Source organism: Aeromonas sp. R2-2 (genome assembly GCF_040908355.1).
Taxonomy (GTDB): Bacteria; Pseudomonadota; Gammaproteobacteria; order Enterobacterales; family Aeromonadaceae; genus Aeromonas; species Aeromonas veronii.
This window is the reverse complement of sequence record NZ_JBFODQ010000060.1, coordinates 1-51,085: the sequence shown is the minus strand read 5'-3', so window position 1 is coordinate 51,085 and position 51,085 is coordinate 1. Positions and strand designations below refer to the sequence as shown.

The 51,085-nt window shown below is 59.4% G+C and carries 38 protein-coding genes and 3 pseudogenes; 23 read left to right on the top strand and 18 right to left on the bottom strand.

What is annotated here, in order from left to right:
- The 3 pseudogenes from AB5Z09_RS12230 to AB5Z09_RS12220 form a co-directional block, all read right to left on the bottom strand.
- Positions 1-265 (bottom strand): annotated as a pseudogene (locus AB5Z09_RS12230) (IS3 family transposase); the annotation flags it as partial.
- Positions 256-443: pseudogene (locus AB5Z09_RS12225) on the bottom strand (IS4 family transposase); the annotation flags it as partial. The pseudogenes AB5Z09_RS12230 and AB5Z09_RS12225, both read right to left, overlap by 10 nt.
- A 172-nt stretch (positions 444-615) precedes the next feature.
- Positions 616-1,559, bottom strand: a pseudogene (locus AB5Z09_RS12220) (amonabactin ABC transporter substrate-binding protein).
- A 155-nt stretch (positions 1,560-1,714) separates the two neighbouring features.
- Here AB5Z09_RS12220 and amoD point away from each other — a divergent pair.
- Positions 1,715-2,455, top strand: a complete 741-nt coding sequence (gene amoD, locus AB5Z09_RS12215) for an amonabactin biosynthesis phosphopantetheinyl transferase AmoD (RefSeq protein WP_368195401.1) — start codon at positions 1,715-1,717, stop codon at positions 2,453-2,455.
- 223 nt (positions 2,456-2,678) lie between these two features.
- Here amoD and AB5Z09_RS12210 read toward each other — a convergent pair whose 3' ends face one another.
- Both AB5Z09_RS12210 and AB5Z09_RS12205 read right to left on the bottom strand, forming a co-directional pair.
- Positions 2,679-4,649, bottom strand: coding sequence for a TonB-dependent receptor (locus AB5Z09_RS12210; RefSeq protein ID WP_368195400.1), 1,971 nt, complete (start codon positions 4,647-4,649; stop codon positions 2,679-2,681).
- 57 nt (positions 4,650-4,706) lie between these two features.
- Positions 4,707-5,936 (bottom strand): MFS transporter, encoded by a 1,230-nt coding sequence (locus AB5Z09_RS12205; protein WP_368195399.1) that lies wholly within the window; start codon positions 5,934-5,936, stop codon positions 4,707-4,709.
- 211 nt (positions 5,937-6,147) lie between these two features.
- Here AB5Z09_RS12205 and AB5Z09_RS12200 point away from each other — a divergent pair, with 211 nt between their 5' ends.
- A complete protein-coding gene (locus AB5Z09_RS12200; RefSeq protein ID WP_368195398.1) occupies positions 6,148-6,900 on the top strand; it encodes a hypothetical protein in 753 nt (250 codons plus the stop codon).
- A gap of 12 nt (positions 6,901-6,912) precedes the next feature.
- Here AB5Z09_RS12200 and AB5Z09_RS12195 read toward each other — a convergent pair whose 3' ends face one another.
- The 3 genes from AB5Z09_RS12195 to AB5Z09_RS12185 all read right to left on the bottom strand — a co-directional run bounded on the left by AB5Z09_RS12195 (position 6,913) and on the right by AB5Z09_RS12185 (position 10,513).
- On the bottom strand, positions 6,913-7,374 hold the full coding sequence (locus tag AB5Z09_RS12195) for a DUF2919 domain-containing protein (protein WP_120414433.1): 462 nt from the start codon (positions 7,372-7,374) through the stop codon (positions 6,913-6,915).
- A gap of 148 nt (positions 7,375-7,522) precedes the next feature.
- Positions 7,523-8,470: a magnesium/cobalt transporter CorA gene (gene corA, locus AB5Z09_RS12190; RefSeq protein ID WP_005337059.1), complete on the bottom strand. Its 948-nt coding sequence runs from the start codon at positions 8,468-8,470 to the stop codon at positions 7,523-7,525.
- Between the two features lie 399 nt (positions 8,471-8,869).
- Complete coding sequence (locus AB5Z09_RS12185) at positions 8,870-10,513, bottom strand: electron transfer flavoprotein-ubiquinone oxidoreductase (RefSeq protein WP_120414432.1); 1,644 nt, start codon at positions 10,511-10,513, stop codon at positions 8,870-8,872.
- Positions 10,514-10,682: 169 nt separating this feature from the next.
- On the opposite strand from AB5Z09_RS12185, the gene AB5Z09_RS12180 reads away from it, so the two are divergent.
- From AB5Z09_RS12180 to aroG, 5 genes are all read left to right on the top strand, one after another.
- On the top strand, positions 10,683-11,435 hold the full coding sequence (locus AB5Z09_RS12180; RefSeq protein ID WP_368195397.1) for an electron transfer flavoprotein subunit beta/FixA family protein: 753 nt from the start codon (positions 10,683-10,685) through the stop codon (positions 11,433-11,435).
- A complete protein-coding gene (locus AB5Z09_RS12175; RefSeq protein WP_120414430.1) occupies positions 11,432-12,358 on the top strand; it encodes an electron transfer flavoprotein subunit alpha/FixB family protein in 927 nt (308 codons plus the stop codon). The genes AB5Z09_RS12180 and AB5Z09_RS12175 overlap by 4 nt, the downstream gene beginning before the upstream one ends.
- 225 nt (positions 12,359-12,583) lie before the next feature.
- Positions 12,584-13,672 carry a 3-phosphoserine/phosphohydroxythreonine transaminase gene (gene serC, locus AB5Z09_RS12170; protein ID WP_120414429.1) on the top strand — a complete coding sequence of 363 codons (1,089 nt, stop codon included), beginning with the start codon at positions 12,584-12,586 and terminating at the stop codon, positions 13,670-13,672.
- A gap of 217 nt (positions 13,673-13,889) precedes the next feature.
- On the top strand, positions 13,890-15,173 hold the full coding sequence (gene aroA / locus AB5Z09_RS12165; RefSeq protein ID WP_005351267.1) for a 3-phosphoshikimate 1-carboxyvinyltransferase: 1,284 nt from the start codon (positions 13,890-13,892) through the stop codon (positions 15,171-15,173).
- A 220-nt stretch (positions 15,174-15,393) separates the two neighbouring features.
- A complete protein-coding gene (gene aroG / locus AB5Z09_RS12160; protein ID WP_368195396.1) occupies positions 15,394-16,449 on the top strand; it encodes a 3-deoxy-7-phosphoheptulonate synthase AroG in 1,056 nt (351 codons plus the stop codon).
- A gap of 126 nt (positions 16,450-16,575) precedes the next feature.
- Here aroG and AB5Z09_RS12155 read toward each other — a convergent pair whose 3' ends face one another.
- Entirely contained in the window at positions 16,576-18,171 is a 1,596-nt protein-coding gene (locus AB5Z09_RS12155; protein ID WP_160880453.1) for a methyl-accepting chemotaxis protein, read from the bottom strand.
- A 256-nt stretch (positions 18,172-18,427) separates the two neighbouring features.
- Here AB5Z09_RS12155 and hutW point away from each other — a divergent pair, with 256 nt between their 5' ends.
- A complete protein-coding gene (gene hutW, locus AB5Z09_RS12150; RefSeq protein ID WP_368195395.1) occupies positions 18,428-19,789 on the top strand; it encodes a heme anaerobic degradation radical SAM methyltransferase ChuW/HutW in 1,362 nt (453 codons plus the stop codon).
- Positions 19,790-19,887: 98 nt separating this feature from the next.
- Here hutW and AB5Z09_RS12145 read toward each other — a convergent pair whose 3' ends face one another.
- Both AB5Z09_RS12145 and AB5Z09_RS12140 read right to left on the bottom strand, forming a co-directional pair.
- Complete coding sequence (locus tag AB5Z09_RS12145) at positions 19,888-21,291, bottom strand: DEAD/DEAH box helicase (protein ID WP_005337040.1); 1,404 nt, start codon at positions 21,289-21,291, stop codon at positions 19,888-19,890.
- 182 nt (positions 21,292-21,473) lie between these two features.
- Positions 21,474-21,950, bottom strand: coding sequence for a glutathione peroxidase (locus tag AB5Z09_RS12140; protein WP_368195394.1), 477 nt, complete (start codon positions 21,948-21,950; stop codon positions 21,474-21,476).
- A gap of 350 nt (positions 21,951-22,300) precedes the next feature.
- Between AB5Z09_RS12140 and AB5Z09_RS12135 the strand changes: the two genes are divergently transcribed.
- Complete coding sequence (locus tag AB5Z09_RS12135; protein WP_335828597.1) at positions 22,301-22,909, top strand: 2OG-Fe(II) oxygenase; 609 nt, start codon at positions 22,301-22,303, stop codon at positions 22,907-22,909.
- Positions 22,910-23,113: 204 nt separating this feature from the next.
- Positions 23,114-24,103, top strand: a complete 990-nt coding sequence (locus AB5Z09_RS12130) for a D-alanine--D-alanine ligase (protein WP_139441013.1) — start codon at positions 23,114-23,116, stop codon at positions 24,101-24,103.
- 169 nt (positions 24,104-24,272) lie between these two features.
- Here AB5Z09_RS12130 and mngB read toward each other — a convergent pair whose 3' ends face one another.
- Together mngB and mngA are read right to left on the bottom strand one after the other, a co-directional pair.
- Complete coding sequence (mngB, locus tag AB5Z09_RS12125) at positions 24,273-26,927, bottom strand: mannosylglycerate hydrolase (protein ID WP_368195393.1); 2,655 nt, start codon at positions 26,925-26,927, stop codon at positions 24,273-24,275.
- A gap of 86 nt (positions 26,928-27,013) precedes the next feature.
- Complete coding sequence (gene mngA, locus AB5Z09_RS12120; protein ID WP_368195392.1) at positions 27,014-28,960, bottom strand: PTS 2-O-a-mannosyl-D-glycerate transporter subunit IIABC; 1,947 nt, start codon at positions 28,958-28,960, stop codon at positions 27,014-27,016.
- 247 nt (positions 28,961-29,207) lie between these two features.
- Between mngA and AB5Z09_RS12115 the strand changes: the two genes are divergently transcribed.
- Positions 29,208-29,927, top strand: coding sequence for a GntR family transcriptional regulator (locus AB5Z09_RS12115; RefSeq protein ID WP_005360030.1), 720 nt, complete (start codon positions 29,208-29,210; stop codon positions 29,925-29,927).
- A gap of 116 nt (positions 29,928-30,043) precedes the next feature.
- Here the strand turns inward: AB5Z09_RS12115 and xseA are convergent, their stop codons facing one another.
- Entirely contained in the window at positions 30,044-31,423 is a 1,380-nt protein-coding gene (gene xseA, locus AB5Z09_RS12110) for an exodeoxyribonuclease VII large subunit (RefSeq protein WP_368195391.1), read from the bottom strand.
- A 290-nt stretch (positions 31,424-31,713) separates the two neighbouring features.
- On the opposite strand from xseA, the gene AB5Z09_RS12105 reads away from it, so the two are divergent.
- The 6 genes from AB5Z09_RS12105 (at position 31,714) to AB5Z09_RS12080 (ending at position 38,028) form a co-directional block, all read left to right on the top strand.
- On the top strand, positions 31,714-32,265 hold the full coding sequence (locus tag AB5Z09_RS12105; protein ID WP_368195390.1) for a cytochrome b: 552 nt from the start codon (positions 31,714-31,716) through the stop codon (positions 32,263-32,265).
- 445 nt (positions 32,266-32,710) lie between these two features.
- A complete protein-coding gene (guaB, locus tag AB5Z09_RS12100; RefSeq protein ID WP_005345006.1) occupies positions 32,711-34,174 on the top strand; it encodes an IMP dehydrogenase in 1,464 nt (487 codons plus the stop codon).
- Between the two features lie 84 nt (positions 34,175-34,258).
- Entirely contained in the window at positions 34,259-35,848 is a 1,590-nt protein-coding gene (gene guaA / locus AB5Z09_RS12095; RefSeq protein WP_019445882.1) for a glutamine-hydrolyzing GMP synthase, read from the top strand.
- 378 nt (positions 35,849-36,226) lie between these two features.
- Entirely contained in the window at positions 36,227-36,499 is a 273-nt protein-coding gene (locus AB5Z09_RS12090; RefSeq protein WP_005337011.1) for a hypothetical protein, read from the top strand.
- Positions 36,500-36,821: 322 nt separating this feature from the next.
- Positions 36,822-37,154 (top strand): hypothetical protein, encoded by a 333-nt coding sequence (locus AB5Z09_RS12085; protein ID WP_139348866.1) that lies wholly within the window; start codon positions 36,822-36,824, stop codon positions 37,152-37,154.
- A 64-nt stretch (positions 37,155-37,218) separates the two neighbouring features.
- Positions 37,219-38,028, top strand: a complete 810-nt coding sequence (locus tag AB5Z09_RS12080) for a nucleotide-binding protein (RefSeq protein ID WP_335841998.1) — start codon at positions 37,219-37,221, stop codon at positions 38,026-38,028.
- Between the two features lie 339 nt (positions 38,029-38,367).
- On the opposite strand, the gene AB5Z09_RS12075 is transcribed toward AB5Z09_RS12080, so the two are convergent.
- Both AB5Z09_RS12075 and AB5Z09_RS12070 read right to left on the bottom strand, forming a co-directional pair.
- On the bottom strand, positions 38,368-39,195 hold the full coding sequence (locus tag AB5Z09_RS12075; RefSeq protein ID WP_368195389.1) for a bifunctional transcriptional activator/DNA repair enzyme AdaA: 828 nt from the start codon (positions 39,193-39,195) through the stop codon (positions 38,368-38,370).
- Positions 39,196-39,246: 51 nt separating this feature from the next.
- The gene (locus tag AB5Z09_RS12070; RefSeq protein WP_181497363.1) at positions 39,247-40,011 is read right to left on the bottom strand and encodes an SDR family oxidoreductase; all 765 of its coding nucleotides are present in this window, start codon (positions 40,009-40,011) and stop codon (positions 39,247-39,249) included.
- Positions 40,012-40,332: 321 nt separating this feature from the next.
- On the opposite strand from AB5Z09_RS12070, the gene AB5Z09_RS12065 reads away from it, so the two are divergent.
- Positions 40,333-41,703: a leucine-rich repeat-containing protein kinase family protein gene (locus AB5Z09_RS12065; RefSeq protein WP_368195388.1), complete on the top strand. Its 1,371-nt coding sequence runs from the start codon at positions 40,333-40,335 to the stop codon at positions 41,701-41,703.
- A 282-nt stretch (positions 41,704-41,985) separates the two neighbouring features.
- Complete coding sequence (locus AB5Z09_RS12060; protein WP_005337003.1) at positions 41,986-42,633, top strand: thiopurine S-methyltransferase; 648 nt, start codon at positions 41,986-41,988, stop codon at positions 42,631-42,633.
- 331 nt (positions 42,634-42,964) lie between these two features.
- Here the strand turns inward: AB5Z09_RS12060 and AB5Z09_RS12055 are convergent, their stop codons facing one another.
- Positions 42,965-45,751 (bottom strand): insulinase family protein, encoded by a 2,787-nt coding sequence (locus AB5Z09_RS12055; protein ID WP_368195387.1) that lies wholly within the window; start codon positions 45,749-45,751, stop codon positions 42,965-42,967.
- Positions 45,752-45,913: 162 nt separating this feature from the next.
- On the opposite strand from AB5Z09_RS12055, the gene sixA reads away from it, so the two are divergent.
- From sixA to AB5Z09_RS12040, 3 genes are all read left to right on the top strand, one after another.
- A complete protein-coding gene (sixA, locus tag AB5Z09_RS12050) occupies positions 45,914-46,381 on the top strand; it encodes a phosphohistidine phosphatase SixA (protein WP_021230584.1) in 468 nt (155 codons plus the stop codon).
- A 133-nt stretch (positions 46,382-46,514) separates the two neighbouring features.
- A complete protein-coding gene (locus tag AB5Z09_RS12045) occupies positions 46,515-46,721 on the top strand; it encodes a DUF1107 domain-containing protein (RefSeq protein WP_005336998.1) in 207 nt (68 codons plus the stop codon).
- 164 nt (positions 46,722-46,885) lie between these two features.
- Entirely contained in the window at positions 46,886-47,803 is a 918-nt protein-coding gene (locus AB5Z09_RS12040) for a DMT family transporter (RefSeq protein ID WP_368195386.1), read from the top strand.
- 105 nt (positions 47,804-47,908) lie between these two features.
- Here the strand turns inward: AB5Z09_RS12040 and AB5Z09_RS12035 are convergent, their stop codons facing one another.
- Positions 47,909-49,525, bottom strand: coding sequence for a peptide ABC transporter substrate-binding protein (locus AB5Z09_RS12035; protein WP_043825544.1), 1,617 nt, complete (start codon positions 49,523-49,525; stop codon positions 47,909-47,911).
- A 382-nt stretch (positions 49,526-49,907) separates the two neighbouring features.
- Here AB5Z09_RS12035 and fbp point away from each other — a divergent pair, with 382 nt between their 5' ends.
- Positions 49,908-50,942 carry a class 1 fructose-bisphosphatase gene (gene fbp / locus AB5Z09_RS12030; protein ID WP_005336993.1) on the top strand — a complete coding sequence of 345 codons (1,035 nt, stop codon included), beginning with the start codon at positions 49,908-49,910 and terminating at the stop codon, positions 50,940-50,942.
- Positions 50,943-51,085 lie beyond the last annotated feature (143 nt).

Below are 51,085 nucleotides of genomic sequence, written 5' to 3'. Positions count from 1 at the left end.
GGCAGATAGGTGATATCTGCGACCCAGACCTGCTCCGGAGCCACCGGCGTAACCTGCTCTGGTCCCGCCTTGCGCAAGTTGGGATGACGGTAGAAACGGTGAAAACTGTGGGTGGTCTTGTGATACGCCCGTCTGGGCAGCACCAGCAAGCGGTGCTCGGCCAATATCCGAAACAGCCTGTCCCGCCCTATCTTGAGCCCGCCATCATCCTGACCCTGCAGCAGATAATGCAGCTTGCGAGCGTCCTGCCCACCCGAGGCTGGCGTAGGGGGCGACAAAGGTGCGGTTACTGAGCAATAGGATGTCGAGCTGATTGACCTGCGGGGTCATGGATACGTAATGGAAGATAGTCATGCCGATAATGGCTTATAGCAAGTGCTCCATGGGCATACGGCGACGATGCAGGGGCCCCCCTCCATGCCGAGCGGAGTAGTGATAATCTCGGGGGAGAGACAATGTTGTGGTGTGACTCAAATGGGGCTTCATTTGCTGGTATGGTTAAAGTCGATACCCTGTGTGATACGTGTAGAAATCTGACGCTAATCAACAGATTCCGATTTCTACACATCAGGAGGAACGGTCAATGGAGCTTGGTGTGACTCTTATGGTGCTGAGTTATTTGGTGATGGGGGCCGCATCGGGTTTGGCCAGCAGCAGTTCGACATCGTCGATTACCTTGAGGGCCGCTTGGGGGCCACCGGTGGAGGTCCACAGCGATCCGTCCACGGCGCCGAAGCGCTTGCTCTTGATGGCGCCGAGCTGCTGGAAGGCCGGGGTCTGCTCGGCCTGCTTCATGGCATCTACCGCATCACCCCTGGCGCTCAGGGTGCCGATTACCAGCCAGTCGCCGTCCAGCAGATTGAGGGATTCGAGGCTCAGGGCAGGGGAGTGGGGGGTCTTGTCACCGATCTGGTGGGTCGGTCGGGTCAGCCCCATCTCTTCCACCACGCTGCTGGCGAAGGTGCCGCTGTGCATGTAGCTCGGGCCCTTGGGATTCCAGCGCACTATGCTCAGACGCTCGCCCTGATGCTTGGCGAGCTTGCTGTGGGCTTGCTGCAGACGGGCGTCATACTGGGCGAAAAAGGCTTTGGCTTCGGCGTCCCGGTTCAGCACGTGGGCGCTGCGATTGAAGATCTCCTTCCAGGAGTCACCCCAGTTGCCGGTGACGACGGTGGGGGCGATCTCTTTGAGCAGGGCCAGCAGCTCGGGCTTAGTCTGGCCGGTGAGGATGAGATCCGGTTCCAGATCGATCAGCTTCTCCAAGTTGAGGTTGTCCAGATCGCCGACCACGGCGATCTACTTGCCGCCTGTTGCAGTAGGTAGCGGGGCAGGGTGGACTGGCCGCGGCCATTGACGGTGCCGACCGGTTGCAGGCCTAGGGTTAGGGCGCTGTCGAGATCGATTTCGCTCAGTACCACCACTCGCTTGGGTTGTGCCGGTACAACCTGGGTCTTGCCGTCGGCATCGGTCACCTGACGGGGCTCGCTGCCAGCCTGTGCCTGGAAGCCGACCAGACTGGCCAGCATCAGCACGCCAGCCAGGGGAGAGGAGATCTTCATCGTTACATCCTTCTTGGTGAAATCTGTGGAACACTGGGTCCCAAACGGGCGAACCAATGCTAACGCAAACTCAAATAATAAGAATTAGTATTTGAGTTTGTAGCGTAAAGAGGGCGCGGTTTGCTACCATGCTGGCTCACCAACCAAGGGCCTTCGTGATGTCCATTGCCACTGCGCCAGCCTGTTCACTGGACCGCTTTATCGTGCAGGCCGACAGCCTGCCGCTGCCCAGTGCGGCGCATCTGGCGTTGCAACGGGTCTGCTTTGACCCCGCCGCCTTCACCCCGGCCTGTTACGACGCAGCCGGTATGGTGCTGCCCGCCAGCTTGCAGCGCGCGGCCCCCAAGCGGCTGGGGGAGTTTCTGGCTGGGCGTTTCGCTGCCCGAGAGGCCCTGCGACCCTTAGGCCTTGCAGGAAGCACAGTGGCTATCGGCCCTGCCCGCGAGCCCCTCTGGCCTGCGGGGTTTGAGGGCAGCATCAGCCATAGCCTGTTACAGGGGGGTGGCATGGCCCTGTGCGCGGTGCGCCCGGGCCGGGCGGGAATGGGGCTGGATCTGGAAAGTTGGCTGGCAGAGAGGCAGGCGAGCGAGCTATGGCCCAGTATTGTTAGTGGGGAGGAGTGGGCCCGGCTGGCGGCCGCTGCCCGCGCCGCTGGCCTGAGCAGGGCTGAGGCGCTCACCTTGATTTTTTCGGCCAAGGAGAGCCTGTTCAAGGCGCTCTACCCCAGGGTGGGGCGCTATTTTGATTTTCTCGATGCCCGCTGGCTGGCCATGACGGAGCAGACCCTCACCCTCGAACTCGTGGACGCGCTGACTCCGGCACTACCCGCTGGCTGGAGCTGTACGCTGTACTGGCAAACACTGCAGAGCGGGGTGCTCACCAGCCTGCTGCTGTGAGTGGCGTTGCGCCGAGACGCATGCATAAAAAAACCGCCTTTTGGCGGTAATGCCGATCAGTTAAGGATCCATTGACCGCTCCTTCTGTTGTGTGAAAATCCGAAACCTGTTGATTGGTTTCGGATTTTTTATGCGTATCGCTCAAGCGCTCGACTCCCGGCAACTCCTTTATATCGAGACAGAATGAAAAAGGAGCCCCGTTGCCAGGGCTCCTGCAAACAACTTACAGCTTGTATTCCAGACCTGCGTAGACGGTACGCCCTTCCAAGATCAGGTCAGCATCGGTGGCAACCTGGTCACGCTTTGTGTTGGTTAGGTTGTTGAGGCCGGTTTTCACGTCCAGTCGGGGCATGGCGTTCCAGACAAACCCCAGATCGAAGGTATGGTAGCCTTCGCTCCGATCATAGGTGGCGCCAGTCATGCGTGGTACCGGGATGGTCTGGCTGCCTACGTAGTTCCAGCCGACACGGGTGCTCAGGGTATCCAGGGTCTGCCACTCCAGCTTGGCGTTGAACAGATGCTCGGGGGTTTTGTTGAGATCCAGCCCTGTGGTCATGTCTTTGCCATCCAGAATGGTGCCGTTGGTGGAGAGATTCAGATCGTCGGTGATGTCGACCCAGCCATTGATCTCGACGCCACGAATGCGGGCTTCGGCCACGTTGCTGTAAGTCATGACTTTCGGACGGTGACCGACGCGCCAGCTGTCGCTCTGGATCTTGTTCTTGATGTCGTTGTGGAACGCTGTGATACCTGCGCCGAAAGCAGCGGCCTCGTAGGCGGTACCGTACTCGTAGCTGACGGCGGTCTCGGGCTTGAGGTCCGGGTTGCCGACGATGGTACAGGCGCCGCGGCAAGCCAGTACGCCGTAATCCGCATCGGTCTGGGAGATGGTCGGCGCCTTGAAGGCGCGTCCTACTCCACCCTTGAAGACCCAGTTGTCGTTCATGTTGTAGAGGGCATAGGCGCGTGGGCTGAACTCGCTGCCATAGGTCTCGTGGTCATCCATGCGTCCGCTCAGGGTCAGGTTGAGCGGCCCCAGGTCCAGCTCGTCCTGCAGATAGAGTGCGTATTGATCCACGCTGGTCTTCTTGCCGTTGAGGCTGACGTTGTGCTCGAGCTCGGTGATGCGATACTCGGCGCCTGCGGTGATCAGGTTCCAGCCCGCGGAGGTGGTGATCTGACCGTCGAAGGTGTGGTTGTTCTGGGTAACTTCGCCGATCTTCTTGTTGAGGGTGGTCATCAGCTGCGAGTCGTCACGCAGATCCACCTGTTCGAAGTTGTAGCCGACCTGGCTGTCAAACCATTCCCAGCGACCGTTGTGGGTCAGGTTGAGGCTGAGGCGCTCCATCTGCTGATCATTGAGCACGGTGGCGCCATAGTTGTTCCAGCGTGCCAAGCGATCGTCCTTGGCGAAGATGGCGCCCAGCTCCAGATCTTGGTCCTGATCGATGAGCCAGGTCAGATTGGTGATGGCGCTCCACTTTTCACGCTTCTCCAGGGCATCGGTGTTCGGGTTGATGCTCTGTTCGCTCTGCCAGGCATCGCGATGCAGGCCTTCAACGATGACGTTGCCCAGCAGCTTGTCGTCAATGAGAGAGCCGCTCAGATAGGCGCTGCCCTTGTTGGCATCGCCATTGTGGCCGTCGGTCGGGGTGCTGAAGGTATAGGCGGCCGAGCCCTTGGTCTGTTCTGTGGGTTTGCGCAGAATGATGTTCACCACCCCGCCCAGCGCATCGGCACCATACAGGGAGGAGATGGGGCCGCGCAGGACTTCAATCCGTTCGATGGCCGCGACCGGGACGGTGGAAACATCGAAGTCATTGGCATAACCGGAAGTGAGGGCTTCACGGGAGTTGATGCGGCGGCCATTTACCAGCAGCAGGGTATAGTCGCTCTCCAGACCGCGCAGACGGATCTCCTGACGACCATTGGTGTTGCCCGGATAAATGTGGACACCGGTGACACCCTTGATGGCATCGGCCAGGGTGCTGGCGTTCATCTTGTCCAGTTCGGCGCGGGTCACCACGGAGACGCTGGCCGGTGCCGACAGTTCAGAATGCTTGGTCTGGGTGGCGGTCACCACCAGGGTTTCGTTGGCTTTGGGGACCTCGGCCTGTGCCAGGCCCGGCAGGGCACACAGACCAAGTGAGAGCAGGATCGGGTTCAATCGAAATACGCCAGGCTGCAACTGCATTGTCAAAACTCCATGAATAAAACAGAGGTTATGGGGTCCGGCTCTGGGGCCGATGGCTCACTGACTTCCTTGTCTGGCGGGGCCAGACTCTGGGTTATTGTTGTTTCTTGTCTGTGCCAGCCCCTTGAGCAGGAGCCAGACACCGCCGCAGGCCAGCAGGCCGCAGCCGATATTGATCCAGGCCAGCTGGTCAAATCCGTGCATCACGCCGTTCTGATCCGATACCAGCAACCTGGCCGAGAGCAGGCTGCCAAGGCCGGCTGCCACGTTGGTTACCGTCCCCTGAAACGACATGAAGGCGGCGCGCTGATGGGGCGCAGGAAGGGCCGCCGTGATGGCGAGGGTGGTACTGGAACGGGCCGAGCTCAGGGCCATGAACAGGGTGAACAGCAGGTAGACGGGCATGTCGACCGGCAGGGCAAAACCGAGCAGGGTGATCAGTGTCAGCAGCAGGCTGGTGATCAAGATGGCGCCCTGAGCCCAGCCCTGATCAATCCAGCTGCCGCACAGTCGCATGGTGGCCATGCTGGCGAGGCCGCCGCACATATAGAGGGTGGCGATCTGCTCGCGGGGGAACGCCAGGTTGAACTGGAAGTAGTTGGCAAAATGCGGGATCAGCAAGAAGTGACCGAACATCTGCAGGCAGAGGATGAACAGAGCGCCCTGGCAGAGCGGGGAGCCCAGCAACTGGCGCAACCCGCTGCCGTGAGGGGCATGACTGGCCGGCAGTGAAGGGAACAGCATGGTGCAGAACAAGGCCAGCAGCAGGCCGCAGAGGCCAAACAGCAGGAAGGGGCTCTGCCAGCCGAACCACTGGGCCAGGATAAGGGCAAGGGGCACCACCAGGATGGCTGCCAGCGAGAAAGCCATGCTCACGTAGGCGAGGCGGCGACCTCGCTCGGCAGGCGGCACCAGATCCAGTACGGCCGCCATCAGGATGGCGGCAAGCGGCCCGGACACACAGCCCGACAGGACGAACAGCACCAGCAGCTGCTGGCTGTTTTGCACCAGGGCGCAGGCCATCAACAGCAGAAAACGCAAGGTCAGCAGCATCAGCAACGCGGGCTTGCGATTGACCCGGTCGAGCCAGGGAGCGGCGATAAGCCCCATCAGGGCGGCTCCCAGGGTGGCGCCACCGCTGAAATAGCCGGTCTGCTCCGGTGCCATGCCGAGGCTAGTCACCAGATCCGGCCCAAGCGGCATCACCATCATCATGCTGCCCATGGAGAGCATGTTGACAAGCAGGGCTAGGTGAATGGCGGCGGCAGGGGGGGCGACAGGCTTCATTGACGGCAAGCTCGAAAAAAGGAGACCGAATTGTATCCGAGCGATTACCTCGTGACAACAAATGGAAATCATTGTTATTTGCATTACATTGTGTTGCCCTGATCTTTGCCTCAAACGGACGATGCTACGGATTGAAAAGCGCAAGGAATAGCTCATGATGACGAGGCATTAGAGCACGGTGTACGGCGACGGATCTGAGAGGGAGACAAGGATGGCGAAGTGGCGCTGGAGAGGATACTGGCTGTTGCTTTGGTTGTGGTGTTGGCCGCTGTGGGCCGAGGTGAAAGTGATCCCGGTATTCGAGGCGCAGGCGGCGGTGCAGACCCTCAAGGAGATCTATCCCCAGCTTGGGGTGAGTGCCATGGGCAATCAGCTGGTGCTGAGCGGGACGCCAGCCCAGCTGCAGGAGGCCGAAGCCACGCTGGCGCAGATCAACCAGCCACCGCAAAGCCTGCTTATCGAGTGGCGGGTGGAGGGGGCCGCCAGCGGTCAGCAACTGGGAGGCTCAATCAGTCGCGACGAGGCCAAGCGGCAGTGGTTGCTCGATGGCAACGCCCGGCAGTACCAGCGCAGCCAGAACGACAGCTGGCAGGTGCGCGGGCTGTCGGGCCGTCCCGTGCTGCTGCAGATGGGCTCCTATCAGCCGGTCACCTTCTATCAGTGGAACGGGGGCGCCGTGGTGGGGATGATGCCGCTGGTGAACGGCCTCTATGCCACGGCCACCTTGATTGGCGATCGGGTGCAGATTGCGCTGAGCAGCGAACAGGCGAGGCTGGATCAGGGCACCATCAATCGTGGGCAGAGTGCCACTGAAGTGAGCGGGGCCCCGGGCCAGTGGCTGACGGTGGGAGAGCTTTCGACCAGCTCAGCGGATCAGGGGAGTAGCCTCGGCACCCAGCTACAGGGCGGGCGAGGCAGCCAGAGCGAGCGCCAGACCCTGCAGATCCGGGTCACTCGTCAATAGGTGTCAGCCCCGTCAGTGGGGCTGATCTGCGGCATATTCCCGTAGCTGGCGACTGCGCAGCAGATACCAGAGCGCCCAGAGGCTGGCGACCAGCACCAGTGCGGTGGGCCAGCTGAACGACCACTTTTGCAGATTGAGGCTGTGCAACTGCATCAGCAGGCCGCTGACGGCAGAGCAGAGCAGCAGCAGCGGGCTGTGGCGACGGAGTCTGGCGCGAATGCTCTGGGTCTGCTGATAGGTGCCCCCGCAGGCGAGCAACGCCAGCATGGCAGGTACGTCGGTCAGCAGGCTGATGTAGAGGGTGATCTTGTCCGGATAAAAGAGGGTCAGGATCTCGCTGCCGCTCTCGCGGGTCACTCCCGCCATCAGAAAGAGCCAGATCGAGCGGGTCAGCAACAGGGCGATGGGCCAGAACCAGAGGGGCGGGCGCAACTGGCCGTGATCGTCATATCGGTGTTCGGGGTAGAGGGTCATGGTTGCCCGTTATCCACTTGAATTGAGTGATGGAGGGGATATGGGGCGACGAAGCGCCCTTTGCAAGGCGTTGGGCGTGGCGCAAATTAATCGGGGGGCCATGCCCCCCAATCCGTTTCTTCAGATATCGCAGCGCGCGTCGGCGGCGTTACAGCCAGCCTTTGCGCTTGAAGAAAAGGCCGGTGCCGAGCGATGACATCACCATCAGCACCAGTGACATGGGATAACCATACTCCCAGGCGAGCTCCGGCATGCGGCCGAAGTTCATGCCGTAGATACTGGCGATCAGGGTCGGCGGCAGGAAGATCACGGCGGCTACCGAGAAGATCTTGATCACCTTGTTTTGCTCCAGATTGGTCACCCCCATGGAGGCCTCCAGCTGGAAGTTGATCTTGTCGAACAGGAACTGGGTGTGGGGCAACAGGGACTCCACGTCGTGCAGCATCTCGTCGATCCACTTGTTCTGCTCAAGGCTCATGCGCTGGCGCAGGCTGCGTTTGAGGAAACGCAGGGCGCGGCGGGTATCGTGCAGAGAGAGACGGATCTGGCCGTTGGCCTCTTCCTGTGCCATCAACTCTTTCAGCATGGGGTTGATCTGATCCGGCTCGAAGATCTGATCGGCGGTGTTTTCCAAGGTCTTGTAACCATCTTCGATAAGGTCGGAGAGGTACTCCACCTTGAGGTTTTGCACCTCCAGCAGGATGTCGAGGGCATCCTCCACCTCCAGCCGATCCTGGCGCATATAGTGACGTAGCAGGCGCACCAGCCCGATGTCATCTTCACGAATGCTGATCAGCAGGTTGTTGCGCAGGGTAAAGGAGACGTGGACACCCTTGGTGTCACGACCGATCCGCTGGGGAAACAGGGAGTGAATGTGCAGACCATCGGTATCCCAGTAAAAACGGGCGGATGCTTCGATGTCGTCGAGCTCTTCCTTGTCGGGGACCTCTTCCAGGAACAGGCCCGTCAACCATTCTCGCTCTGCCGTGTCCGGCTTGTAGGCATCCAGCCAGACCGTGTTGTCAGGTACTATGTCGTCAGGCCCGAGCGTGACTATGTCCAGCACCTTGTTGTTGAGAATGTAGGCGGTGATCATCTGTCCCCCCTTAAAAAGTCATGGGTAATCAGGGATGGTTGCACAGGTCATGCGGCCTTAGATCGCTGCAGAAGGCGATCCCGTGGATAAGCAGATCGGGCCGATGGAAAACCTGAATGCGGCGAACTATACAGGGGCGGGCCGCGCTTGTCAGGGGCTATTCATCAGGGATTCAGCCTGTTTGTTCAAAAAAACAGCGAGGTCGGATCACCTGAGCGGCTATGCGGGGTAGAACCCAGCCTTTGGTTGGGGGAGGGCTAGCTGGGGCTGCTTGTTACCGCTGCCCCGCTTCATCACATATTCGGATAATTAGGCCCGGAGCCCCCCTGTGGCGGTGTCCAGACGATGTTTTGGGGCTGAGCATCTTTGATGTCACCGCATCTTGGCATCGCCGTTCCATCACATATTCGGATAATTGGGCCCGGAGCCTCCCTGTGGCGGTGTCCAGACGATGTTTTGACTGGGATCTTTAATGTCACAGGTCTTGCAGTGAATGCAGTTGGCTGCGTTGATTTGCAGTTTGGCTGCGCCTTCCATTTCCAGTACTTCAAATACCCCGGCCGGGCAGTAGCGTTGGGCGGGTTCAGCCCAGGTGGGCAGATTGACCTCGACCGGAATGCGCTCGTCCTGCAGCTTGAGGTGGCAAGGTTGATCCTCGTCGTGACTGGTGTTGGCCAGATACACAGACGAGAGCTTGTCAAAGCTCAGCTTGCCATCGGGTTTGGGATAATGAATGGGCTTGCAGCGGCTGGCCACGCGCAACTGACGGTAGTCGTGAGCCTTATCGAACAGCTTGAAGGGCGAGTTTGCGCCAAATAGCCGTTGCTCCAGCCAGTTGAAGGCACCGCCCAACCAGGGACCATAGCGGTGAAGCGCCGCGCCGAAGTTGCGCGCCGCCTTGAGTTCGCGGGCCAGCCAGCTCTGGTGCAGCTCGTCACCATACTGGGCCAGATCCCGGCCCCCTTCATCGCCCCCCTGCAGCGCCATCGCGACGGTTTTTGCCGCCAGCATCCCCGATTTCATGGCGGTGTGGATCCCCTTGATGCGGGAAAAGTCGAGGGTGCCCGCATCGCAGCCGATCAGCAGGCCGCCCGGGAAGTGCATGCGGGGCAGGGCGTGCCAGCCCCCCTTGGTGATGGCGCGGGCGCCATAGCTGATGCGTTCCCCCCCTTGCAACACGCCGGCGATAAGCGGGTGATGCTTGAGGCGCTGGAATTCGTCAAACGGGCTGAGCCAGGGATTCTGGTAGTTGAGATCGACAATCAGCCCGACTGCCACCTGATCCCCCTCCATGTGATAGAGGTAGAAACCGCCGTGGCTATTGCCGCCCCCCTGCTTGCCAAGGGGCCAGCCACTGCCGTGCAGCACCTGTCCCGCTTTGCCTTGGCCAGCAGGCAGTTGCCACAGCTCCTTGAAGCCGATGGCATAGTGCTGGGGCTGGGCAGCGTTTGCCAGGTTGAATGCGGCGATCAGCTGCTTGCCGAGATGGCCGCGGGCCCCTTCGGCAAAGAGGGTGTAGCGACCGAGCAGCGCCATGCCGGGCACATGATCAGCTTTTGGATTGCCCGCCCGATCCAGCCCCAGATCGCCGGTGATGACCCCCTTGACCCGGCCCGCTTCCATGATAAGTTCGCTGGCGGTAAATCCCGGGTATATTTCGACTCCCAGTTTTTCCGCCTGTTGGCCAAGCCAGCGGCAGAGATTGCCCAGACTGACCACATGGCAACCCTGATTGTGCATCCGGGGCGGCACTGCCCAGGCGGGGAGTTGCAGGGAGCGTTGCTCGCTTTGCAGCAGATGAACCTGATCGTCGCTGACCGGCACGCCGAGCGGCGCTTGCTGCCAGCCATCCGGCAGCAGCTCTTGCAAGGCGACGGGATCAAACAGGGCGCCGGAGAGCAGATGGGCGCCAATTTCCGCTCCCTTCTCCAGCAGACAGACAGAGAGAGTGGCATCCTGCTGTTTCAGGGCGATGGCTGCACTGAGCCCCGCCGGACCGCCGCCGACGATGACGACATCAAATTCCATTGCTTCCCGTTCCATCTTGCCTCTGCGCTCTGGTTGGCCTAGGGTAATGCTGGTAGTTTACGTAAACGTAAAGCAGTTGTAAGCAAAACTGAGCAAGAAAAAGCAAAAAATCAGGGAAGAGCGTACTGCAACAAACGCAGAGGCACACTAATGAATTCAATCCAAAGAGACGAGGCATGACCCCATGAAGCTGCTGGTCGCGATCAAACGGGTAGTCGACTACAACGTCAAGATCCGGGTGAAGGGAGACGGCTCCGACGTGGAGCTGGCCAATGTGAAGATGGGGATCAACCCCTTTTGTGAAATTGCGGTGGAGGAGGGGGTCAGGCTGCGGGAAGCGGGTATCGCCAGCGAGCTGGTGGTGGTGACTTTCGGCCCTGACGCTGCCGCCGAGCAACTGCGCCATGGGCTGGCGCTGGGGGCGGATCGGGCACTGAATTATGTCACCGATGAGACGCTCACTCCGCTGACTGTCGCCCGCGCCTTGCACAAGGTGTGTGAGCAGGAGCTGCCGGATCTGGTGCTGCTCGGCAAGCAGTCCATCGATTCCGACAACAATCAGGTGGCCCAGATGCTGGCTGCCCTCAATGATTGGCCGCTGGCGACCTGTGCGTCAGCCCTCAAGGTGGAAGCTGGGGAACTGCTGGTGACCCGCGAAATCGACGGTGGCCTCGAGACCCTCGGCATGCCGTTGCCTGCCGTGGTGAGCGCCGATCTGCGTTTGAATGAACCGCGCTTTGCCTCGCTGCCCAACATCATGAAGGCCAAGCGCAAGCCGCTTGATAGCGCCCCGTTCTCGACACTCGCCGTTGAGGTGGCCAATCAGACCCGCTTGCTCGGGGTGATGGCGCCGCCAGCCCGCAGCGCCGGGATCAAGGTGGGCTCGGTGGACGAGCTGGTGGACAAACTCAAACACGAAGCGAAGGTGCTGCCATGAGCGTGCTGATCATTGCCGAACATCATCAGGGCCATCTGGCCGACAACGTGGCACAACTGGTGACCGCCGCCGGATCCATCGGCGGTCAAGTTGACCTGCTGTTGCTGGGTCAGGGGCTGACCGAGGCGGGTGAACAGGCGGCAGCCCTCAGCGGTGTCGACAAGGTTCTGCTTGCCGAGCATCCCCTACTGGCCGACGGGCTGCTGGATGGGGTCGACAAGCTGCTGGCCTGCTGGTGCGAAGGTTACAGCCACTGCCTGATGGCGGCGAGTACCATGGGCAAGGCGCTGCTGCCACAGGTAGCGGCTCGGCTCGGGGTGGAGATGCTCTCCGAGGTGACGGCTATCGAGAGCAGCGACACCTTCCTGCGCCCCATCTATGCGGGCAATGCCATCGCCAGAGTGGCAAGCTCGGCGCCCGTCAAAGTGATGACTGTGCGGGCCACCGCGTTTGCCAAGGCGGCGACGGGCGGGCAGGCTCTCATCGAGCCCTTGGCTGTGCCCGAATTCGCTGGTCGTACCCGGCTGGTCGAGCGCCGCGCAGTGCGCTCCAGCAGGCCCGAACTGACCGCCGCCCGGGTGGTGGTCTCCGGTGGCCGGGCGCTGGGCTCCAAGGCGCAGTTTGCTTTGATAGAAGCGCTGGCCGACAAGCTGGGTGGAGCGGTGGGCGCATCGCGAGCCGCCGTTGATGCGGGATATGTCGCTAACGATCTGCAAGTGGGGCAGACCGGCAAGGTGGTGGCGCCGGAGCTCTATATCGCGGTCGGTATTTCGGGGGCCATCCAGCATCTGGCGGGGATGAAGGAGTCGAAGGTGATCGTGGCCATCAACAAGGACAGCGACGCCCCCATCTTTCAGGTGGCGGACTACGGGCTGGTGGGTGATCTCTTCACTCTGCTGCCAGAGCTCACCGCCAAACTGTAAATTTGTCAGAAATGGCTGAGCTGTGGTCGTTTATGCGCTCTGCCCGCCATTTCTGTGCATGTTCCCTGCAAGCCCTGACCCGTTCAGGGCTTTTTCTACTGCAAGGGGGATGTAGAGTGACGGTAAAAGGTTGAGCCAGCTCCCAAAAAGCCTTTGATCCTGTGGCGGCTCTTGTGTAAAACCTGACAAGTCATCGATTACTCTCATCCACTCACGGAAAGCGTCATGAGCAAACAGATTTACAACTTCTGCGCCGGCCCCGCCATGCTGCCGGTTGAAGTCATGGAGCGCGCCCAGCGCGAATTTTGTAATTTTCAGGGGCTGGGAGCCTCGGTCATGGAGCTTTCCCATCGCGGCAAGCCCTACATGGCGGTTGCCGAGAAAGCTGAAGCGGATCTGCGCGAGCTGCTGGCGGTGCCGGACAACTACAAGGTGCTCTTCATGCACGGTGGCGGCCGCGGTCAGTTCTCCGCTGTGCCCATGAACCTGCTGGGCGGGGCCAACAAGAAAGCGGACTTTCTGCTGACCGGTGTCTGGTCCCAGAGCGCGGTGGATGAAGCCAAAAAGTATGGCGATATCCAGACCTTCCAGGGGGTTGCCAAGAACGAGCAGGGGATCTCCCACCTGCTGCCGACCCCGGCGTTTCGCGCCGATGCGGCTTATGTTCACTACTGCCCGAACGAAACCATCGACGGCATCGAGATGTTTGACATCCCGGCTACCGGCGAGGTGCCGCTGGTGGCGGATCTCTCCTCCACCATTCTCTCCCGTCCTCTCGATGTGAGCCGCTTTGGCATCATCTATGCCGGTGCCCAGAAAAATATCGGGCCGTCCGGGCTTGCCATCGCCATCGTGCGCGATGATCTGCTGGATCAGGCGAGAGCCGATGTCCCCTCGATTTTCGACTACAAGCTCACTGCCAAGAACGACTCCATGTTCAACACGCCGCCCACCTACGCCTGGTATCTGGCCGGTCTGGTGTTCGAGTGGTTGAAAGAACAGGGTGGCCTCGAGGCGATGGAAGCGCGCAACAAGGAGAAGGCCGACTTCCTCTACGACTATCTCGATCAGTCGAGCTTCTACGGCAATCAGGTGGATGTCAGCTGCCGTTCGCGGATGAACATCCCGTTCCAGCTGAAAAATGCCGAGCTGGACAAGCAGTTCCTGGCAGAATCGGAAGCGGCCGGCCTGCTGGCCCTCAAAGGACACCGCATTGTCGGTGGCATGCGTGCCAGCATCTACAACGCCATGCCGCTGGAGGGGGTGAAGGCTCTGGTGAGCTTTATGGATGGCTTTGCCAAGCGCAACGGCTGAGAAGAGAGTACTCACATGCTTGCTGGCGGCCTCTCGTGAGCCGCTTCCATCTATTGCAGTGATTCAAGACGCCTGGGATACCCCGGCGTCTTTTTTTCAACAGAACCTGCGCGCTGGCGTTTACCGTGCGATTTCCCCTGAAAGTGCCCTTGCCGAGCGGGACGCAGGCTGTTAACGTCCGGACAGGCGTTTATTTTTGAGATAGCACAGGAAGTCTATGAATTCGTTGCGTTTGGAACCCATTTCTCGTGTGGCCGGTGAGGTCAATCTGCCCGGCTCCAAGAGTGTCTCTAACCGTGCGCTGCTGCTGGCGGCGCTGGCTCGTGGCACCACCCGTCTGACCAACTTGCTCGACAGCGATGACATTCGTCATATGCTGGCTGCGCTGACCCAACTCGGGGTCAAGTACAAGCTCTCCGCCGACAAGACCGAGTGTACCGTGCAGGGTCTGGGTCGCAGTTTTGCGGTGAAAGAGCCGGTCAATCTGTTCCTCGGCAACGCCGGTACTGCCATGCGACCGCTCTGCGCCGCGCTATGCCTCGGCTCAGGTGAATATACTCTGGGCGGCGAGCCGCGCATGGAAGAGCGTCCCATCGGCCATCTGGTGGATGCCCTGCGTGAAGCAGGTGCCCATATCCAGTACCTGAAACACGATGGTTATCCGCCGCTGGTGGTGGATGCCAAGGGGCTGTGGGGCGGCGATGTGCACGTCGATGGCTCCGTCTCCAGCCAGTTCCTGACCGCGTTTTTGATGGCAGCGCCGATGGCGGCCGGTGATACCCGGATCCATATCAAGGGGGAGCTGGTCTCCAAGCCCTACATCGACATCACTCTGCACATCATGAAGCAGTTCGGGGTGGTCATCGAGCACGACAACTACAAGCTGTTCTACATCAAGGGCAACCAGACCTACATCAGTCCGGGTGACTTTCTGGTGGAAGGGGATGCCTCCAGCGCCTCCTACTTCCTCGCGGCGGGTGCCATCAAGGGCAAGGTACGGGTCACCGGTATCGGCAAGCACAGCATTCAGGGTGATATCCACTTCGCCGACGTGCTGGAGAAGATGGGCGCGCGCATCACCTGGGGCGATGATTTTATCGAGGCGGAGCAGGCGCCGCTGCACGGAGTGGATATGGACATGAACCATATTCCCGATGCGGCCATGACCATCGCTGTAGCGGCGCTGTTTGCCGAGGGGCCGACCTCCATTCGCAATATCTACAACTGGCGGGTGAAAGAGACCGATCGTCTGCACGCCATGGCGACCGAGCTGCGCAAGCTGGGCGTCGAAGTGGAGGAGGGGCATGACTTTATCACAGTGACCCCGCCGACCCAGCTTAAGCATGCCGAGATCGATACCTACAACGATCACCGTATCGCCATGTGCTTCTCGCTGGTGGCGCTGTCGGATACCCCGGTCACCATCAATGATCCCAAGTGCACCTCGAAGACCTTCCCGGATTACTTCGACAAGCTGGCCAGTATCAGCCAGCGTGGCTGATCACTGAAAAAACCGTCATCACCAACGCTTCGGGCCCGCGCTGAGCGGGCCTTTTTGCCTTCCTCATCCGCACTTCCATTTTGCTTAGCATCATTTCAATAACTTGCAAGATTGATATATAAAATAGTTTTGTGATTGCTGTAATTTCCTATTTACACATGCCCTGTCGCGGGCTATGTTGAGATTTCCTAATCGCAGTCATCTAGCAGGAAGCCTTGTCATGCAGCATCAAACCGACGACGTTCGTATCAGTGAAATCAAAGAGTTATTACCCCCGGTTGCGGTGCTTGAGAAGTTTCCGGCTACCGAGGTGGCCTCGTCCACCGTTTTTGAATCCCGTCAGGCCATTCACAATATCCTGGCCGGCGAAGATGATCGTCTGCTGGTGGTGATTGGTCCTTGCTCCATCCATGATCCGGTCGCCGCGCTGGAGTACGGCAAGCGCCTCAAGGCGCTGCGCGACGAGCTGAAAGATCAGCTGGAGATCGTGATGCGGGTCTACTTCGAAAAACCGCGCACCACAGTGGGCTGGAAGGGGCTGATCAACGATCCGTTCCTCGACAACAGCTGCAAGATCAACGACGGTCTGCGCATTGGTCGCAAGCTGTTGCTGGATCTCAACGACATGGGACTGCCAACTGCCTCCGAGTTCCTCGACATGATCACCCCGCAATATGTGGCGGATCTGATGAGCTGGGGCGCGATCGGTGCCCGTACCACAGAATCCCAGGTACACCGCGAGCTGGCCTCCGGTCTCTCCTGTCCGGTGGGCTTCAAGAACGGCACTGACGGCACCATCAAGGTTGCCATCGATGCCATTGGCGCTGCCAGTGCGCCGCACCACTTCCTGTCGGTCACCAAATACGGTCACTCCGCCATCGTGGCGACCCGCGGCAACCCGGACTGTCACATCATTCTGCGTGGTGGTCGTGAGCCGAACTACAGCGCGGCTCATGTCAGCGAAGTTGTGAAGGGGCTGGAGAAGGCCGGTCTGCCTCAGAAGGTGATGATCGACTTCAGTCACGCCAACAGCAGCAAACAGTTCAAGAACCAGATGGTGGTGGCCGAAGACGTAGCAGGTCAGCTGCGTGCCGGCAGCAAAGCGGTGTTTGGTGTGATGGTGGAGAGCCATCTAGTAGAAGGCCGTCAGGATCTGGTGGAAGGGTGTGAACTCACGGTCGGCCAGAGCATCACCGATGCCTGCATCGGTTGGGCTGATACCGAAGTGCTGCTGCGCAACCTAGCGGATGCCGTCGCAACCCGTAACGCCCGTTAAAGCTATCCTGGTGGCGCTGTTAATCGTCAACGCGCCGCTGGAACAACAACGATGCCGTTCGGCCAAGTCGAATCCATAAAGCAAAAGCGCGACCCTCGGGTCGCGCTTTTTCGTTGGTGAAGTGGATTACCAACGGTAGGTTTTCAGCAGAGCCTCCAGTTTCTGGCACTGCTCTACCAGCTGAATGCTGGCGAGATTGGCGGCGTGCGCCTGACCCAGGGTGTCGTTGGAGGTGTTGCGAATATCGCTTACCGAGCTGTCAACCTCATGGCAGACCCTGTCCTGCTCTTCGGCCGACTGCGCCATCTGGGCGTTGAGGTCGTTGATGCGGGCGATGCGCTCGATGATGTTCTGCATGGCTGCCAGGGTCGCTTCGGTCTTGCTGATGCTCTCATCGGCTTTGCTTTTTGCATCCCCGATCACCGTAACTGCGCTCTGGGCCTCATTTTGCAGGGCGGCGATCATCTGGGAGATCTCTTCGCTGGCGGCGCGGCTGCGGTTGGAGAGGGCCCGCACTTCATCGGCCACCACCGCAAAGCCACGGCCTTGCTCACCTGCCCGCGCCGCTTCAATCGCAGCGTTGAGGGCCAGCAGGTTGGTCTGATCGGCAATCCCCTTGATCACCTCGAGCACACCGTCAACCGCAAGACAGCGGCTGTCGAGTTGCTGGATCACCTGATCCACCCGATCGATCTCTGCCGACATCTCGCCCATGTCAGTGATGGAGTGCTGGGCGAGGCGGCTGGTGTCGGCGGCATCCTGATTGGTGAGGGCGGAGAGCTCGGCGCTGTGGCGGGCATGTTCGCGCACCTCATGAGAGCTGGCGGCCAGCTCGCTGACGGCCGCGGCAACCTGGGTGGTCATCCCCTCTTGCTGGCGGGCCGAGTTTTCGGTCTGGGTCGCCACCTGACGGATCTGATTCGACTCCTGATAGAGCTGGTGGGTCGCCCCTTCCACCTCCTGCAGGCTGTGGCGGAATCCCTGCACCATGTCATTGACGGCGCGGGTCATCTGGCCCAGTTCATCCCGGCTGTGATTGATCAGGGGGAGAGCGAGATCGCGCTCTTTGGCCATCCGGATCATGGTGAGCTGCAGCTGGCGCAGAGGGTGTTTCACGTAGCGTTGCAATACCCACCAAAGCAAGCCGAAGCCGAGGCTGAAGACGGCGGCCAGACTGCCGCTCAGGATCAGGTTGTTATGGCGGATCTCGCCGAAGGTGTGGCTGAGGTCATAACTGATCCGCACTGCCCCCATCACGGTCCCCTCATTGACCTGATGACAGGTGAGGCACTGGGTGCCGCGATACTCCTTGTAAGCTTTGAACGGTTTGATCAGAGTGAGCCGGTTGCCCTGCTGCTCCAGGATGGCTTCGCCCTGATTGATAGCACGCTCATCGAGGGGATCCTGCGCTTTCTGATCCGGGTGACCCGGACCAAACAGGTTGCTGACGGCGGGGGCGCGCACCAGACGGGCCTCAACGATGCCCGCTTCACTCTTGAGTTTGGTCTGCACTATCTGCCGGTTGGCCATGCCACCTGTCATCATCAGCACGTTCACCTGATCCATATAGGTGTTGGCCATGCTCTCAACTTTCTCCTCTGCCAGCCGGATGGCGAGATCCCGTTGCAGCCAGGCGGAGAGTTCGAAGCAGAGGCCAAAGGTGGTGCTGATGACCAGCGCAAGAGGGAGGAATATTTTCCAGTTCAAGGAGAGGTTATGCATTTTGGGCAAGTTCCATGCGCTTGGTGTTGTTATGTGATCCCGTATCATCTTGATCGTAGACGAAGAAACGGCGGGAGATGGTTCTCTATCGGCACACGATAACCACTCTTGAGTAAATAATCTGTTAAGCAGATCGGTAATGCAGGTTGCCAAAATGCCTTTCGGGAGGGGGGCTGCTCCTCGGGTTGATCCAGAACAAATTGCTAGTAACGATAATCGTTATCATTGTTATTATTTACTAATAATTGTGACCATCATGAATCTGACCCCTTCCATGACCGGTATTGCCACGCCGGATCCCCTCAAGTTTGCTTTTAGCGCCAAGACCTCGGCTCACGCCAGTCGAGGAGGGATGCGCCCCTTCCCGCTGGATGAGGCTGGCTGGCAGAGCTGGTGGCAGCGAGAGAGTGAAGCTGAGGAGCGCGCCCTCTACATCCACATCCCGTTTTGCCGAAAGCGCTGCAGCTTCTGCAATTTCTTTGAAAATGGCGCCAACCCGGCGCGGATAAACCGCTATGTCAACGCCTTGTGCGCCTCCCTTGCGCAGGCGGCTGACACCCCGCTGGCGCAGAGCATGCCATTTTCAGCCGTCTACGTGGGGGGCGGTACACCGACCGACATGAGCGCCGACGAGCTGGCCATGCTGGCTGCAGTGATCCGCCGTTTTCCGTTGGCGGCCGATGCCGAGGTGACGCTGGAGGGGCGCCTCAACGGCTTTGATGATGAGAAATGGCAGGTGGCGCTGGCGGGGGGCTTTAACCGCTTCTCCTTCGGGGTGCAGAGCTTTGATACCCGGGTGCGTCAGCAGGCGGCCCGTTTCGATGACAGGGAGACGCTGCTGACCCGTCTGGGTGAGCTGACCCGGGATGATGCGGCTGTGATCGTGGCGGATCTTATCTTTGGTCTGCCCGGTCAGAATGATGCCGTGTGGCAGCAGGATATCCGTGATGTGATGGCGAGCGGTGTACACGGGGTCGATCTCTATCAGCTCATCGCCATGCAGGGCACCAATCTGGAGCGGGCGCAGGAGAAGGGCACCCTGGATTGGCTCGCCGATGGCCAGCAGCGGGCGGCCATGTATGCCTATGGCGGGGCGCAACTGGAAGCCCACGGCTGGGAGCGTCTCTCTTGCAGCCACTGGCGGCGCATTCCGGCCGAGCAGAGTCGTTATAACCAGATGGCCAAGCGCGGTGCGGAGATCCTCCCCTTTGGTGCCGGTGCTGGGGGCAGTATTCTTGGCCACGGCTTGATGTATGGGCGGGATCTGGCCCCCTGGCACGATGCGCTGGCCAGTGGCAAGCGGGCGCCCGGGATGGTGATGGGGCGCAATCCCAATGCAAGAATGGACGGTCTGCTGCGTGGCGCCCTCGACAGTGGCGTGCTGGCGCTGGATCGTCTGCCAGCGCCTTTGCTGACCCATCTGATGCCGCTTTTTGCCGCCTGGCAGCAGCACGGGCTGGCCGAGATCGAGAACGCACGGTTGCAACTCACCCTCGCCGGCCGCTTCTGGAACGTCAATATGCAGGCTGGCTTGTTCGAGTTCTTGCAGCTCAATCCGCTCGATGGTTCAGCGCCGCCCAGCCATGGTACCGCCGCGGTGCGCCATTCGCTGGTTTGAGCCCGAGTGGAGCATTTGCACGACTCCGTGCGATCCATAACGAAAGAGGGAGCCTTAGTGGCTCCCTCTTTCGGCTTGGCAGTTAGCGTCGTGCGAGCTTACTCGTCGCTGCTCTCCTGATAGCTGTCACGCATCGCTTTGGGCAGACGGCGCATTGGTGCAAAGCCGATATCCTCGCCCACCACTTCCCGCTTGCGGGACTTGTTTTGAGGAGACTGGGCGGGATTTTTGCTGGCGTCACCCTTGGCTTTGCCCTTGCCCGCGGCTGGCTTGCCCTTGGCATTGCTGCTCTTGGCGTTGGCATGACCGCGAGCCCGAGGCGGGTTCTGCACCGGCTTGCTGCCCGGCAGAGTCTGGCGACTCGGCTTGCCGCTTGGCTCATACCCTTCCAGGATCTCCACGGACAGGGATTGGCCGATCAGGGCTTCGATCGCCTTGAGCTGACCCAGCTCGTCCTGACTGACCAGCGAGATGGCCTCGCCGCCACGACCGGCGCGGCCGGTACGGCCGATACGGTGGATGTAATCTTCCGCCATCTGGGGCAGTTCAAAGTTGATCACATAGGGCAGTTGATCGATATCGAGACCGCGGGCGGCGATATCGGTCGCTACCAGCACCCGCACCTCGCCACTGCGAAAATCGGCCAGCGCCCGGTTGCGGGCACCCTGGCTCTTGTCACCGTGGATCGCCACGGTATTGAGACCATCTTTTTGCATCTGCTGGGCGAGGCGGTCGGCGATCTGCTTGGTGCGAACAAACACCAGCACCCGCTGCCAGTTGCCACGGCCAATCATATGGGAGAGCAGCTCGCGGCGGCGTTCCCGATCTACCTGAATGATGCGCTGGGTCACCTGCTCGGCGGCAGTATTGCTGGGGTCCACCTCGATCAGGGTGGGGTCGTTCAGCAGATCATCGGCCAGCGCCTTGATGTCGTTTGAGAAGGTGGCAGAGAAGAGCAGGGTTTGCCGCTCTGCAGGCAGCGCCTTCATGATGCGGCGGATGTCGACGATAAAGCCCATGTCGAGCATGCGATCCGCTTCATCCAGCACCAGCACTTCCAGCTGGCTCAGGGTCAGGGCGCCCTGGGTCAGCAGATCCAGCAGACGGCCCGGGGTGGCGACCAGAATGTCCACACCCAGCTTGATGGCGTCCAGATTGGGCTTGATGCTGACACCGCCATAGGCGATCAGAGTCTTGAACGGCAGGTGGTGGGCATACTTGATGATGCTCTCGCCCACCTGTGCCGCCAGTTCGCGGGTCGGGGTCAGTACCAGTGCGCGCACCTGACGACGGCCACGACCGTGGTTGGCCAGCAGACGCTGCAACATCGGCAGGGTGAAACCGGCCGTTTTGCCTGTGCCTGTCTGAGCGCCGCCGAGCACATCCTGACCGGCCAGAATGGCCGGAATCGCTTGCTGCTGGATGGGGGTTGGCTGTTCGTAACCCAGCTCCTTGACGGCCCGCAGAATATGCGGAGACAGACCCAGTTCGTTGAATGACATGTTCGAGAGAAACTCCTGAGATGAGCCTTTGGCTCAACGGGCAGCCAGCGTATTGGGGCCAGCCACGATATGGAAAAGATAGTGGGGCCGTAATATAGCAAAAGAGCGGCCGCTGCGCAGTAGCTGTCGCACCGGCCGCCATACAATCGTTCAACGCAGTGGCGTAAAACGGTGCGGGAGCATCAGAGCATCTCGCGGATCTGCTCGGCCAGACTCTCCGGTTTGGCCTGGGGTGCGAAACGCTCTACCACGTTGCCATCGCGGTCGATCAGGAACTTGGTGAAGTTCCATTTGACGTTTTCCAGCCCAAGAAAGCCCGGTTTCTGTTGCTTGAGCCACCGGTAGAAGGGGTGGGCATGCTCACCGTTGACATCGCACTTGGCCATGATGGGGAAGGTGACCGGATAGTCGAGGGCGCAGAAGCGGGCGATCTCGTCCGCATCCCCCGGCTCCTGCTGACCGAACTGGTTGCAGGGGAAGCCCAAAATCACCAGCCCCTTGGGGCCGAGTTCCCGATAGAGCGTTTCCAGCCCTTCATATTGGGGAGTAAAGCCGCAGCGACTGGCCACATTGACCACCAGCACTACCTTGCCCGCCAGTTGAGTCAGCGGGTAGGGGGTACCATCCAGTCGTTGCAAAGTGAGAGCGGGCAGAGGCATGAGAAGATCCTTTCGTGGGTGATGCGCGGGTTGTGCCGTGAGTGGTTCGGTCGGTGACAGAGACAAGCGCCGGATGAACAGCAACATGGCGATGCGGATACGGTATCGGCTGGCTCTTGGTACCGCAAGGAGGCCGCGGCGCCTCCTCGTCCCGATTGCAAGGGCCATCACAGTTTCGACAGCCAATACGCTCTTTGGCAGGGCGGGATCACAACTGGCGACAAAAATGCGGGGAGGCGGGCAGCAACTCGCGTATTGATGTTGGGACTTCTCAAGAGAAGCAAACCGGTTTGTGACTTTGCTGGTAAGTCGCTACAAAGCGCCCTCTTTCCACTCATTGTGAGCCAATCTTGGACTATCAAGCTGCCATGGATGCCATTTACACCCGGGGATGGGTGATAGTGGATGATTTTTTGACCGCTACCGAGGTGGATGCCCTCAAAGCCTGTTTGCCAGGCGAATGGCAACCGGCCGGGATCGGCCGTGACGCCCTGCACCAGGGCAATCCCGATATTCGCCGTGACCAGATCCACTGGCTGGAGCCCTCCCTCGGTGCGCCGGTGGCTGACTACCTCGCCCGGATGGAGTCCCTGCGTCTTGCCGCAAACCGGATGCTGATGCTGGGATTGTTCGACTACGAGGCCCACTTCGCCCGCTATCGCAGCGGGGATTTTTACGCCACCCATCGGGATGCCTTTGCCGGTCGCTCCAACCGCCGTCTTACCACCGTGTTTTACCTCAACAACGACTGGCTGCCCGAAGCGGGTGGAGTGCTGCGCATGTATGACGACAAGGAGCAGTTTCTGATGGATGTCAGCCCCAAGGGGGGGCGGCTGGTCATGTTTCTCTCCGAGGAGTTTCCCCACGAGGTACTGCCTGCCAATCAGGAGCGCTACAGTATTGCCGGCTGGTTTCGGGTCAATGGCAACGGCATGGGAAGGGTCGATCCCCCGCGCTGAGGGGCAATGTGTCCCGATTTTGACACAGGGGAGACTTTTCACTGCAAGAAGTGGGGTCATGGGTCTCCCATCAGCTGACAAGGGTTGATCTCCCTTGCTACACTGGCGCGCACTTATGTTCGTATCTGGCTTCGTCCGGTTTTTATGGTGGTTGGCTTATCAAATGGTCATGACGAGGCCGCTTTTCCCAAGGGATCACATCTAATGAAGAACATGCATGTCTTGCTGCTGTGCGGCGGCGGTGGCTCCGAGCACGAAGTTTCTCTGCGCAGCGCCAATTTCCTCGAGCAACAACTGGGCCTTCTGCCCGGTGTCGAAGTGACCCGCGTCGAGATGTTCGCCGATCGCTGGCTCAGTGCCGATGGCCGCGAGTGCAAGCTGGGGCTCGACAAGCTGCTTTCGTTTGACAGCGTGGCCCGTCCGGTGGATTACGTGGTGCCCTGCATCCACGGCTACCCGGGTGAGACCGGCGATCTGCAATCCTTCCTCGAACTGGCCGGATTGCCTTATCTCGGTTGTGATGCCGAGGCGAGCAAGATCTGCTTCAACAAGATCAGCACCAAGCTGTGGCTCTCCGCCATTGGCATTCCTAACACCCCGTACCTGTTCCTGACCGAGCAAAATGAGACGGCGCTGGCCGAGGCCAAAGCCGCGCTGGCCAAGTGGGGCAAGGTCTTTATCAAGGCCGCTTCCCAGGGCTCTTCCGTTGGCTGCTACTCCGCTAGCAACGAAGCGGATCTGGTAAAAGGTATTGCCGATGCCTTCGGTTACTCCGAACAGGTTCTGATCGAGAAAGCGGTCAAGCCGCGCGAGCTGGAAGTGGCAGTTTACCAGTATGGTGACGAGCTGGTGGCGACGTATCCGGGCGAGATCTGCGTGCCGCAGGACAAGTTCTACACCTATGAAGAGAAGTACAGCAGCGCCAGCCATACCGAGACCGCACTGCGTGCCGAGGGGCTGACCGAGGCGCAGGCTGACGCTATTCACGAGTATGCCCTCAAGGCGTTCCGTCAGCTGAAACTGACCCATCTCTCCCGCATCGACTTCTTCCTGACCGACGAGGGGGAGATCCTGCTGAATGAAATCAACACCTTCCCGGGCATGACCTCCATCTCCATGTTCCCGAAACTGCTGGAGCATCACGGTCACCGCTTCGCCGACTACCTTGAGCAGATCCTGCGCAAGGCCAGCTAAGCGCGCTCCCCCGCTCGCGGGATGAAGCAGGACCCAATAAAAATCCCCGCCAACTGGCAGGGATTTTTTTATGTCTTTATCAAGCGGGGCAGGCCAGCTTGAAGGGATAAACAGGCGGGGAGGGGATGACTCTTCCCCGCCTGTTGCTACCTGTGGGTGTTACCGGCGGTTAGCCGCGAGCCACCCGAAAGCGCACGCTGCGGGAGTGGCACGGCGCCAGCTCGCCAAACTCGCCAGCGGCCAGTTCAAGGGGCTGGGGCTGTTCGTCCATCCGCACCGCTTGCCAGTCGCTCAGGGCGTGTTCGCTGCTCATTTTGCCACCCTCCAGTACCGCCTGCTCGCTCGGGTTGTAGACCCGGATCACCAGCGCCTCTTCATCCTCTGCCTTTTTCAGGGCGCTCAGCACCGGACCAGAGGGATCCATGGAGAGCAGACTGAAGTGGAGCGGGGTGGTGAAGCTCGCCTTGTTGAGCTTCATGGCATCGAACGGGATCTTGTTGTAGCAGCGCACCGGGGTGAGGTAGCTGCGCGCCGCCTGCATCACGTTGGCGCTGATGTGATCACCGGCAAACGCCAGCAGGCTGAAACGGCAGCTGAGCTTGCCGCGCACCTGGGAGTCCGGGGTGGGCAGCTTGATGCCGGAGGGGCGACCCGGGCGCAGCAGCAGCTCCTCTTTACCGAGCACGCCGACCCCGCGCAGCAGGGTGAGCGCCAGGGTGTCGCACTGCTCGCCGATCACTTCAAACTCGCGCAGACCGTCGCTCAGCACAGCCAGCCCCTGCTTGCCATCTTGCAGAGCGACGAAGTTCATCAGCTGCCAGACCGGAATGGGGGCCTCTTTCCAACCTTCCGCTTCCCAGTTCGCCATGGCGCTGTCGCGGGTGGGGCGGGTGATGCAGCCAAACTGGTTGTCGGAAACCACGGTGTCGCTCGGGAAGGGGGTGGGGATCAGCACCCGCACCCGGTGATCGTCGGCCTGATTGTCGAGCTCCAGCTCGATGTCGATGCGTGGGCTCTGATGCGCCAGCGTGATACGGCAGGTGACATCGAGGTGGCCGCTGCACTGGCGGTTGGCACGCTCGGCGAGGTTGGCAGGCAATGCCATACGCAGTTTGAGAGTGGCGATGCTCTGCCACGCCTGATGGGTGACCTCGCGAGTCACCGCAAACTCGGTGGAGTAGCGCAGCCACTCGTCCCGCGATGGCGAGTAGTCATACTCGTCACCATCATCGGAGCCCTCTTCCAGCGTGAGCACCTGATCGAAGGTGGTGCCGCGCAGTTTATCCAGGATCTGCAGGGTGCCGTTGTCATTGAGGGCGATGCGATAAAAATCGTTCTCCAGCAGCTCGCCGCTGGCCGTCACCGGCTGCTCCAGTCCCGGCTGATTGCCCTCGATATGGAGAGTGCAGTAGCCCATGGCCGGCAGTGGATGGCAGAGCTGGATGTCGTACTCCATAAAGGGGTCGTAGTTGCCGTAGTGAACGATCTGTCTGTCCACCAGACCCGGGTCAATCTCGCGTCTGGCGCGGATGAAGTAGGGGACCGGCTGGCCCGCTTCATCGCGCAGGGCAAAGGATTGGGCACGAATGCGGATGCTGGTGTTGATCACCTCCTGACGGGGGAAGGGCATCAGGTTGAACAGGCAGAGCTTGTCGGCCACCTGCACGCCGTCTTCGCAGAGCGCCACCGGCATGTTGTCGACAATCTTGCGCATGTAGAAGCGGATCAGGTTCTCGGCCATGTCGTCGGCCAGAATGAAGCGGGTCATCACCTCCTGATGCACCTTGTCGCTGCAGCAGCAGCCGATGCTGTCATGGGCGTGGTTCTTCATGATCTCCTTCCACATCTTCTCCAAAAGCCCATGGTGGTACTCAAAGCCGAGCGCCCAGGCGATGCTCGCCAGCGGCTCGAGGATGTTGACGATCTTGTTCTCGATGGCGGCATGGGCCAGCTTGATGTCCATCCGGGTGGAGGAGATGGTGCGGTGTACCCGCATGTATTTGCCGTCGTTGAACTCCCCCTTGAGGGTGGCCAGCTGGTCGCGGCACGCCTCGATGCGCTCGAAGACCTGCTCGAAGCGGCTCATGTGGAATTCACGCTGGGGGTAGATCTCCCGCAGCTTGTCGATGATGGCGAAGATGTTCTGTTGCAGCGGCATCTGGTCGTGGCCGTTGGGCAGCAGGATATCCTTGGTCACCGAGGCCTTCTCCAGCACCTCGAAGTAGGATTCGAGCCGCTTGCGCAGGCCCGCTTCATCTTCCGGCAGGTACTTGCCGATGGCGTAGCCGAGCGGCAGCACCTGGGCGGTCACCTCGCTGCCGTCGTTGCTCTGCCAGAGGAACTCGGTCTTGTCGGTGCCGTGACGCTCGGAGCAGCCGCGCCAGAACATGGCCCGATCGATCCCGAAGCCGTTGAAGATGTGGGGTAGCTGGGAGGACATGCCGAACGAGTCGGGCAGGTAACCGATCTTCATCGGCTCGCCAAGGCTGAGGCAATCGCGCATCCCGTAGAGCAGGTTGCGCAGGATGGACTCGCCGCTCACCTGCATGGTGTCGGTCTGGGTGTACCAGGGGCCGATGATGAGCTTGCCCGCTTCCACCAGCGCCTTCACCCGGGCCTTGTTCTCGGGCTGGATGGCGAAGTAATCCTCCAGCACCGCGGTCTGGCCGTCCAGCACATAGAACTTGTAGTCGGGGTCGGATTCAAGACGCGCCAGGATCTCCGCCATGTTGTTGACCAGCAGGATGCGGGACTCCTCGGTGGTGAAGTACCACTCCCGATCCCAGTGCATGTGCGGTGTGATGTGAACTCGTGAAACTGTCATGACAATGATCCTTTGCTGACGCACGGCGGCCCTTGCCTGCCGTGCGGAAAAATAGTCTGTTGAAAAAGCGGTGGTGAAGATGAGCCTTACTCTGGGGCGACCACCTGATAGGTGCCGCGCTGCATGGCGTGACGGCGCCAGCCGATCAGCACCACAGTGGAGATAAGGGTGCCCACCAGCGCCGCACCGAGCCAGACGGCGGCCGCCATCAGGGCGCCGTGGCCGCCATCGTGGAGCAGGAACAGGGAGAAGATGCCGGCCCCCGGGGTGGAGAGACCAATCCCCATGGCACCCACCATGGCGCCGGTGACCACCGAGCCTGCGAGGAAGGATCCGATCACCCGGATTGGATCTTCGATGGCCATCGGAATGGCGCCCTCGGTGATCTCCGCCAGCCCCAGCAGCCAGGTCGACTTGCCGGTCTCGATCTCGAAGGTCTGGAACAGGCGCGGCGCCAGCAGGGTGGAGAAGGTGACGGTAAAGGCCGAGACCATCTTGACCGCGCCGAAGATGGCGTAAGGGCCGTAGACCCCGTTGGCCATGGCGCCGAGGCAGAAAGCGTAGGCCGCCTTGTTGACCGGGCCACCCAGGTCAAACGAGCACATAAAGCCGAGCAGGGCGCCCAGTACCAGCGCATTGGTGCCGGAGAGGCCGTTGAGCCATTCGGTGAGGCTGTTGTTGAGCCAGGCTACCGGCTGGCCGATGACAAACAGCATCAGGCTGCCTGCCACCAGGGTGCCGATCACCGGATAGAGGTAAAAGGTGAGAAAGCCGTTGAAGTTAGGGCTAAGGCGCACATGCTGCTTGACCCAGCGCATCAGGTAACCGGCGATAAGGCCGCCGACCACGCCGCCGAGAAAACCGGAGCCAATCATGTTGGCGGCCAGTCCCGCCGCAAAGCCCGGGCCCAGCGCCGGTTTGTCCGCCAGCGAATAGGCGGTATAGGCCGCCAGCACCGGCACCATCAGGGTGCCCAGCATGCCACCGCCGAGTTTTCGGTACATCCAGAGCCAGGAGTTCTCGGTGTCAAACAGATGTTGCAGGCCGAAGATCTGGGCCAGCAGCACAGAGACGGCGAGCACGGTACCGCCTGCCACGATGAGCGGTACGGCAAAGGAGATGCCGCTCAGCAGCGCCTGCTTGAGCTCGGTCTTGAGGCTCACCTTCTTGCCGGTCTGCGCGTCGCTCTGGCTGGTGCTGGGGGTCGGGGCGGTGCGCCCTGCCTTGGCCGCTTCCAGCGCCTCATTGAGGATCCGCTCGGCATGGCGGATGGGCTCGGCCACCGGCGTCTCGATCCGGGGGATGCCAGCAAAACGCTCCTGCTCCTTGATGGCCACCTCGGCGGCGAAGATGCAGGCCACTGCGGCATCGAGCGCCTCTTGTGGCAGGCGATCCTCGATGCCATTAGCACCCTGCTTCTCGACCAGTACCCGAATACCCAGCTTGCGGCCCGCCTTTTCCAGATACTCGGCAGCCATATAGGTGTGGGCGATCCCCGCCGGGCAGGCGGTGACACAGACCACAGTGGGTTTATTTGTATCTAACTTGTCTTCTTTTTCTGGTTGCTTGCCACTATCCCCTTCACCATCAAGCAGTGCCATCAGTTGCTCGACACTTTGAGCCGCCAGCACGGCCTCGCGGGTATCGTCATCCACCAGAGCGGTGGTGAGGGTGGTGAGCAGCTGCATATGGGTGGAGCCCGCCTGATCGGTCGGGATCGCCAGCATGAAGATCAGGTTGACCGGCTCGGGGCCGTCGATCCCCTCCCAGCCCAGCTCCTCGCTCAGGGTAGCGACGGCAAAGGCCGCTTCGCGCACCGCATCGCACTTGCCGTGAGGTACCGCAAGCCCTTCGCCAAGGGCGGTGGGGCCCTGTGCCTCGCGGGCCATGACCGCAGCCAAAAAGGCGGCCTTGTCGTGCAGCTTGCCGGCCTGATCGAGCCGATCAGCCAGGGCATGAATGGCCGCATCCCGATCGGCAAACCGGGTTTGCAACGTGATGAGATGGGGGCCGGTAAGACTGGTCAGATTCATGATGATCCTCTGTCAGGTTGGCTTGCCAGCAAGCCGTCATGGTGAAAGTGACAGCGATGCTAACAAACCGGCCGACTGATTTTTGTGAGTGGTATCATACAATTCGTTATTTGTATTGTTTTTGTATTGTTTGGTCAAGGTGATTTGTTAGGTCAAATGGGGCCGAGCCGTTTTGTCTGCCGGGTAACTGGGGTAGAATGACGCCTCTTCCATTTATCATGGCGCAGAGCCGACGAGGTGGCCTTTCGTGTCGAAAAAACCCATGTATCGCCAGATAGCCGACACCATCCAGCAGTGGATTGCGCAAGGGGAGCTGGCCCCCGGCGATGCCCTGCCCACCGAAGCCGAGCTGCGCGAGCAGTTCGGGGTGAGCCGGGTGACGGTGCGCCAGGCCCTCAAGCAGCTGACCGAACTCAACGTCATCGAGAGCATTCAGGGCAGCGGCAGCTATGTGCGGCAGGAGAAGGTGAACTACGACATCTATCAGCTCACCAGCCTCTATGAGAAGGTGACCGATCCGGCGGCCGAGACCCACAGTGACATTCTCGCCTTCGAGGTGATCAAGGCGAGCAGTGAGTTGGCCGAGCGGCTCAATCTGCTGGAAGGGGCGCTGGTCTACTACGTCAAGCGGGTGCGCTTTATTCGCCAGATCGCGGTAACGCTGGAGGAGACCTGGATGCCGCTCGCCCTCTTCCCCGATCTCAGCTATGCGGTGATGCAGGGCTCCAAGTACCACTACATCGAAGAGGTGAAGCAGCTGGTGATTGACCGCAGCGAGCAGGAGATCATTCCGGTGCTCCCCTCGGCGCAGGTGGTGGAGGCGCTCGGTATCGACCCTGCCAAGCCCATTATCGAGAAGGTCTCCCGTGGCTTCTTGCAAGATGGCACCGTGTTCGAGTTCAGTCGCAACTTCTTCAAGAGCGATGATTACAAGTTCACCCTGGTCGCCCGCCGTACCAAGGGGTGAGCGGGCGCCAGCGCCCGAGATAAAAAAGGCCACCACCCTGTTTGCGGTGGTGGCCTTTGTTTTTGGCTGATTGCCGGGCTGAATCGCAGATTGGCTGGTGGTTTGATGCAGCCGATCTACTGCGCAGAGTCTTTGATAACTTCCTCGACCCGCACCTGCAGGCTCCCTTGTGCCAGGGTGGTGATGAGCTGATCGCCGCTGCTGACCTGATCGGCGCGGCTGATGACTTCGCCGCGTGGAGTGCGGGTGATGGAGTAGCCGCGACCCAGAGTAGCGAGCGGGCTCACCCCGTCGAGGCGGGCGGTAAGCATGGCGAGGCGGTGGCTCGCCAGATCCTGGCGCTTGGCAATCAGGGCATGAAGCCGCTCCTCGGCCAGCTGGTGGCGGCGCTTGCCGGCAGCCAGCAATCTCTCCGGGCTCTTGCCCTGCAGGCGCAGCTCAAGGTTGGCGAGGCGCCGCTCACCCTGATGCAGCCGCTGGCGCAATAGCTGCTGCAAACGGGTGGAGAGTTCGTCGAGGCGCTGGGATTGCTGCTCCAGTCGCCGTTTCGGGTCCTGATGGTCGAGCCGCTTTTGCAGCAGGATGAAATCGTGGCGGGCGGCGGTCTGCTGGCGGCTCATCGCCTGCAGCAGTCGCTGCTTGAGGTGAACGAGACGCTGGGCACGGGCGCTCTGATCCGGCGCCACCAGCTCGGCGGCGGCCGATGGGGTAGGGGCACGCAAGTCGGCGGCAAAGTCGCTGATGGTGACATCTACCTCGTGGCCCACCGCGCTCACCACAGGGATGGCTGAGTGGGCAATGGCACGCGCCACCGCCTCTTCGTTGAAGCACCAGAGATCTTCGAGCGAGCCGCCGCCGCGCCCGACGATCAGCACATCCACCTCGGCGCGTCGGTTCGCTTTGGCGATCGCCGCGACGATCTGGCTGATGGCGGCGCTCCCCTGTACCTGAGTCGGGTAGATAAAGACCGGTAGATCCGGCGCACGCCGTTTGAGCACGGTGAGCATATCGTGCAAAGCCGCGCCGGTGGCGGAGGTGATAAGGCCCACCGCCCGCGGTTCGCGGGGCAGCGGCCGCTTGCGGCCTTCGTCAAACAGCCCCTCGGCGCCGAGGCTGCGCTTGAGCTCTTCAAAACGCAGCGCCAGCACGCCATCGCCCGCCGGCTGCATCGACTCGATGATCAGCTGGTAGTCGCCGCGCGGCTCATAGAGAGAGACTCGCGCCTGCACCAGCACCTGCATGCCATCCTGCGGGCGAAACGCCACCCGCCGGTTGTTGCCCTTGAACATGGCGCAGCGCACCTGGGCCGACATGTCCTTAAGGGAGAAGTACCAGTGGCCGGAGCTTGGCATCGCCAGATTGGAGAGTTCGCCGGTCAGCCACACCAGCCCCAGATCCTGCTCCAGGATCATGCGCACGGCGCTGTTGAGGCGGGTGACGGTAAAGACCTGCTGCTCGCGGCTGTTCGCCGCACTGGATGGGGTAAATCGGTTCAAAGGCGTACCTGTGGTCTGCCCCGGCGGGGCCGGGATAAAACGATGGCTGCTATCTTAACCCGAAACAGGGGGAGGGCGTTAAGCAGGCGGCGCCAGCAGCAGAAAAGCAAGATTGGAAACGCTGCCGTTTATCCGGGCAGGCAGTATGGCTCCCGATAAAAGCCCTCGCGCTTGCCCGCATCTGGCCGCGTTGCAGCTTGCCTGGATGCCGTTGATATCTCAGGTGCTGCTGATGTTCACGGCGCCACCATCTTGACCAGCGTTCACTCGCCCCCTGTTTGGAGTAGCTTATGAATCCCTCAACCCGCTTAAGTTTGACGACCCGTTTGCTGCACTGGTCGGTTGCCTTGCTGATGATTGGCCTGACCCTTGTCGGTTATCTGATGGTTAAATTTGAAATATGGGATCTCTATGCGCTGCATAAATCTCTGGGGGTGATTGCACTGATCTTGATCCTGCCCCGCGCCATTCTCCGCCTTGTTAAAGGGTGGCCTGAGCCTGTGCGTCAATATCCTGTGTACGAGGCATTGGCAGCCAGGGCGATCCACTGGGGTTTGCTGATTTCAACGCTGCTTATTCCAGTGTCCGGTCTCTGTTATTCTGCTGCGGCTGGCCGAGGAGTCGCGATATTTGGCTGGTCTATTATCCCGATGAATCCAGATATCCATGATCCTGCCAATGTGATTCCATTCAGTGAATCCGTTCGGGATATTGCTCACACAGTCCATATTTATTTGCCATATGTCATGCTGGCATTTTTGCTGGTGCACATTGTCGGGGCGTTGAAACATCATCTGCTGGATAAAGATAATACCTTGCTGCGGATGGTGGGGCGAAAATAATAAAGAGAGACACCCCTTGTTGTGACGGAAAATATATATTGGCAGCGGGCTAAATTTATTATCCAGACCGAGCAAGGGACATTGAGAAGAGAATGATACCGGTGCGAGAGGTCGCCGCGATGGCAAGAGAGAATACAAGGACACAAGATAAGGGGAGGGGGGGTCAGAGGCCGCTTGCCCCCTGAGCCCCTGTCGATCATCCCGTTGCATGGGGGTTGCGCAGCGTCGGCACCTACCGGTTTTGCATAAATCACCGGTTAGCCAACTCTTTTGCCCCGAAATGGCGCTTTTCGTACTGATAATCTTGGTTTTTTGGCGTTTTGGCCGCCTAAAAGAGGGCTATGCCATAAAAAATTCAAAAAACTTCTTTACCAGTGACCAATGCGTGAGTAAACTTCGTCGGCAATATTTTACACCCCCACTTCCTCAACGGTGAGATATTGCCATGCTCAGGATTGCCAAAGAAGCGTTAACCTTCGACGATGTACTGTTGGTTCCCGCCCACTCCGAAGTTCTTCCCAATACTGCCGATCTGCGTACCAAGCTGACCTCCGCCATCAGCTTGAACATCCCGATGATCTCCGCTGCCATGGACACAGTGACCGAAGCCCGTCTGGCTATCGCACTGGCCCAGGAAGGCGGTATCGGCTTTATCCACAAGAACATGTCCATCGAGCAGCAGGCTGCCGAAGTGCGCAAGGTCAAGAAGTACGAGAGCGGCGTGGTCACTGACCCCGTCACCGTGCGCCCTGACATGACCATCGCCCAAATCAAGGAGCTGAGCCACAAGAATGGCTTCGCCGGTTACCCCGTGGTGACTGACGGCAATCAGCTGGTCGGTATCATCACCGGCCGTGACGTGCGCTTCGTGATTGACCTCTCCCAGACCGTTGAACAGATCATGACCCAGAAAGATCGTCTGGTCACCGTGCGTGAAGGGGCCCCTCGCGAAGAGGTGGTTGCCCTGATGCAAAAGCACCGTATCGAAAAAGTGCTGGTGGTGAACGGCGACTTCAAGCTCAAGGGCATGATCACCGTTAAAGATTTCCAGAAAGCCGAGCGCAAGCCGCACGCCTGTAAAGATGACAAGGGTCGTCTGCGGGTCGGTGCTGCGGTTGGTGCCGGTGCCGGCAACGAAGAGCGCGTCGCCGCGCTTGTGGAAGCCGGTGTTGACGTACTGCTGATCGACTCCTCCCACGGTCACTCCCAGGGCGTGCTGGATCGCATCAAGGCTACTCGTGACGCCTATCCGGATCTGCAGATCATCGGTGGTAACGTGGCGACCGCCGCGGGCGCCAAGGCGCTGGCTGCTGCCGGTGTCAATGCGGTCAAGGTCGGTATCGGCCCGGGTTCCATCTGTACTACCCGTATCGTGACCGGCGTGGGCGTGCCCCAGATCACTGCCATCTCCGACGCTGTTGACGCGCTGGAAGGCACCGGTATTCCGGTGATTGCCGATGGCGGTATCCGCTTCTCCGGCGACATCGCCAAGGCCATCGCCGCGGGCGCCAGCTGCGTCATGGTGGGCTCCATGTTCGCAGGTACTGAAGAAGCGCCGGGCGAGATCGAGCTCTATCAGGGTCGCTCCTTCAAATCCTACCGTGGTATGGGTTCTCTGGGCGCCATGTCCAAAGGCTCCAGCGACCGCTACTTCCAGACCGACAACGCCGCCGACAAGCTGGTACCGGAAGGTATCGAAGGTCGCGTGCCGTACAAGGGTCGCCTCAAAGAGATCATCCACCAGCAGATGGGCGGCCTGCGCTCCTCCATGGGCCTGACCGGCAGCGCCACCATCGACGACATGCGCACTAAAGCTGAATTTGTGCGCATCTCCGGCGCCGGGATGAAAGAGTCCCACGTCCACGATGTGACCATTACCAAAGAAGCCCCCAACTATCGGATGGGCTGATAAGACGGGGCCCTGCGCCCCGTTTTTCCACCCTTTTTTTATCCCGTGCCCTTTGTGACAACATCAGCCTGATGCAGGAATAAAATGACTAAAGACATTCACCAGCACCGTATCCTTATCCTCGACTTCGGTTCCCAGTACACCCAGCTGATCGCCCGCCGCGTGCGCGAAATCGGCGTTTACTGCGAACTGTGGGCCTGGGACGTAACCGAAGAGCAGATCCGCGAATTCAATCCGAGCGGCATCATCCTCTCCGGCGGCCCCGAGTCCGTCACCGAAGCGGGCAGCCCGCGCGCCCCCGAGTACGTGTTCAACGCCGGTGTCCCTGTGTTCGGTATCTGCTACGGCATGCAGACCATGGCCGAGCAGCTGGGTGGCAAGGTGCAATCCTCCACCGAGCGTGAATTCGGTTACGCCAAGGTGGAAGTGCTGGGCGAAGCTGGCAAGAGCAGCGCCCTGCTGCGCAACATCGAAGATGCCATCGCCGACAACGGCAATGCCCTGCTGGATGTCTGGATGAGCCACGGTGACAAGGTCACCACCATTCCGGCTGACTTCACCACCATCGCCCAGACCCCGACCTGCCCGCACGCGGCCATGGCGTGTGAGGCCAAGCGCTTCTACGGCGTGCAGTTCCACCCGGAAGTGACCCACACCCGTCAGGGTGCCCGCATGCTGGAGCACTTCGTCAAAGACATCTGCGGCTGCGAATGCCTCTGGACCCCGGCCACCATCATTGACGACGCCGTTGCCCGCATCCGCGAGCAGGTGGGTGACGATGAAGTGATCCTCGGCCTCTCCGGCGGTGTCGACTCCTCCGTGGTCGCCATGCTGGTGCACCGCGCCATCGGCGATCGCCTGACCTGCGTCTTCGTTGACAACGGTCTGCTGCGTCTGAATGAAGGCGAGCAGGTGATGGAGATGTTTGGCGATCACTTTGGTCTGAACATCATCAAGGTTGAAGCCGAAGAGCGCTTCCTCTCTGCCCTGGCCGGTGTTGACGAGCCGGAAGCCAAGCGCAAGATCATCGGCCGCGTCTTCGTTGAAGTGTTTGATGATGAAGCGAAAAAGCTGAAAAACGCCAAGTGGCTGGCGCAAGGCACCATCTATCCGGACGTTATCGAATCCGCTGCCAGCAAGACCGGCAAGGCCCACGTCATCAAGTCTCACCACAACGTCGGCGGCCTGCCGGAAGAGATGAAGATGGGTCTGGTCGAGCCGCTGCGCGAGCTGTTCAAAGACGAAGTGCGCCGCGTTGGTCTGGAGCTGGGTCTGCCCTACGACATGCTCTACCGTCACCCGTTCCCGGGCCCCGGTCTGGGCGTGCGCGTCCTTGGCGAAGTGAAGAAAGAGTACTGCGATATTCTGCGCCGCGCCGATGCGGTCTTTATCGAAGAGCTGCGCAAAGCCGACCTCTACAACCAGGTCAGCCAGGCGTTCGCCGTGTTCCTGCCGGTGCGCTCCGTTGGCGTGATGGGCGATGGTCGCAAATATGACTGGGTCATTGCGCTTCGCGCCGTCGAGACCATCGACTTTATGACCGCCCACTGGGCTCACCTGCCGTACGACTTCCTCGGTCACGTGTCGAACCGCATCATCAACGAGATCAACGGTATCTCCCGCGTGGTGTACGACGTCTCCGGCAAGCCGCCCGCAACCATCGAATGGGAATAAGCGGCTCGCGCCGTTCTGCCCTTCGAGCATAAAAATGCAAAAAGACGCCCTTGAGGCGTCTTTTCTTTTCTCAATCGTTTGCGCAACACATCTTCTTTTTTCGAGCAGCTTTTCGCCACCTTGCCCCTGTCATATGTGACAGGGGCATTTTTGCCATCCCGCACTAGGCTCTCTCATGCCAATTGAGCCCGCTGTCAACAGCGGCTTGTGGCAAGGGGGAGGGCTTATCCAGTTGCAGATAGCTGCGCAAACGGGCCCATCGTTATCGCGCCAACCGGCAGTGATGACACCCCGGTGGAGACCGGAAACCACTTGAATCAACGGGGCGCAGCCCGAACGGCCAAACGAGTCGGGATCATAGAGCACGGAGAGTTTGATATGTCAGAACAAGCAGTGTTGGTGGGTGGATGGACCGCATATCACAAGCTGACCGCCGAGGATCAGGCGGTATTTGATCAGGCGCTGAAAGGATTTGTCGGGGTGCAGTACGTACCCTTTGAAGTCTCCACCCAGGTGGTGGCTGGCACCAACTACCGCTTCAAGTGCAAGAGCACTGTGCCGCTTGCCAAACCGATCCATGGCGAAGCCGTGGTACAGATCTTCAAATCACTGGACGGGGATGCCCATATCACCTCCATTACCCCGATTTGATTGGGGGCGGGGCTTGGCGGGGAGGGGGAGATCTCCTAACCGGTTTGCTCCAAATCCTGAAAATATGAAAGACGCCTTAGGGCGTCTTTTCTTTATCTATGATCTGGCACCGCAGATATATGTCCAGTATTGGTACGTCTTATTTAATTTGTTGATCTTGCTCAGGAAACTGCCATATCACACTTTTTATTATCTTCCTTACTAGCTAGCATACTGGCTCGGTAACAGCCTTTTTCGTCAAGCTAGAGTAGCCGCAGAGTTATATGGCAAGCTCAGTGAACTGACCTGTACCGCTTCCCATCTAATCGCCATTAGAGGTCACATGCAGCTTACAGTGCATGAAAACTGGATTGAAGGTGATGGTGTTCGCTTTAAAGGCGAATATCCAGTCCTCAGCGCATCACTGATTCACGAACACGTTTTGGTCATATATGACTGGATGGCCTTTGAGAGAAATAGCCCAGCTAGAAACCTATTTTGCTATGCTCGTGCGGGGAGTTTTATTTGGCGGGCATCAGATATTGGTCAAGGTGCGGTTGATGCTTACACCTACATTACAAGTGAATCTCCATTATGGGTAGGGAATTTTGCGGGATTCAACTGCAGAGTTGATGAGGCATCAGGTAATGTATTAGAGACATATTTCAATAAATGACCCTTAATATATTATTCACTTCGTTCACGGCTTTGCGAACTTTTAACAAAAAATTGGAGGGACTATGAGAAAGCCAAGAGTATTTATCGGTTCATCTGTTGAAAGCCTACCTATAGCAGATGCAATTGCTGAAAACTTAGAGTTTGATGCAGAAGTTACAATATGGCGGAATGGTACATTTAACATTTCGAGTAACGCTCTTGATGACTTGATTTCAAAAGCTAAGTCTGTAGATTTCTCTATTTTTATTTTTTCTCCTGATGACCTGACAGTTATTAGATCTAGAGAAAAGTATGTTGTAAGAGATAACGTAGTTTTTGAACTTGGTTTGTTTATTGGTGCAATTGGAAAGAACCGGTGTTTTATTGTAAAACCACGTGGCGTTGACTTGCATTTCCCAAGTGATCTTCTAGGTATTACTCCAACAGATTTTGATGCAAACAGAAGTGATGAAGACTTAGCTTCATCTCTTAATTACTCCGCTACACAAATAAAACGAGCTTTCAAACTACAAGGTTTGCTTGAACTTGATTCTGTTCAGGAAAAACCACGTATTGATGTAAATGCTCAATTAGCAACGCTCACCGACACAGATATGATCGCATTGTCAGTGTTACTTGAGTCTGTAAACTCAGATGTTGATGGTTGCGTTAGTTGGGATTTGTATAACCGTTTCGTTAAATATGATTTAAGTTCGGCTAAAATCAACTTGGCTATAATAAAACTCACCCGTTTAGGTATGATCGAAAAATTAAATAGCTCTGATTTTAATGGTAATGAGTATTTTAGCTACAAGTTAACTGAGTACGGAATTGACGTTTGTCTATCAAATCAAGATCGTATTGAAACTCTTACTTCACCAGAGAAATGTTAATCTGGCTGGGGTATGCCTCCGCTATTTAGAGTGTCGTAGGGTGCAATGAAATTGCACCTCTACTTTTGTTTCTCATACCTTGCACAAAAGCCGCTCGGCAAATGGTGCAATGCGCTGCGCTTATTGCACCCTACGTCTTTTCGTAAATCCGCTGGGGTGGGGTGGCTAGGCACCATGTCTTGCCAAGGCAACAAAAGGGGCGATCTGCGCCCCGATTTTTCTGTTTTCCCCGCTGTATATCGCCGCACGCTTGTCCGGCACAGCCTGATTGTCTGCTGACTCACAACCAACACTCCTGTTTCGTCACCCCCATCAGGCCGAGCAGACTAAAGGCTACCTTCACTCATACCTCGCCGCTTCCCAGGCGTGTATCGCCTGTTTGCGGGTCTCGCCCCAGTGATAGCCGCCGAGTTTGCCGTTTTGCTGGATGACCCGGTGACAGGGGATCATCAAGGCGACGGGGTTGGCGCCCACCGCCAACCCCACGGCGCGGGCAGCCTTGGGATTGCCGACGGCGCTCGCCACCTGGGCGTAGCTCACCACCTTGGCGGGCGGGATCTGCAGCAGCGCCCGCCAGACGCTGATCTGAAAGTTGGTGCCGCTCACGTGCAAGGAGATGGGGCGATCCGGCGCCTTGCTACCATCGAACATGGTGTTGATGACCCCCTGGGTGCGTGATGGCGCTTCTTGCAGCCTTGCCGCAGGCCAGCTGTGGGCGAGGGCGGCCAGCGGCGCCTGTGGGGCCTTTTCATCGAGAAACGAGAAGTTGCACACCCCCCGCGGGGTCAGGGCGACGAATGCCTGACCGAAGGGCGTGTCGTGCACCCCGTGATCGATAACCAGCCCGGCCCCGCGCTGCTTGTACTCGCCCGGCGTCACCGCTTCGAGCTGCACGAAGTGATCGTATAGCCGCGAGCCGCTGCTAAGGCCCAGGGTATCGGCCACTTCAAGCAGGGGGCGCGACTCCTGCAGCAGCGCCTTGGCCCGCTCCAGGGTCAGCACCTGCAGATAGCGTTTGGGCGTCACTCCGGCCCAGCGGCTGAACAGCCGCTGGAAGTGAAAGGGACTTAAGTGCACGTGCGCCGCTATCTCGTCCAGAGTGGGTTGGCGCTCCACCTGACTTGCGATAAAACGGATGGCATCGGCGATGCGGGCGTAATCAGACATAAGGCGCTCTCACGATAAGGTTTCGGTCGCAGGATCTTGGGGGCGACAAGGTCATGTGCGACAAATTGATACCCCACCATCGGCCAGCAGTGCAATGCCGGTGGTAAAGCTGGATGCATCGGACGCGAGATAGAGGGCCGAGCGGGCGATCTCCTCCGGTTGGGCCAGTCGTTTAAGGGCATGCATATTCTGCACAAAGGCGAGGCTCTCTGGCGTATTGGCAAAAGCCCGCCCCATGGGAGTGTCGGTGCCCCCCGGCAGCAGGGCGTTTACCCGAATCCCTTGTGCCCCATATTCGGCAGCCAGCACCCGGGTCAGGCCAATGAGGCCTGCCTTGCTCGCCGCATAGGCCGCCATACCGGGCAGCCCCAGGATATGGCCGACGAAGGTAGAGGTAAAAATAAGCGAGCCGCCGCCACGCGCCAGCATGGCGGGGATCTGGTACTTGGCCCCCACAAAGGCGCTGGTGAGGTTGGTATCCAGCGTTTCCTGCCACTGCGCCAGTTCAAGCTCCTCTACGCTGCCCGGCGTGCCTGTGGTACCTGCGTTGTTGAAGGCGATATCGAGCCCGCCGAAACGTGTTAACGCGAGCTCCACCAGATCGCGGGCGTAACTCTCGCTTTTCACATCTCCCGCCAGACTTGCCGCCTGGCCCCCCTCATGGCGGATCTCCTCCACCAGCAGATCCAGCTCGGGCTTGCGGCGGGCGCCGACGACGACACTTGCTCCCTCCCGGGCAAACAGGATGGCGCTGGCGCGACCGATGCCGGAGCTGGCGCCGGTGATGATGGCGACCTTGTTGGACAGTAATGACATGGCTGTTCCCTCGCAGGTGTGTTGTGCGCCAAATCAGTGGGGCACAGGGTTGGCTGTGGGTTGGAACTCCAATAGGTTCCAACCGACTTGGGTTTGGCCCCCACTATGGCAACCACTCCTTGCCGGGACGACCCGAATCTTGCTCTCTTTGTACCCAAGTCGTTTTGCTACATGTCGATACAGGCCTTCGTGGCAACAAAAGGGGCGAACTGCGCCCCGAATTCTTTATAATGCCCCCCTTTAAAACCGCCGGACCCGGGTTCGGCGCGCGCTGATGGCTGGCTACGTCATCAGGCAGATCATCAGGATTGAGAAACGGTTATGCATACTCTGGAACAGCTGCGCGCAGGTGAACTGTGCGGTGCCCGCCATCTGAAGCTCTCTGAAAACCTCGCGGTTTTCCCCCCCGAGATTTTGAGCCTGAAAGAGACGCTGGAGGTGCTGGATCTCACCGGCAACCGGTTGAGCGCGCTCCCTGACGAGCTGGCCGGGTTTGGCAAACTGCGCATCATCTTCTGCTCCGAGAACCGCTTTACCGAGCTGCCCGAGGTGCTGGGGCGCTGTCCTGCGCTCACCATGGTGGGCTTTAAGGCCAACCGGATTGCCACCGTCTCGGCCAAGGCGCTGCCCGCCGGTTTGCGCTGGCTGATCCTGACCGACAACGCGGTGGAACAGTTGCCTGATGAGCTGGGCCAATGCGACGCCCTGCAAAAGCTGATGCTGGCGGGCAACCGCCTGCGCGAGTTGCCGACGAGCCTTGCCAACTGCCGCAAGCTGGAGTTGCTGCGCATCGCCGCCAACCGCATCGAATGCTTCCCCGAGTGGCTGCTCTCGCTGCCGCGCCTTTCATGGCTCGCCTACTCCGGCAACCCCTTTAGCGAAGGGACGGAGGCGCGGGCCATCGATGATGCCCATGTCACGCCTCTTGCCTGGGAGACGTTGGGGCTGGGCGAGCTACTGGGGCAGGGAGCATCTGGCGTTATCCATCGCGCCACCCTTGTGGGTAATCCTGCTGATGAAGTGACTCAGGCGAGCGACAGAGGTGATGGCAGTCAGGTGGCGGTCAAGCTGTTCAAGGGGGCGGTGACCAGCGACGGGCTGCCCCGCTGCGAGATGGCGGCATCGCTGGCGGCGGGCACTCATCCCAACCTTATCAAGGTGATAGGCAAGGTGGCGGATCACCCCTCCGGCATTCCGGCGCTGGTAATGGAGCTGATCGACCCGGCCTTTGCCAATCTGGCCGGGCCGCCGAGCCTGGACTCCTGCACCCGGGATGTCTATCCCGAGGATCTGCGTCTCTGTGTAACGGATGCACTGGCGATGGCCCACGGCATCGCCTCGGTGGCGTGCCATCTGCACCGCGCGGGCATCATGCACGGGGACCTCTACGGCCACAATATTCTGTTTGCCCGTGGGTCTGACGCCCCGGCTCGCGCCCTGCTGGGGGATTTCGGTGCCGCCTCTTTGTATGAGCGCAGCGACCGCGAGCGGGCCATGGGCCTTGAGCGACTGGAAGTGCGCGCCTTTGGTTGCCTGCTGGAAGAGCTGCTGGCCCATTGCGATACGCAAGACTCACCGCTTTATGGGTTGCATCAGCTCAAAGCGGCCTGCCTCTCGGAACTCCCCGCCGATCGTCCCGATTTTGCTTATATCGAGCGTCAGCTGGCGGCCGCTCGCGCCACGCTGTCGTGATCTTTTTGGCGTTGGCAGGCACGTTTTGGCTTGCCAACGTCATTCCTTTTATTCATTCATCGCCATACACCCATGACGTTTTTGCATGGGTTGGTATGTCTTGTCCGTTATAAATGCAGCCAATAGCGCCGATTGCGACAGCGAGGCGCACGGTAAGGGGATGTCCCGCCATTCGCCCGATAACACGCAGAGGCTGCGCGGCAAAAAGGGAATGGCAGAGGGTTGCACGGTGCCGGTTAAGTTGTGATATTGAGGCATCTTTAGTACAGAAGGGTAATAACGATGGAAGCTGCGTTTTGGCATCAGCGTTGGGAAGAGAACCGGATTGGCTTTCATCAGGCGGACTTCAACCACTGGCTGCAATCCTGGTGGTCAGCCCAGCAAGCGGACGAGCCGGTGCTGGTTCCCCTGTGTGGCAAATCCCGCGACATGCTCTGGCTGAGCGCTCAGGGCCATCCGGTCGACGGTTTCGAGCTATCGAGCCTTGCCGTCAGCCAGTTCTTCAGTGAAAACCAGCTCGCCGCGACCGTGAGCGAAGTGGGCCCTTATCAGTGCCATCAGGTGGACAGCCTGCGCATTTTTCAGGGGGATTTTTTCGCCGCCCCCAGTCTGGGTCGCCGTTACCGGCTGGTCTATGATCGCGCGGCGCTGATCGCCCTGCCGACCGCGATGCGCCGCCAGTATGCGGCCCTGATCAGTTCGCTGGTCGAGACCGGTGGCCAGATCCTGCTGGTGACCCTCGAATATCAGCCGGAGCAGCAGAGTCAGCCCCCCTTCTCGGTGGGCGAGATGGAGGTGCGAGCCCTGTTCGAGCGCGATTTTCGTATCGAGGTGCTGGGGCGCGCCGCCGAGGTGGATCACCCGCGGGTGCTGTCGGGTCAGCTCTCCTACTTCGATGAGGTAGCCTACCGGCTGGTTCGCCGGGGTTAACGGGCAGCTAGTGGGCGGCCAAAGGGTGATCTGCGCCGACAAATCATCGGGCTACGCGCTCTTCGCTACCTCCTTTGACGTAGATCAACGTGACTGGCGGGGGGAGTGCCTAATATGAGGCTGTTTCTCAATCACTGTTGGCATTGCAACGCAAGTATCGGGTCTTTCCCGCTTGCTGATCAGCAACTCAGTGTCTGATTTTCACGCTCATGTTCACTTTTGGCGGCTTTGGTCGCAATTGTTATGGTTTTTCCAGCCGACCCTGAGGGGTCGGCTTTTTATTGCCTGCGATTTGCGGTGGGAAGGAAAAACGGGGGATGTCGAGGCCTGATCAGGCCTCGAAGGTGGCGGCATTGAGCCGAAATGCTCGTGGATCGTCGATAAACTGGCCGGTGATCCGCTCGTCATGTTCGTGCCCCTGACCATAGCTGCAGAGGATCAGCCGATCGGAGGTGCGCGATCGCAGCTGGGTGATAAAGCGCACCAGGTCAGCGCGGCTCAACTTGCCCACCTCGTCGCAGACCCGCTCCCGTTGATCAAACCCCAGATCCTTGTTGCCGATGCTGACCCACAGCCGCTGGCCGCGACTGCGCAGATTGGCATCCCGCTCGCTCAGCTGGGCTTGCAGTCCCGCCTTGCTCTCCTGCCACTGCTGTTCGGTGAATTCGAGCATGGCGAGCGGGAAGAGGTCGATAAACTCCTCCACCGCATCGAGCAGGATCTGCGGCCCCGCCACCGGCGACTGGATATAGAAGATCAGCCCCGGATGGCGATTGAGGGGCAGGTTGCCGGCGCCCACCACATACCCCAGTTGCTGGCGGGTGCGCAGCTCGTGGAAGAAGGTGGAGGACATGATGTGGTTCGCCAAGGTAAAGCAGGCGAGATCCCGCGCCCGGGTGGTGCGGGACTGGTAGTAGACCAGCAGTGCCGAGTCTTCGTGATCGCAACCCTGTTCGCGAATAAGGGTGCTCCTGTCCTGAATGGAGATGAGCGGGCGGCGGGTCTCGCCGCTCGGATTGCTGCTGGTGCCATTGATGTCGCTCAGGTGGCGCTCCATCAGGGCGGCCAGCTCCAGCGCTTCGGCGGCAGTCCAGTCGCCGTGTACCAGCGCCTCGACATGCACCTCGCCAAACAGCTGGGCCACGAAGCCGGGCATCTCCTCCAGCTCGACGGTGCGCAGGTGACGCAGCAACTGCTCGAACGGCGGGTTGTTGGGTTGCAACAGGCTGGTGAGCTGGTTAAAGAGCTGGGAGATGGGGCGCGCCTTGGACTGGTTGTCCCAGTTGCGGATGAGCTGCTCCTTGATCTCGGCGAAGCGACTCGGATCCGGATACCCCAGGGTGCGGTTGCCGAGGATCATGTCGAGCAAGAGTGGCTGCTTGTCGGCAAAACCGCTCAGGTTGATGGTAAAGCCCCCCTGATGGGCATAGATCTGGTAACCCAGCCCCGCCAGCTCCGCCGGATAGGTGAGGGCGTTGAGGTGGTCGGCCAACAGCTCCACGGCGAGGCGCGCCATGGCGATATTGCGCGGATTTTTGACCGCATGTTCGCTGTCGATGGAGATATAGAGATTGCCCTTGGGCACGCTGAACAGGTGCTCATGGAGGTGCCAGAGGCGAAAACCGGGGCGATCGATAAGGCAGGCGGGCATGTCGGCGGCAAGCTCGGGCGTGCGCGGATCGAGCCTACTGCTGATAAAGGGGTTGGGCTTGGGCAGCGTCAGCGCCGGATCTGGCTCGCTCTGCTGCCAGCGAATTTTCTCGGCCTCGGTAATGGTCGTCACGCTGTAGGGGGTCTGATACCAGCGGGCCAGCCGATCGGTCGCCACTTCCGGCGCAGTGATGGTGATACGCAGGTTGTGCGGGGTGAGCTTGGCGAGGAAACGGCGGATCAGCCCCTCGTCATATTCGCGCATCATGTAGTCGCCGTAGAGCAGATCCTCAGGTTTGTAGCTAAAGAGGTTGAGCACCAGCCCCGACACCGTATCGAGGGGGCGGCCGCGCTCCTGAAAGCGAAACGCCGATTCGAGCACGGTCCGTTTTTCGTCATAGCGCCAGCTCTGCAGCCCTTCGCGGCCAATCAGTTTCAGATAGCCAAACAGGGCGGCGAGGATGTCATCCACATGTTCAAGGCCCAGAGGGGTGAGGCCGAAGTTGACGCCAAAATCCTTGAAGTTGGCGCCGCTGATGCCACCACCCGCCGAGAGCTGGTTGACCCAGCCTTTCGCCTTGAGCAGGGAGAGCAGGCTGCCATCCCCCTCATAACCGATCAGATGGCTCAGGAAGGTGAGGGGCTTTTTGTCGTAAAACTCGTCCACATTGGGCAAGGGGAAGCTGAGCGACAGCTTGCGGGTCTCCTTGACCGGATTGATGTGGATGCGCACGCCGAGATCGTCGAGCCGGTAGAGCGGCATGGTGAGGGTCGGGGTTCCCAAATTGCGATTCAAAATGGGAGCAAAGTAGCGACAGCACCACTGCAACTGGGTATCGATGGATTGTGGCGAGATCATCACCAGCGCCATGCGATCCGCGCTGTAGTGGCTTTCGTAAAAACGGATAAGGTCGGAGCGCAGATCCCGTCCCGGCAGATCGGCCAGGGTATCGAGGTTGCCCACCGAGAACTTGGAGAAGGGGTGCGCCGGGTTGACCGTCTCTTTATGCACCTGATAGCTGCGGCGCATGTCGTCCTGCAGTTTGAGGCGATACTCGGAGTCGACCGCGTTGCGCTCCTTGTCCACCCACTCCGGATCAAAGGTGGGGCAGATAAAGAACTGGGAGAAGCGATCCAGCCCCGCTTCGAAGAAGCCGTTGTCGATCTCGAAGAAGAAGTTGGTGAACTCGGTGCCGGTCCAGGCGTTGTTGCTGCCGCCATGACGGCTCATAAATTGCTGGTACTCACCAGGCTTGGGGTAGGTGCAGGTGCCGAGAAACAGCATGTGTTCCAGAAAATGGGCCATTCCCTGCCGGTCGGCGGGATCGTCAAAATGGCCGGTATTGACCGCCAGAGAAGCGGCGGATTTGTCGGTGTCGGGATCACAAATCAACAAGACCCTGAGCCGGTTGGCCAGCTCCAGAAAATGGTATTGCCGATGGTCATTGGGACTGGCATATGGGCTCATTGGCGTGTGGCTCACGTTGGATTTATTTGAATTTAAACATGATTATCGACCCCGCTATCCCGTCAGGCAAACCCTTTTCTGAGAGGTAGCGCAATTGTTTCCACACCCGTGGCGGGGTAAGATCCCCCGGCTATCAAAACAGGCCCGTTGGGCGAGGTTGTAATGAAGATCTATATCATGCGTCATGGCCAGGCTGGCATGAATGCGAAAACAGATGAACAGCGTCCATTGACCGAGCAGGGTATTGAAGAGTCTATCCAGATGGCCCGCTGGCTGGCGCCTCAGCTGATTGGCCCGCTGGATCGGGTGATCCACAGCAACTATCTGCGGGCACGCCAGACCTGGCAAGCCATATGCAGTGAATTACCTGACGCAGCAGCCGTTGAAGAGAGTGGCGACATTACCCCTTACGGTGATCCCGCTTTCGTGGCCAGCTACCTCACCACTCTGGCTGAACAACATGACCAGATCCTGATGGTCAGCCATCTGCCGCTGGTGGGTTATCTGGTGCAAAGCCTCTGCCCGGCCGCAGGAGCACCCATGTTCGCCACCTCGGGGATCGCCTGTATCGAGTGGCACGATGGCAAAGGAGCCTTGCTCTGGCTCGAAGGGCCGCATACAATAGGCTAAAAGTTAATAAAAAGTTATAGATTGAGTTTTTTGGGAAGAGATGGGCGAGTTTTCCGGATTTTTATAAATAATTTACGGAATTAATTCGCAGAAGCTGCTGTCATACGGATACAACTGCAAGAGGTTGCAAACGATGAGAGTGTTCAAGAAGTACCTGCCACTGATGGTGGCAAAGCATGTCAAAACCTTCTTTAAAGGTCGGATTTACATCCATGGTCGGGGGCGGTTTGATTTCCAATCCGGTTTGTTGCTGATGCCGAATCCGGCGGATATTCCCCACCGCCAGACAGTCACCGAAGTCAACGAGCTGATCTCAAGACTGCACATGGATGCCGCGTGATGCGCTTCTGAACCTGTTTCTGCACTGATATGCCCGCACTTTTGCGGGCATATTTGTTTCTGGCTACTGGCGTTCACCATGTGGCTGTTCAGGCCCACACCTTTGTTTATCTCCCATCGCCCCCTATACTGGCCCGCTGTTGTCTCTTCGGTCTGGATCCTCTCATGCCCCTTGCCTTTCTGTTTCCCTTCTCCTGCATTGCCATCTGGGCTGGCAATGGCATCGTCAGCAAACTGGCGGTTGGTGTGTTGTCCCCCGCAGCCTTGGCCTGGTCGCGCTGGGTGGTGGCTGCGCTGGTATTAAGTCCGTTTCTGGCCCGTCGGGTATGGCGTGCGCGTGCCCGTCTGCGCGCTGGCCTTTGGCAGATCGCCATGCTGGCCTCGCTGGGCATGGTGCTCAACCAGACTTTTGGTTACTACGCGGCGCAAACCCTGGGAGCCACCGAGATGGGGTTGATGATGGGTCTGACGCCGCTGTTGACCGTGTTGTTCAGCATCTGGCTGCTGCGCGAGCGGCCCACCTGGGGCGCTTTACTGGGGGCGCTGCTTTCCATCCTTGGCTTGTCTATCTTGCTGGGGCAGGGGGATCCGACCCGGCTGTTTACCCAAGGCATTCATATCGGCTCTGTCTATATGCTGATCTCGGCCGGTACTTATGCCCTTTACAGCGTGCTGCTCAAGAAGTGGGATCTGGGGCTCGACAACTGGTCGCTGCTCTACGGTCAGGTGATCTGCAGTGTGGTGATCCTGACCCCCTTCTTTTTGCTGGTGGATGGCCAGTGGCCTGATGGGCGGGCCCTGTGGCTGATCCTCTATGCCGGTATCCCCACTTCGGCGCTCTCACCCTGGCTCTGGATGCAGGGTATCGCCCTGCTCGGTGCCAACCGTACCGCCATCTTTATGAACCTGCTGCCGGTGATGACGGCTGGCCTTGCCATCACCCTGCTGGGTGAGCGGTTGACCAGCTATCACCTGATCGGGGGTGGGCTGACCCTGCTGGGTGTCTTGCTGGCACAGTTGCTGGTGCGTCCGGTGGTGATGGGTCGTCGCCGGGTAGTGCTGGCTCCTTGCCCCGAAGAGTAATCTTGCGTGAAAGCGTAGAGGGGCCAAGTGGCCTGCTTGGCCTTCAATGAAAAGCGCCTGCAGCAATGCAGGCGCTTTTTATATGATCAAGCAGTGCCAGATAGGTTACTGGGCGACCAGATAGAGGTCCCGGCTATAGACGATGTCTTGCGGGCTCTCATAGGGATAACCCTTGACGAACGGCTTGAGCAGTCGCGATTTGACGTAGAAGTAGAGCGGCGCGATAGGGGCGTCAGCCTCGATCAGTGCTTCTGCCTGCTGGTAGAGCTGATTGCGCTCGGCCGCATCCTGCGAGTCGTGGGCCTTGGCCAGCAGGGCATCGTACTCCTTGTTGAACCACTTGCCGCTGTTGGCGCTGCTGCTTGAGGTCAGGATATCGAGGAAGGTGGAGGCATCGTTATAGTCCCCGTTCCAGGAGTAGCGACTCACCCCGAAATCCCCCTCGTTCAGTGCCGAGACCATGGTTTTCCACTCCATGTTGTTGAGGGTGGCGGTGACCCCCAGGTTGTGTTTCCACATGGAGGAGACGGCTAAGGCGATTTTCTTGTGGCTCTCGTTGGTGTTGTAGAGGATATCCACGCTGAGCGGTTTGTCCGGGCCATAACCCGCTTCGGCCAACAGGGCTTTGGCCTGCTTGATCCGCTCCTCTTTGCTTTGCTGCTGACTGGCCGGTTTTTTCAGGTCAAAGCCATCGACACTCGGTGGGGTCAGGCTGAAGGCGGGCAGTTGCCCTTGTCCCAAGATCTTGTCGGTGATGGTCTCCCGGTCGAGGGCCAGCGAGAGCGCCTTGCGCACTTTCGGATCATCGAACGGTTTGCGGTTCACGTTGAACACATAGTAATAGGTGGCGAGCATGGGGGCGCTGACCAGATCTTGCGGGCTCTGGCTCTTGATGTGCTTGTACTGCTCCAGCGGGTAGGTGGTGTAGTGCAGCTCGCCGGTGCGGTAGCGGTTGTAAGCGGCGGTTTCGGAGACAATTTCCAGATAGACCACCTTATTCAGGACGGTGTGCTGGTTGTCCCAGTAGTGGGTATTGCGCTCGGCACTCAGCCGCTCGTTGGGGGTCCACTCCTTGAGCACGAACGCGCCGTTGGAGACGATATTGCCCGGTTTGACCCAATCCTTACCGAATTTTTCAATGGTGGCTTTGGGGGCTGGGAACGTGGTGTAGTGGGCCAGCATCTTCAGGAAGAAGGGGACCGGATTTTTCAGGGTCACCTGTAGGGTGTAGTCATCCAGCGCCTTGATCCCGAGCTCTGACGGGCTCTTCTTGCCCTGGATCACCTCGCCGGCATTGACCACACCGGTCAACTCGATAAACCAGGCGTAGTTGGAGGCGGTCTTGGGATCGGCTGCCCGTTGCCAGCCGTAGACATAATCGACGGCGGTGACCGGTTCACCGTTAGACCATTTGGCCTCGGGCCTCAGCTTGAAGGTGTAGACGGTACCTGTCTTGTCGACCTCGTAACTGACGGCACCAGCTGGCTGGGTTTTGCCCTTGCCATCCAGTACATAGAGCCCTTCAAACAGATCGTTGACGATCTCGCTACCGGCACTCTCTTCCACCAGCTGGGGGTCGATGGTGGTGGGTTCGGTGCCGATATTGGTCACGTAGATTTGTTGGGCATCCGGCAGCAGCTTGGTACCGGCAGGCACCTGGGCAGCCCAGGCGGGAAGGGCAAACAGTCCGGCTACCATGCCGGCAATGAGAGTCTTGTTCATTGATAATCCTTGAGTTTTATTTGCTTCCAAAGCGAAATCAGTGTGCTGGATTGGCGATCGGATCTCAAGAGGCAATGGCTGAGGGAACGGCAGGCCCATCAGACTCCATTTTTAATGGCTCAAGGCCAGTCAACTCATGGCTTGCAGCAGGTTATTGCCACGAATTAAGGGGCTGAAAGTTATCGATTGAAACCGAATGAAACGCGTCTTTTACCATAACGTTAGGCGAGATAGCCTATTTAATAGGCCGCTTAATTCGCTGCAAAAACAAAAAACAGACGTTACATTAGGTTACAAATCAAGGCCGCTGGTGATCGGCATTTTTTTTGCTGACGCCTGCAAACGTTTTCAATGCCAACGGATGCGATCTAAAGGAACAAAAATGCGAAACATGATCACCATGGGTGAGTTCATCGTCAAAAAGCAGGCGGATTATCCTACCGCGACCGGCGAGCTGACCTCGTTGCTCAGCTCGATCCGCCTTGCTGCCAAGGTGGTGAACCGGGAGATCAACAAGGCGGGACTGGCGGATATCATCGGTTCCATGGGCGCTGAAAACGTACAGGGCGAGGTGCAGCAGAAGCTGGATGTCTACGCCAACGAACGCTTCAAGGCGGCGCTGGAAGCGCGCGGCGAGGTGTGCGGCATGGCTTCGGAAGAGGAAGAGGACTTCGTCGCCTTTGACTCGCCGCTCTCCAAAAACTCCAAGTATGTGGTGCTGATCGACCCGCTCGATGGCTCTTCCAATATCGACGTCAACGTCTCGGTCGGGACCATCTTCTCCATCTACCGCCGTTTGAGCCCGCAGGGTTCGCCGGTGACCCTAGAGGACTTCCTGCAACCGGGCAACCGTCAGGTCGCAGCCGGTTATGTGGTCTACGGCTCCTCCACCATGCTGGTCTACACCACAGGGTTTGGCGTCAACGGCTTTACCTACGACCCCTCCATCGGCTGCTTCTGCCTCTCCCACGAGAACATCCGCATTCCGGAAGAGGGCAAGATCTACTCCATCAACGAGGGCAACTACATCAAGTTCCCGGACGGGGTGAAGAAGTACCTCAAATATTGCCAGGAGCGCGACGAGGCGACCCACAGACCCTACACCTCCCGTTATATCGGCTCCCTGGTCTCCGATTTCCATCGTAACCTGCTCAAGGGCGGCATCTACATCTATCCGTCCGGCACCAACTCGCCGAACGGCAAGCTGCGCCTGCTCTATGAGTGCAACCCCATGGCGTTTCTGGTGGAGCAGGCTGGTGGCAAGGCCTCCGACGGCTTTGGCCGCATCATGGATATCCAGCCCACCGCGCTGCACCAGCGCACCCCTTACTTCGTTGGCTCGACCAAGATGGTGGAGCGGGCCGAGGCCTTTATGCGCGAGTTCTCCGCCCATGAGGATCCAGCCAACCAGGGCTGATCGTCAGAGGTGTAGGTTGGTGCTGAGCGCAGCGAAGCCCAACATTTACCGGCGCGATTCCCTCTCCCCCCTGGGACAGGGCAGGGTGAGGGGAATGGTTTTCACTGCCCCCCTCATCCCCGGCCCTTCTCCCACAAGGGGAG

What these genes read in the sequence shown, in the direction of transcription:
- AB5Z09_RS12035 (WP_043825544.1), bottom strand. Translation starts at nt 49,525, where the DNA reads ATGAACAAGACTCTCATTGCCGGCATGGTAGCCGGACTGTTTGCCCTT.
- aroA (WP_005351267.1), top strand. Translation starts at nt 13,890, where the DNA reads ATGAATTCGTTGCGTTTGGAACCCATTTCTCGTGTGGCCGGTGAGGTC.
- AB5Z09_RS12090 (WP_005337011.1), top strand. Translation starts at nt 36,227, where the DNA reads ATGTCAGAACAAGCAGTGTTGGTGGGTGGATGGACCGCATATCACAAG.
- AB5Z09_RS12145 (WP_005337040.1), bottom strand. Translation starts at nt 21,291, where the DNA reads ATGTCATTCAACGAACTGGGTCTGTCTCCGCATATTCTGCGGGCCGTC.
- fbp (WP_005336993.1), top strand. Translation starts at nt 49,908, where the DNA reads ATGCGAAACATGATCACCATGGGTGAGTTCATCGTCAAAAAGCAGGCG.
- AB5Z09_RS12040 (WP_368195386.1), top strand. Translation starts at nt 46,886, where the DNA reads ATGCCCCTTGCCTTTCTGTTTCCCTTCTCCTGCATTGCCATCTGGGCT.
- AB5Z09_RS12055 (WP_368195387.1), bottom strand. Translation starts at nt 45,751, where the DNA reads ATGAGCCCATATGCCAGTCCCAATGACCATCGGCAATACCATTTTCTG.
- mngB (WP_368195393.1), bottom strand. Translation starts at nt 26,927, where the DNA reads ATGACAGTTTCACGAGTTCACATCACACCGCACATGCACTGGGATCGG.
- AB5Z09_RS12140 (WP_368195394.1), bottom strand. Translation starts at nt 21,950, where the DNA reads ATGCCTCTGCCCGCTCTCACTTTGCAACGACTGGATGGTACCCCCTAC.
- AB5Z09_RS12075 (WP_368195389.1), bottom strand. Translation starts at nt 39,195, where the DNA reads ATGTCTGATTACGCCCGCATCGCCGATGCCATCCGTTTTATCGCAAGT.
- AB5Z09_RS12200 (WP_368195398.1), top strand. Translation starts at nt 6,148, where the DNA reads ATGGCGAAGTGGCGCTGGAGAGGATACTGGCTGTTGCTTTGGTTGTGG.
- AB5Z09_RS12105 (WP_368195390.1), top strand. Translation starts at nt 31,714, where the DNA reads ATGAATCCCTCAACCCGCTTAAGTTTGACGACCCGTTTGCTGCACTGG.
- AB5Z09_RS12070 (WP_181497363.1), bottom strand. Translation starts at nt 40,011, where the DNA reads ATGTCATTACTGTCCAACAAGGTCGCCATCATCACCGGCGCCAGCTCC.
- sixA (WP_021230584.1), top strand. Translation starts at nt 45,914, where the DNA reads ATGAAGATCTATATCATGCGTCATGGCCAGGCTGGCATGAATGCGAAA.
- corA (WP_005337059.1), bottom strand. Translation starts at nt 8,470, where the DNA reads ATGATCACCGCCTACATTCTCAACAACAAGGTGCTGGACATAGTCACG.
- AB5Z09_RS12130 (WP_139441013.1), top strand. Translation starts at nt 23,114, where the DNA reads ATGAAGAACATGCATGTCTTGCTGCTGTGCGGCGGCGGTGGCTCCGAG.
- serC (WP_120414429.1), top strand. Translation starts at nt 12,584, where the DNA reads ATGAGCAAACAGATTTACAACTTCTGCGCCGGCCCCGCCATGCTGCCG.
- guaB (WP_005345006.1), top strand. Translation starts at nt 32,711, where the DNA reads ATGCTCAGGATTGCCAAAGAAGCGTTAACCTTCGACGATGTACTGTTG.
- AB5Z09_RS12180 (WP_368195397.1), top strand. Translation starts at nt 10,683, where the DNA reads ATGAAGCTGCTGGTCGCGATCAAACGGGTAGTCGACTACAACGTCAAG.
- AB5Z09_RS12185 (WP_120414432.1), bottom strand. Translation starts at nt 10,513, where the DNA reads ATGGAACGGGAAGCAATGGAATTTGATGTCGTCATCGTCGGCGGCGGT.
- AB5Z09_RS12060 (WP_005337003.1), top strand. Translation starts at nt 41,986, where the DNA reads ATGGAAGCTGCGTTTTGGCATCAGCGTTGGGAAGAGAACCGGATTGGC.
- AB5Z09_RS12205 (WP_368195399.1), bottom strand. Translation starts at nt 5,936, where the DNA reads ATGAAGCCTGTCGCCCCCCCTGCCGCCGCCATTCACCTAGCCCTGCTT.
- AB5Z09_RS12045 (WP_005336998.1), top strand. Translation starts at nt 46,515, where the DNA reads ATGAGAGTGTTCAAGAAGTACCTGCCACTGATGGTGGCAAAGCATGTC.
- hutW (WP_368195395.1), top strand. Translation starts at nt 18,428, where the DNA reads ATGAATCTGACCCCTTCCATGACCGGTATTGCCACGCCGGATCCCCTC.
- AB5Z09_RS12210 (WP_368195400.1), bottom strand. Translation starts at nt 4,649, where the DNA reads ATGCAGTTGCAGCCTGGCGTATTTCGATTGAACCCGATCCTGCTCTCA.
- aroG (WP_368195396.1), top strand. Translation starts at nt 15,394, where the DNA reads ATGCAGCATCAAACCGACGACGTTCGTATCAGTGAAATCAAAGAGTTA.
- AB5Z09_RS12175 (WP_120414430.1), top strand. Translation starts at nt 11,432, where the DNA reads ATGAGCGTGCTGATCATTGCCGAACATCATCAGGGCCATCTGGCCGAC.
- AB5Z09_RS12155 (WP_160880453.1), bottom strand. Translation starts at nt 18,171, where the DNA reads ATGCATAACCTCTCCTTGAACTGGAAAATATTCCTCCCTCTTGCGCTG.
- mngA (WP_368195392.1), bottom strand. Translation starts at nt 28,960, where the DNA reads ATGAATCTGACCAGTCTTACCGGCCCCCATCTCATCACGTTGCAAACC.
- AB5Z09_RS12080 (WP_335841998.1), top strand. Translation starts at nt 37,219, where the DNA reads ATGAGAAAGCCAAGAGTATTTATCGGTTCATCTGTTGAAAGCCTACCT.
- AB5Z09_RS12085 (WP_139348866.1), top strand. Translation starts at nt 36,822, where the DNA reads ATGCAGCTTACAGTGCATGAAAACTGGATTGAAGGTGATGGTGTTCGC.
- AB5Z09_RS12195 (WP_120414433.1), bottom strand. Translation starts at nt 7,374, where the DNA reads ATGACCCTCTACCCCGAACACCGATATGACGATCACGGCCAGTTGCGC.
- AB5Z09_RS12065 (WP_368195388.1), top strand. Translation starts at nt 40,333, where the DNA reads ATGCATACTCTGGAACAGCTGCGCGCAGGTGAACTGTGCGGTGCCCGC.
- guaA (WP_019445882.1), top strand. Translation starts at nt 34,259, where the DNA reads ATGACTAAAGACATTCACCAGCACCGTATCCTTATCCTCGACTTCGGT.